We start from the raw sequence: 57,671 nt of genomic DNA, 5'->3' as shown, positions 1-57,671 counted from the left end.
TTCACCGACGGCGAGACAGTGCCGGTGTCCTACTCCGGTGGCATGTTCTCCGACACGGGTCTCTTGGACGGCTTCACGTCCGCCATGCACGCCCTGCCCGCCGCCTACGACCTGCGGCAGCCACTGCTCGACCCGGCAGTGGGGGCAGCTCTCTACGCCGCCAAGCACAGCGGACACCCGCTGAGCGCCGCGTCGGTCAAGCAACTGGCCGATGCCGCAACCACATCCGAGAAGGTGACAACACCATGACCGACACAACCACCTCTGGTAAAGGCACCCGCAGCTGGATCTTCTACGCCGCCCTGCTGATCCTGTTCTGGGGCGTGTGGGGCGCATTCTCCGCGCTGCCGGCGACCTGGTACGGCTACCCGGACGAGATGATCTACATCATCTGGGCGCTGACCATGATCATCCCTGCCGCGTTCGCGCTCAGAGGCGAGACGTTCGACCGCCGTAAAGAAGCCACGATCTACGGTCTGCTGATCGGGCTGACCGGTGCGGGTGGTCAGCTGTTGCTCTTCCAGGCCCTGACCATGGGCCCGGCCTATCTGATCTTCCCGATCGTGTCGATCTCACCGGCGATCACCGTGCTGATGGCGATGGCGTTGCTGCGCGAGCGCATCCGCGGGCTGGCGATCGTCGGGCTGATCTGCGCCCTGGCGGCGATCGTGCTGTTCAGCATCACCAGCGGCGACTCGGACGCCTCCTCGGGTCCCTGGCTGCTGCTGGCAATCCTGATCTGCGTGGCCTGGGGCGTGCAGGCGTACTTCATGCGCAAGACCGCCACGCTGGGCGTCAACGAGGCCACCACGTTCGGCTGGATGGCGATCTCCGGAATCGTGCTCATCCCGGTCGCGATCCTGTCCATGGGCGGGCTGCCCCTCGACTTCCCCTGGCAGGCACCGGCGTTGACCGCCGGCACCCAGGTGCTCAACGCCGTCGGCGCGCTGTTCCTGGTGATGGCGCTGGCCCGCGGCAAGGCCACCATCGTGGCACCCACCACCAACGCGCTGGCCCCGGCCCTGACCATCGTGGTGTCGCTGATCGCCTACCAGACCCTGCCCACCCCCTACGGGGCCATAGGCATCGTGCTGGCGCTGGTGGGTTCGACGCTCATGGTCTACGCCGACGAAAAGCGCGGCGAGGAGCCGGCCGCAGCCCTGCGCGATCCGTCCGTCGACAAGGCGCCGCGCCGATGAAACCGACGATCACCATCATTGGTGCCGGCAGCGTCGAGTTCACCCGTGAGCTCCTGGGCGACATCCTGTCGTTCCCCGAACTCGGCTCGGTGCGCGTGGTGCTGCACGACATCGACGACGAACGGTTGGAGACCGCCGAGGCCATCACCCGGGCCACCGCCCGGGCGGCCGGCGCGAGCCCCGAGGTGGTGTCCACCACCGACCGGCGCCGCGCCCTCGACGGCGCCGACTACGTGATCAACACGATCGCGGTCGGCGGACACGAGGCGACGGTGCGCGACTTCGAGATCCCCGCCCGCTACGGCCTGAACCAGACGATCGCGGACACCATCGGCGTCGGCGGCATCTTCCGCGGACTGCGGACGTTCCCGGTGCTGGCCGGCATCGCCGCCGACATGGCCGAGATGTGCCCGGACGCCTGGCTGCTCAACTACACCAACCCGATGGCGATGAACGTCACCTATCTGCACCGGGTCGCGCCGACGCTGAAGGTGCTCGGCCTGTGCCATTCGGTGTACTGGACGATGGTCGGCCTCTGCGAGGTCATCGACGTGCCCTACGACGAGGTGTCCTACTGGTCGGCCGGCGTCAACCACCAGGCGTGGGTGCTGCGCTGGGAGCGCGGTGGCCAGAATCTCTACCCGCTGCTCGATGAGCGCATCGCCGCCGATCCGGAACTGCAGCGCCGCGTGCGGGTCGACATGTACCGCCGGCTGGGGTACTACCCGACCGAAACCAGCGAGCACAGCAGTGAATACGTGCCGTGGTACCTGCACAACCCCGGCGAGGTCGAGCGGTTGCGGCTCAACATCGGCGAGTACGTCGGGATCAGCGAGGCCAACCTCGCCGAATACCGCCGCCTGCGCGCCGAATTGGCCGACACCGACGCGCTGCCGATCGACACCGGGTCCACCGAGTACGCCCCGCAGGTCATCCACTCGCTGGAAACCGGCACACCGCGCGTCATCTCGGCCAACGTCGTCAACGCCGGCCTGATCACCAATTTGCCCGACGGGTTGGCCGTCGAGGTTCCGACACTGCTCGATTCCCTCGGTGCGCATCCGATGGCTGTGGGCGACTTGCCGGCCCAGTGTGCCGCGCTGAACCGGAACTTCCTCGGTCCGGTCGAGCTGACGGTGCGTGCCGCCGTCGAGGGCGACCCCGGGCTCGTGCGTGCCGCGGCGATGGTCGACCCGAACACCGCCGCGTCGCTGAGCGTCGACAAGATCGCCGAGCTGTGCGACGAACTGACCGCCGCCCACGCAGATCTTCTGCCCGAACCGTTGCGAACCCACCACTAAGGAGTGTCCACCGTGATCAGACGCCGCCTCTGCATCGCACTGCTCGCCGTCATCGCGCTCGTCCTCGCCGGGTGCGGGGGCGGGGGTTCGTCGTCGTCGGGCCCCACCGAGATCGCGGTGTGGCACGGCTACCAGGACACAGAGGGCGAGGTGTTCAAAAACCTGATCGCGCAGTACAACAAGGATCATCCCGATGTGAAGGTCAACCAGTTGTACTCGAGCAACGATCTGGTGCTGCAGAAGGTGCTGACCGCGGTCCGCGGCGGTAGCGCACCCGATGTGGCGTACATGTTCGGCTCGTGGTCGCCCAACATCGCCCAGATCCCTCAGGTGGTCGACATGGCCGACGAGGTGAAGAAGCCGGACTGGCAGTGGGACGACTTCTATCCCGCCGAGCGCGAAGCCGCCACGGTCGGCGAGAAGGTGGTCGGCGTGCCGGCGTTGGTGGACAACCTCGCGATCGTCTACAACAAGAAGCTGTTCGCCGACGCGGGTGTCGCGCCGCCCAGCCCCGACTGGACGTGGGACGACTTCCGCGCCGCCGCAGCCAAACTCACCGATCCCAGCAAGGGCCAGTACGGCTGGCTGATCCCTGCCGACGGCAGCGAGGACACCGTCTGGCACTACATCCCGATGCTGTGGGAGGCCGGCGGCGACATCCTGTCGCCGGACAACGAGAAGGCCGTGTTCAACTCCGAGGCCGGCGTCAAGGCGCTCACCGTGCTGCAGCAGATGGCCGTCCAGGACAAGTCCCTGTATCTGGACACCACCAACGAGAACGGCCCCAAGTTGATGAACAGCGGCAAGGTCGCGATGCTCGTCACCGGCCCGTGGGATCTCAGCCAGCTCACCGACATCGACTACGACGTGCAGGTGATGCCGACCTTCGCGGGATCGAACGGTGGTCACCAGACCATCGCGGGCCCGGACAACTGGGTGGTGTTCGACAACGGCGACAAGAAGAAGCAGGCCGCTGTCGACTTCGTGAAGTGGCTGTCGGCGCCCGAACAGGTCAAGGCGTTCTCGCTGGGCACCGGTGACCTGCCGATCCGGCAGTCGGTCGGCAAGGACCAAGAGGTGCTCGACAAACTGAACCAGAACGTCCCGGGCACAGCCGCGTTCGTGGAGAATCTGAACAACGTGAAGAAGGTCCGGCCCACCGTCGAGCAGTACCCCGACGTCTCCGACGCGCTGGGGCAGGCGATCGTCGCCGTCATGCTCGGTAAGCAGCAGCCCGCCGATGCCCTGAATGCGGCCGCGCAGGCCGCGGACGCGAAGCTGGCCGAGAAGTAGCTCGATGGTGACCACGGACGCCGGTTCCGATGCCGGGGTGGCGGCACCGCCCGCGCCGCCACCCACCCGGCCACGGCGCCGGTGGCGGCCGCGGGGCACCGACGGGCTGACCGGGTGGGCGCTCGTCACGCCGGCGATGGTGCTGATCGGGGTCTTCGGTCTGCTACCGGTGCTGATGTCCCTGCAGCTGTCGTTCCAGCGCTCGGATCTGTTGACGCCGGAGACACCCTGGGTGGGCTTCGACAACTACCGCAAGATGGCCGACGACCCGGTGTTCCTCGACGCGATCAAACACACCATCATCTACACGGCGTTGTTCGTCCCCGGCACGATGATCGTCGGGCTGCTCGTCGCCGCGGCGATGAACCGCACGGTGCGGTTCATCTCGGTGTACCGGACGGCGGCCTACATCACGATGGCGGTGTCGACGATCAGCCAGGGCATCATCTTCCTCTGGCTCACCGACCGGGACTACGGGTTGGTCAACGCCGCGCTCAACGCGGTCGGGGTGCCGTCGCAGCCATTCCTGGCCTCGCCGTCGCAGGCGATCTACGTGATCGTCGCGATGACGATCTGGGGTTGGACGGGCTTCTCGGTGATCGTGTATCTGGCTGCGCTGCAGGGTGTCCCAGCTGAGCTGCACGAGGCGGCCGCCATCGACGGGGCGAGCGCGTTCACCCGGTTCCGCACCATCACGGTGCCGCTGCTGGGCCCGGCGAATCTCTTCCTGCTGGTGTGGCTGACCATCAACGCACTGCAGTTGTTCGACGAGGTGTACGCCACCACCCGCGGCGGCCCGCTGCGGGCGACCACGGTGATCGTCTACTACCTGTGGGACCAGGCGTTCGTGCACTTCGACGCCGGCTATGCCGCGGCGATGGCCTACGCGCTGTTCGTCGTCATCCTGATCGTCACGGCCGTGCAGTTTCGGCTGTCTCGCAGATTCGCGCACCACCCATGACGGCCGTGACCACGACTCCGACCCGCAGGCGGCTGCCGTTCAGCCCGTGGCACCTGGTGCTGATCCCGTTGAGCTTCCTGCTCATCGTGCCGCTGCTGTGGATGCTCATCACCTCACTGGAGACCGAGGGGGAGGCCAACCACTTTCCGCCGGTGCTGTTTCCGGCCAGTCCGCGGTTCGCGAACTACACCGAGGCGTGGGCGCAGGCCCCGTTCGGGCACTTCTTCCTCAACAGCCTCACGGTGACCGCGGTGGTTCTGATCAGCAACCTCGTGGTGTGCAGCCTCGCGGGGTACGCGTTCGCCCGCATCCGGTTCCTCGGCCGCGGAGCGCTGTTCGTGACGTTGATGGCGACCCTGATGGTGCCGTTCCAGGTGACGATGATCCCGGTGTTCCTGATCGTCAAGTGGTTCGGCGACAACGTGTGGGAAGGCCTGGGCATCGACCACATCGGCGCGCTGATGCTGCCGAACCTCGCGACCGCGTTCGGGATCTTCTTCCTGCGCCAGTTCTTCCAGACCGTGCCGGTCGAACTCGAGGAGGCGGCCCGCGTCGACGGCACGTCGCGGTTGGGTGTGTTGTTCAAGATCGTGCTGCCGCTGTCGATGCCGGCGATGTCGACGCTGGCCGCATTGACCGTGCTGACGTCGTGGAACGATTTCCTGTGGCCGCTGATCGTCATCACCAGCCAGGACCAGATGACGATCCCGTTGGGGCTCAGTTACTTCCAGGGGGCACATCACGTGCAATGGCCGCTGTTGATGGCGGCCAACGTGATGAGCCTGTTGCCGATGCTGCTGGTGTTCGTCGTCGCGCAGCGGTATTTCGTGCAGTCGGTCGCCAGTACCGGAATCAAGGGGTAGGACGTTGGCAGAGGTCGAGTTTCGCAATGTGTCCCGGCGCTACGCCGGCGGTGTCGCCGCGCTGAAGGACCTGAGTCTGACGGTGGCCGACGGCGAGTTCCTGATCCTGGTGGGCCCGTCGGGCTGCGGCAAGAGCACGGCGCTGCGGTTGCTGGCCGGTCTGGACAAGCCCAGTGACGGCGAGATCCGCATCGGCGGGCACGTGGTCAACGGGCTGGGCCCGGGGCAGCGGGACATCGCGATGGTGTTCCAGAACTATGCGCTGTATCCGCACATGACCGTGTACAAGAACCTGGCCTACGGGCTCAAACAGCGCAAGACCCCGCGCACCGAGATCGAGCGGCGGGTCCGCGAGACGGCGGAACTGCTGCAGATCGGGGAATTGTTGAATCGCAAGCCCGGTCAGCTCTCCGGCGGGCAGCGCCAACGGGTGGCGATGGGGCGGGCGCTGGTGCGGGAGCCGCAGGCGTTCCTGCTCGACGAGCCGCTGTCGAATCTGGATGCCAAGCTGCGCAACCAGGTTCGCGGCGACCTGAAGCGGCTGCACCGCGAGGTGCCGGTGACGTCGGTGTACGTCACCCACGATCAGGTGGAGGCGATGACGCTGGGGGACCGGCTGTGCGTGATGTCGGCCGGGGAGGTGCAGCAGATCGGCAGCACCGACGACGTGTACCACCGGCCGGCGAACACATTCGTCGCCGCGTTCATGGGCAGCCCGCCGATGAATCTGCTGCGCGGTGAGGTGCGCTCGGGCCGGCTGCAGCTCGGCGGTGCGGAGCTGTCGTCGGTGCCGTGCGCCGACGGCCCGGTGACGGTCGGGGTGCGGCCGGAACATCTGCAGCTGGGCGGTGCCCAGGCCGACGGTGCGGTGCCGGCGCGGGTCGATTTCGTCGAGCCGCTGGGCAGCCACACCTTGGTGACGGCGGTGGTGGACACCCCGGAGCCGACGCGGGTGATCGCGCAGGCGCCGGCGGGTGAGTCATACGACGCGGGCGCGTCGATCGGGTTGATCGTTCCCCGGGAGAAGACGTACCTGTTCGATGCCGAGACCGGAAAAGCGTTGCGCTAGAGCGGGTTACCAGCCGCCGATACCGGGTCCGACGCGCACGCCGTCGAAGCCGCCGGCCTTGGTGTTCGGGGTAGCGACCGGGGACTGGCGGATCGCACCACCGGCGGGAGCCAGGATGTAGCCGTCGCGTACCTCGCCCTGGGTGGCGTCGCGGCGGACCTCGTCCGCACCGCCGCTCTTCACCCACGGGCTGGGACGCATGTCGTCGGCCTTGGCCATCGCGGTGCCGAAGCTCATGGCGCCCGCCGTCATCGCCGCGGCCAGTGCGGCCAGCGCCAACGCCGAACGCTTCGTCATCGACATGGTCACAGGTGCCCCCCAAGGTAGGTGTTGTCTACTGCGTCGTTCCCCGAGCGCCCGACGTTACCGGAGTGGCAGATGTTCCGGCGCCTATGGGCCAGATCAGTCGGCGAACGGTTCCGGGCCGCACCAGTGGTTGCCGCCGAGGCGCTTGGCGCGATACATGGCGCGGTCGGCACGCTCGAGCGCACTGCCGACGGTGTCGGGGGTGATCATCGCGATGCCGATGCAGACGCCGCCCGGGGACAGCGCCTCGACCCGCTCGACCAGCGTCTGAGCCAACTGTTGGGCTTGGGCAGCGGTGGTGTGGGGCATCAGGACGGCGAATTCGTCGCCGCCGATGCGGGCGACGGTGTCCGATACACGTAGTCGGCGGCCGATGGTGTCGGCCACGGTCTTGAGGTACGTGTCGCCCGCGGCGTGGCCGTGCTGATCGTTGATCTGCTTGAGCCCGTCGAGGTCGATCATGAACACGGCGGCCTGATCGCCGGTCGGGTTGGGCGAGGCCTGCGCGGCGTACTTCTGAAGCTCTTCTTCGAACCTGCTGCGGTTGTAGACACCGGTCAGTGCGTCGAGCGTGGCTTGGCGTCGAAGGCGCTCCTCGTCGCGGCGGCGCGCGGAGATGTCTTCGATGTGGGAGATGAACGACAGCGGTTGGCCGGCATCGTCGTGCGCCATGAACACCGAGAGCCGAACCCAGATGACGTGCCCGTCCCGGGAGTAGTACCGCTTGTCCATCTGGTAGCTGGCGATGTCGCCCGCGAGCAGGCGCGAGGCCTCGGCGAGGTCGATGTCGAGATCGTCGGGATGGGTGATGTCCTGGAACGTCAGGCGCATCAGCTCCCGCTCGGGATATCCGGTGATGCGGCAGAACTCGCGGTTGATGTGCTGGAAGCTCCCGTCGAGCCCGACGACGGCCATGCCGATCGGCGAATTGGTGAAGGCCGCGGCGAAGGTCGCGTCCATGTCCGTGGGCAGCGATTCGGGAACCAGGTCCGGGCGCTCGGCGATCGTCTGCTCGAGCACGGCATGGACCTGCACGCTCTCGATCGCCACGGACGTGGCATCGGCCAACGCCTGCACCAGAGCCACCTCGTGCTTGGTGGGTTGCCGCTGCTGTGCCCAGTACGCGCCGATGGCACCGATGGGATCGCGCCGGCGAATGGGCACCATGACCAGGCTCTTGACGAAGGTCGGCCGGTACGCGTCGTGGGGGATGCGGCCGTCGAGGTAGATGTCGGGGACGACCGCGGGTTGCTTGTGCAGCATGGCCCACCCACTGATGCAGGAGTGCATCGGGAAACGGCGGCCCTTCCACAGCGGAGCGATCGCATCCTCGTCGGCGTAGAAGCACATGTTGTCGTCCCGCAGCACGAACGTGGCGCCGTCGCAGCCGGTCACGTCCCGGGCGGTGGCACTGACAATGCGCTCGACATCGTCCATTGTCCGCGCGAGGGAGAGCTGCTGGATGGCGTCGGCGAGCCGCGTCATACCCCGCACATAGTCGGCTTCGGTGAAGGGGCGGACGTCGCCTGCGGATGGCGTGCGGATCGGTGATGCACCGTCTGTCATCGGAGGGCCCCCTCGAGGTGCATCAGCGTCGACCGATCCAAGGATAGATCTTGATCAGCCGCGCAGGCGACGCTTGATGCGGGTCAGCATCGCCGACATGCCGCGTAGCCGTAGCGGGCTGATGAGCGCGCCGAGTCCGAGGTCGGTGTAGAAGTCGTCGGGCACGGCGAGGATGTCGTCGGCGGATTGCCCGTCCAGACCGGCGGCCAGGATGGCGGCGAAGCCACGCGTGGTGGGTGCCTCTGCCGGCGCGCTGAAGTACAGCCGCACGTGGTCGCGATCGTCGGCGTCGACATGCAGGAACAGCGGGGATTGGCACTCGGGTACCGGTTCCATCGCCGCCTCTTCCAAAGACGATGGCAGCTCGGGCAATTCGTTCGCGAACTCCAACAGCATCGCGAGCTTGTCCTGGCCTTCGACCTCTTGGAAGTCGGAAACCACCTCGGCGAGTGCCGGAGGCATACTCACGGTGCCTCGCCCGGCTCTTCCCCGACCGCCACCGGCACCCGCACGGCGTTGCCCCACTCGGTCCACGAACCGTCGTAGTTGCGCACGCCTTCGCGGCCGAGCAGATGGGTCAGCACGAACCAGGTGTGGCTGGAGCGTTCGCCGATGCGGCAGTAGGCGATCGTGGGCCCGCTGTCGGGGAGGAACCCGTAGAGCTCGTCGAGTTCGGCACGGCTGCGGAACTTTCCGTTGTCCTGAGCGGCCTTGCCCCACGGCACCGAGACCGCGGTCGGGATGTGGCCGCCGCGCAGGGCGCCCTCTTCGGGGTAGTCGGGCATGTGGGTGCGTTCGCCGGTGTACTCCTGCGGGGAGCGGACGTCGATCAGCGGTTCGGTCCCCAGCGCGGCGAGGACGTCCTCCTTGTACGCGCGGATGGGGGCGTCGTTGCGCTCGACGACGGGGTAGCCGGTGGTCTGCTTGCTCGGCACGTCGAGCGTGGTGTCGCGGTGGTCGTTGATCCACAGCGAGCGACCGCCGTCGAGCAGCCGCACGTCGGGGTGGCCGAACAGCGTGAACACCCACAGCGCATAGGCCGCCCACCAGTTGCTCTTGTCTCCGTAGATCACCACGGTGTCGTCGCGCGAGATGCCCTTGCGATCCATGAGCGCGGCGAACTGCTCACCGGTGATGTAGTCCCGCACGTTCGGATCGTTGAGGTCGGTGTGCCAGTCGATCTTCACCGCACCGGGGATGTGGCCGGTGTCGTACAGCAGCACGTCCTCGTCGGATTCGACGATGGCCAGGCCAGGCCGCCCGAGGTTGCTCGACAGCCAGTCGGCGGTGACGAGCCGTTCGGGATGGGCGTAGGACTGCAGCGCGGGGCTGGGATCAGGCGGTAACGACACGCCGTTCAGCCTACCGGTGAGCGCTCACGGCATCCTCAGGCAACGGGGGCGAGGACGACGGCCGCGTTGTGGCCTCCCATGCCCAGCGACGTCTTCAGCGTCAGCCCGGCCCGCATCGGCGTCAGGCCATCCAGTAGTCGGGGATGGCCGGGTGCGACGGTCGGTGGGGCGGGCACCTGCCCCTCGGCGTAGCCCAGCGCCGCCGCGGCGACCTCGACCGCAGCCGCGGCGCCCTGGCAGTGGCCCGTCAGTGGCTTGACCGAGTAGATCTGGGCGGCGCCGCCGAGCACCTCGTCGAGAACAGCTGCCTCGACCGTGTCGCACTGTTTGGTGCCGGGTCCGTGCGCGTTCAGGTAAGCGATGTCGGTTGCTGCGACCCCTGAGGACGACAACGCGTCGAGCACGCAGCGGTCCACCTCGGTCCGCGACGGGTCCACCGAGGTGAGGTGGAAGGCGTCGTGCGTCATCGCGCCGCCGAGCACGTGCACGTAGGGCGCGTCACTTCGTCGGGACAGCACGAAAGCCACGGCGGCCTCGCCGGCCGGGAACCCCCGACTGCCGTCCTGGAACGGACGGCAGGCGTCGAGCGGATCGGTGTCGACGACACCGACGCCGAGCCGGACGAAGTGCTCGACATTCTCCGGTGTCAGCGACAGGTCGGTCGAGACGAACACGACGTCGTCGACCATGCCCGTGTCCAGCCACATCTTCGCGGTGATGAGCGCGGCGTTCCCCGACGCGCACATCGCTGACACATTCATCGCAGGACCGTGAAATCCATACTCCTGCATCAACATTGACACCGGGGTCGACGGCATCAACGCCAGGTAGTCGCGAACCCGGCGGGTGGCGTGGTCCTCCAGGTAGAACGCGCGCCAGCCCTCCACTTCGGCGATCACGACCGCGTGCAGCAGGCCCACCCTCGGTCCGGGTGACCAGCCGCGCAGGCGGGCGTCGGTGACGGCTTCGCGTGCCGCGGCGCGCATCGCCTGCGCGAAGCGGCTCAGACCGTCGCGGGGATCGCCCTCGTCGCGGACCCGGGCCAACCAGGCGTCGTCGTTCTCGCCAGGCCCGAAACCCGGATACAGCGTGGCGGCCGGCTTCCCGCTGGCCAGCCCGTTCCACAACGTGGTCCTGCCCCAGCCGTAACCGGTGACAGCCCCGATTCCCGCGATGCCCATGTGCGCTGTGTTCATGTGATGTCCCTTCGTCGTCGCGTTGCCCCGGCGGGGCCCTGGTTCGATTAGCCCCCAATTAGCGTCGGAGCACTAGCCCAAACGCCAGGTCGCGGCCATACTCAGGAGCGACGCATTTCGTGACAGCAGCTGTCAGAGTTGCTGAATGTGATTGCGCAGCAAACGGATTGTCGGGGGGAGTGTGAGTACAACGTCGGAATCGAGCGCGGAGGGCAACTCCGGACGCCACGTCGACACGGCGGAGGAGCGCTACCGGCGGCTGGTCGACGTCAGTCCCGACCCGATGTGCGTGCATTCCGATGGTCGCGTGGTCTACGTGAATCCCGCCGGGGTACGAGGATTCGGCGCGCACAGCGCCGAGCAATTGGTAGGGCGTCCGATCACAGATTTCGTCCAGCCCGACTCGATCGGCTCGATGCTGACACGGATCGTTGCACTGCGCGAAGAAGGCGACAGCTCACCGGCCTCAGAAGCCGTCCTTCGGCGCCTCGACGGCAGCCCGCTGGTGGTCGAAGCGGTATCGGTGTTGACCAGCTGGGACGGCGAACCTGCGTATCAGGTCATTTTCCGCGACTTGACCGCGCAGAAGGCCGCCGAGGCGACGCTGCGCTACCAGGCGGCGTTGGTGAACCATGTCAGTGACGCCATCATCGCCACGACGGCAGACGGCGTCGTCGCCAGTTGGAATGCTGCCGCCGCGGCGGTCTACCGCCGTCCGGTCGAGCGGGCTCTCGGCCTGCCGCTGTCCGAAGCCGTCGACGGCGATGTCGACCTTGCCGGCATCGTCGCCGGCGGTGGCGTCGGGCACGCCACGCACCGCTCGGCAGACGGCTCTCCGGTCAATGTCCGGCTGTCGGTCACGCCGATGGATGAGGGTTACGTGGTGCTGTGTTCCGACTACACCGCGCAGCGACGAGCCGAAGTTCAGTTCGAGTCCGTCGTGCGGTCCCTGCATGACGGAGTCGTCGTCCTCGATCGACGTGGGAAACCCCAGACGATCAACCCGGCGGCCCGGCGGATCCTGCGGTTGGACACCGGCGAACTGGTAGCTGACTACATTAGCGGCGCCCTCACGTTCCCGGTCTTCAATCGCCGAGGCGTCAAGATCGGCGACAACGAATTGGGCTCCGTGAAGCTGATGTTCGCCAACGCGCCGCTGGAGAACATGGTCGTGGGAATCGGACGGGCGGACGGCTCACGCGCGTGGCTGTCGGTCAACTGCTGCCTGCTCGACCCTGATGATGGGGAGAACTCAGCGCTGCTCGTGTCGTTTGCCGACATCACCGCAGAGCACAACGCCAAAGCCGACCTTGCCTACCAGGCCCACCACGACCCGCTGACGGGGTTGCCCAACCGAGCTCAGATCGAGGTGAGGCTCGTGCAGGCGGCGAAGACGGATGCCCAGCCTTTGGCGGCGGTGCTCTTCGTCGATCTCGACAACCTCAAAGCCATCAACGACGATCTGGGCCATCACGCCGGCGACGGGGCTCTTCGGGAAACTGCGCGGCGGCTGCGGAACAGTGTGCGCGACGGCGATTTCGTCGGCCGCCTCAGCGGCGACGAATTCGTGGTGCTGCTGTACGGATTCCTGGACCGTCCGGCGCTGGAAGCTCTGACCGTGCGCATGCATGACGAGTTCGCAGAACCGATTCATCTCGATGGCCGGCTTCGCGCGGTCAGCGTGAGCATCGGAGTCACCGAGCTGTCGCCGGAGGACCAGCGCAGCGTCGAGGACATCATGCGCGACGCGGACGCGGCGATGTATCGGGCCAAGATCCTGCGCGCTGGAACGTGTTTCGGGTGACGGGCCCGTAGGAGGCGTGCCGCCGGGGTTGCGACGCGCTGAGCCGCTGAGCGAGCACATGAATTTCGGGCCTCAGCTCGGGCATTCGCCCTGGCAGGCATAGGTCGGGTTATTCGCTTCGCAAGGAACCGAAAACGATCTGACACGAAACTCTCGGCAAATCCACTGTCGTGAGCTAATTTTCCTGGCGGGGGAGTCTTGTGGGGGGACTCTAATTTCATATGGGGGGAATCATGGGTCACGCACGCCATATCGGCCGTGTCGGAGCACTTGCTGTCGCATTGGGAATCGGGTCGGCGATCGCGTGGCCGTCGGGCGTCGCCGGGGCAGAGCCCGACACCGGCACGTCTGTCAGCCCGGGGGGATCGGGCGACACGCCTTCGAACACCGTCAATCGGCCCTCGACGTCGGAGTCCACCGACGACTCGCACGCGACGTCCGACGCTGATGCCGGGGACGACGACACCGGCGCTGCGCCGACAGATGAGGGCGTGGAGACCCCGGGCGACGACGACGAGAGTCCGGCACCAGAGCTCGATGACCCCGAAGTGACTGTGAACGACGAGGTTCCGCGGCCGGAGGGCGGAGCCGACGCTCCCGATGTCGAGACACCGGAGGCCGGCGGCGGAAACGACGCACCGCGTCCCACGCATCGCCAACGCACAGTGCTCCGCACCGCCCCCGTCGAGAAGTCGACGCCGGTCGTCGCACCGAACACGGCTACCGACACGAAGCAACTGCACGCCGAGGTGGCACCCGTTGCGCCAGCACCCGCACCCGTCGTTGCGGCGCCGACCGTCACGCCGGCCGTCGAGCACGACGCCACGGACGAGGCTCCCCCCGAGGAGCCGGCGATGACGACGGCGCTGCTGTCGACCTTGCTGCTTCCGGGCGGCACCGACAGTCCGGCCGCGCCGGCGGATTCGCCGCTGGCGTGGGCGCTGCTCGCCTTCGCCCGGCGCCAGGGAAATCAGCAAAGCACCCGCATCGGTTCCGGGACGCCGACGGTGTCCACCGGGGAGCTGGTCGACGCCGCCGACGACGACAACAATCCACCCACCGCCCGGGTGGTGGTGGGTGCGCCGTCCTTCTTCGGGGGCCGGGTCAGCGGCCGCGTGATCGGGTCCGACGCGGACAGGGATCGGCTGACCTACTCCGGTCCGACCGAGACGGCCAAGGGCACGGTCGTCGTGTCTCCGACCGGGCGCTTCACGTACACGCCCACCGACGCCGCACGCCACGCGGCCGCGCAGGACGGCGCCACCGACGCCGACACCACTGACACGTTCGTGATGACGGTCGACGACGGCAACGGCGGCGTGACGCCGGTCAGCGTGACGGTTCGGATTCGCCCGGCCAACGCGCGACCGGACGCGTCGAGTGTGGTGGGTCGGCCCGACCTGACAACCGGCGCGGTTGCCGGGCAGGTCAGCGCCACCGACCCCGACGACGACCCGGTCACGTTCGAGGCCACCGACCCCGCCAAGGGATCGGTCGTGATCGATGAGGACGGCAGCTTCGTCTACACGCCGACCGCCGAGGCCCGCGACGCCGTGCGCGGGGGCCGCTACAGCGACCGCTTCGACCGCTTCTCAGTGACGGTGAACGACGGGCACGGCGGCACCGACACCATCACGGTCACCGTGGCGATCGCGGCCAGCGACAACGCCGCGCCGGTGCCCGGCGAGGTGAGTGCCGGGAGCCCCAACGTGTTCAACGGCGCGGTGCGCGGCCAGGTGCGGGCGACCGATCCCGACGGGGACCGGTTGACGTTCTCCGGCTCGACCACCACCGAGAAGGGCTTCGTCTTCGTGACCTCATCGGGGCGGTTCGTCTACACGCCGACCTCGGAGGCCCGGCACGCCGCCGCGGCGACCGGTGCGGGGGTCGACGACACCACCGACACGTTCGTCGTCACCGTCGTCGACGCCTACGGAGGGACCGCTGTCGTCCCGGTGACCGTCGACATCGCACCGTTGAACAGCGCGCCGTCCCGCGCCCGCGCGACCGCGGGCACACCCGACGCCGACACCGGTGCGGTGGAGGTCACCGTCACCGCCCGTGACGCCGATCGCGACCCGCTGACCTTCACCCCGGCGGTGAGCGAGAAGGGCACCGTCGTCGACAACGGCGAGGGCAGCTTCACGTTCACGCCGACAGCGGCGGCCCGCCAGGCCGCGGCGGCCACGGACGCGCCGGAGGAAGCGCGGTTCGAGACCTTGACTTTCACCGTCGACGACGGTCATGGCGGAACGACCACCACGACGGTGCGGGTCGCGATCAGCCCGGCCGCCGGTCCGGTCAACAGCAACCCGACCGGCGGGACATTCACAGCAGGACAACCGGATTCAGACGGCACCATCACCGGTCAGGTGAGCGCGACCGATCCCGACGGCGATCCGCTGTCCTACAGCGGACCGACGACGTCGGCCAAGGGCGGCACCGTCGTGGTCAACGGCGACGGCACATTCAGCTACGACCCGACCGACACGGCGCGGCATACCGCGTCGGCGCTGGGCGCCTCGACGGCCGACAAGCAGGACACGTTCACGGTGACGGTGTCCGACGGCAACGGCGGCACGTTGGCGGTTCCGGTGACGGTGACGATCCTGCCCCGCAACGCGGCGCCCGTCGGTTCCTACAGCGCAGGCTCGCCCGATGCGACCGGCAAGGTCACCGGCGCGGTCACCTCGACCGACGCCGACAACGACACCCGCACCTACAGCGGCCCGACCACGTCGGTGAAGGGCGGCACGCTCGTCGTCAATGCCGACGGCACGTTCACCTACACCCCGACCGCGGCCGCGCGGCAGACGGCCGCGAAAGCCGGTGCCACGGAGGTGGACAAGACCGATTCGTTCGTGGTGACCGTCAACGACGGTCACGTCGGCGGCGCCATCACGGTGACGGTGTCGGTGGCGATCCTGCCCGCCCCCAACAGCGCGCCGACCAACGGCACAGCCAACCCCGGGCAGCCGGATGCGAGCGGCAAGGTCAGCGGTACGGTGACCGCCACCGACGCCAACGGCGATCCGCTGACCTACAGCGGCTCCACGTCCACCGCCAAGGGCAGCGTCGTCGTCAACGCCGACGGCACGTTCCTCTACACGCCCACCGATGCCGCGCGGCACGCCGCGTCGGCGCTCACTGCGAGCGCGGCCGACAAGCAGGACACGTTCACGGTGACGGTGTCCGACGGCCGCGGCGGCACGCTGCAGGTGCCGGTGACGGTCACCATCAACCCGAACAACGCTGCGCCGCAGGGAAGTTTCTCCGCCGGCGCGCCGGCCTCCGACGGCGCGATCAGCGGAACGGTCACGTCGACAGATGCCGACGGCGACGTCCGCACCTACAGCGGGCCGACCACCTCGGTGAAGGGCGGCACGGTGACGCTCGACGCGGCGACCGGGGCGTTCACCTACAAGCCCACCGCCGCGATGCGCGAGCAGGCTACGCAGACACCGGGAATCGATACCGACACGTTTACCGTCACCGTCACCGACGGCCACGGCGGTTCCACGCCGGTGCAGGTGAGCGTGACGATCGCGCCGAACGTGGTGACCACGGAGTCGACGCCGGGCCTGCCACTCAGCGGGGTGATCGCTGCGCCTGGCGGTGCGCTGTACCAGGTCACAACGAGCTTCTCCGGCGGCGATCTGACAGCTGTGGTGACCCGCGTCAGTGTTCTCACCGAGGACGGACGGGTTCTCGCCACGACGGCTGACATCGCGGGCTTCTCGTCGCTGCCGCTGGCGCGGCCCGACGGGAGCCTGCTCGTCACGACCACCGACCCGCTCGGCGCCCACACGAGTTTTGCCTCGGTGGATTCGACTGGAACGCTGACACCGATCCTCAGCCTTGATGCCACCCTCGGCGGCGTTCCCGTCATGGCGCAAAACGGCACGGTGTACTTTGTGGCGGCTGCGCCCGACGAATCGGGCGGCGCGGCGTACACGTTGGTTGCGATCACGGGCAACGTGGGTCGTACCTACGGACTCCCGGGGCTGCCAGGTGGCCTTCCGGTCGTGGCGCCTGACGGTACGGCCTACCTGCCGGTGGGGCCCACATCCGGGGTCTGGCAGACGTCGGTGCTCATCGTGCGTCCGGACGGCACCTCGTCCACCACCAACGCGGTGACAGGTAGGGCGACCCTGCCAATGGCCGTCGGTACCGATGGCACTGCGTATCTCGTGACGTCGTCAGCTGACGAGTCGACCGGTCGGCCGATCTCGGTGATCACCACGTTCGCGGGGACGGCCGTGACGACACGCACCATCGATGGCAGCCCGGCATCTCAACTCGTGGCTGCGGCGGATGGCTCGGTGCTGATGGTGGTGCTCACTTACGGCGACACCAGCCAGGAGGTTGCGATCCTGCGCCTGACTCCGACGGGTGTGACGTCCTCAATGCGATCGGCGGGGTATCCCCAAAGCTGGCCGATGGCGGCGGCGGACGGCACCGCTTTCCTGGCGATCGCCGGAGCCGATGGTCCCCGGTTGATGGTGATGCGCGCCGATGGCACGAGCACCGTGGTCGTTCTTCCCGGCGACTTCGTCGAAGGCTCTGTCCCCGCTCTCGGACTGATCGGAATCGGTCCTGACAGTAGGGCTTACGTGCCGCTGCTGGATGGCGATGGTCAGCCGGTGATGGCCGTGATCACTCCGGCGGGTACGCAGACCATTCGCAGCCTCGACGGCTTACCGACGCAACCGGTGGTGTTCGGGCCGGGCGGAACGGCATATCAGGTTGTCGAAACCTACGATTCGGAGTCCTTCGCTCCGTCGACTCATGTCGTGAACGTGTCGACGGGGGCAGCCACGTTGTCTCTGCCAGGCAGCGTCACCCGCGTTCAGGGACTGCTGCCCTCGGTCGCAGTGGGTTCGGATGGCACTGCGTACCTGGTGGTGGCCGATGAGGACGGTTCGGTGCGGGGGATCGCTTTCGACAGCACGGGTGCGACGCTTGGATCGTTCACCGATCACGGTGTGATCGCTCCGGCGGTCTTCTTGGGCGGGCTGCAGGGGGTCACGGGGTCCCAGTTCGTCTTCGGCCCGGACGGAACGGCCTACGTGACGATCGTCGACGCCGTCACCAACGAGGAGACGGGAAACAGTACCGCGGTCAAGACGGCGGTCTACGCGATGAACGCCGCCGGAATCACGAAGGTTCTGGAGGTGCCTGACGCCCTCACCGGCGCCGGAGTGACGGTCGCGTCCGACGGCACTGTCTACCTCAGCACCGCCACGGTGGACAGCACCACTCTGGACGGGGTGACCACCGTCAGGGTGATCACGCCGCCGTCGGTTCTCTAGTAGCGTGCGGGTGGGCCGGGCCGCACAGGCCCGGCCCACCATCACACTCAGGCGGCGAGCCGGCTCAGCAGGCAGCGGGCGCCCAGCGTGACGAGGGCGCGATCGAACGTGATGACCATGTCGAAGCGCCGCTCGGCTTGCGGGGTGCCTGCGGGGGAGACCTCGCGGGCGATCAGCCCGGCGGCGATGTCGGGGCCGAGGATGAGGACCGTCCACTCGTGCATCAGCGGATCGTCTGCGGCGAGGTGGACGCCGCGAATGCTGTTGCCGAGGTCCGACGGCACGTTCGCGCCGAACATCGCGACAAGAGGTGCCCGGTGTGCGAGTTCGACGTAGGTACGCATCGTCGTGGTGCTGAGTTTGGACTGGTCCTGGACGGTGGCCAGGACCATCGGCGGACTCTCTGCGGAGATGGCCAATCTCTCGATGTGCCGGGACAATTCGTGCAGGGTGGCGAAGCGCACCGTGCGGGGCTGGAGACGATCACGCACCAACGCGAAGGTCGATGCATCGTCGGGTAGTGATCTGATCGATGCGCGGGCCGGCCCGCGAAACGGCACCGGTTTTTGGGTGAGCGGCCCCGGCCGACCGAAGCGATAGCCCTGGCCCAGGGTGGCGCCGTAGGCCAGAGCCTGCTCCAGGTGCTCCTCGGTCTCGATGCCCTCGGCCAGGATCACCGCTCCGGTGCGCTCCTGGTGGGCGATGACGCCCGCGATGGTGCGTGCCTGGACCCGGTCGGGTTGGCGTTGGACCAGGTTCAGATCGAGCTTGAGGATCTCCGGTTCGATGATGTCCAGCAGTGCCAGTGAATCCGTGTGCGCGCCAAGATCATCGAGGGCGACCTTGAAGCCCTGCCCGCGCAGGATGGCGACCTTGGCGAGCAGCGCCGCGGGATTGGTCAACAACCCGCGCTCGGTGACTTCGAAGACCACATCGAAGGCGGATGCCGCCACGGCCAGCGCGCCGGACACCGTCATGTCGATGGCGGTGGTGGGTTCGCAATTGATCAGCAGCAGCATGCCGGGACGCCACGCGCCGTCCAACGCTTCGCGCGCTGCGGAATGAATGCACTGTTCATCGAGCGCGTCCAGCAGGCCGGTGAGCTTGGCGTGGGCAAAGACCTCGAGCGGTCCGCACCCGTGGAGTGCGGGCCAGCGCGCCAGGGCCTCGTAGCCGACCACGGCGCCGTCGGGCAGAGACACCACCTGTTGGAAGCTGGGCTGCAGGCCCACACCGGCGGCTGCGGTGGCGAGCTGATCGGTCACTGCCGTCCCCCTCGGCTCGTCTCGCGCACGTGATCGAGCCTGTCTGTACCCGCACCGCTGGACTCGGAACCAAGCTACCTGGTCAAACGTATGGTCCGCGAGAAGGTGCCGGGTGCGTTTCGGCGGCAGACGGCGAGCGGTGTTGCGGAGAGGGCGGAAACTCGCAAGGAGTGAGCGCACGTCCGCGGGCGAGGGCTACCGATTATTGCTGTTCGCAAACGGTCTGTCGGATTGACAGAAGATTCTCAGCTTGACAGAATCTGTTGCATTATTCGTTTGCTGTTCTTGGGGGCTCGTATGAACGCTATCTCGTCGAAAATCAATGTGACCGCTGCTGCGGTCGTGGTCGGGGCTGCGGCAGCTCTGGCGCCTGTCGCTGCGAATGCGGCTCCCGCGGTGACCCTTCCCGCGGCGCCGGTGAACCAGGTGGTCGGTGGTCTGGCGGAAGCGCCGGGTGACTTCATTTATGCCAGCCAGGTCATCTCACTGCAGATCCTTGCGTCGAACATTCGGCTCCGGTCGGCGTCGCTGGATCGTCGGGCCTCCCGGCTCGAGGCGTATGCGGCCGCCCATCCGGATACGTTCTTCGGTCAGCGCGCCGCGGCCACGGCCGAACGCCTGCGCGACCGCCGCGCGGATTTCGGCACCATCTCGTTCACGGCGTGCCGGGGTGGCACCGGCATCGCCGTGGGCCCGTACGGAACGGTGACCGAAGGCCCCTGCTAGTTCGTCGACGAAATGCCCGCCCGCCTTTCCGGCAGGGCGGGCATTTTCGTGTGTGCGGTCGGGGCGTCTATTCGACGTGACCGCAGCACGGCAGGGCGTGCTGCACAGGTTCGAAGCGGTCGGGGCGGGCTGCGAAGCTGATGACTGACAGCGTGATGAGGACCAAGGCGGCCACGGCGGCGATCTTGGTGGAGCGCTCGACGTGGTAGAGGCCGTGCTTCATGTCCTGCCGTGCTTGGCGCACGGCGTCCCAATTGAATTGGCGTAGCGGCTCTTCGACGAAGTGGTGGCAGGCGATGGCCAGGCCGAAGGACAAGGACAGCGCAGCGGCGTAGTAGTAGACGTTCGTTTCCATCGCGGTGGCGAGCAGGACGATGACGGGCCAGTGGACGAGGTACAGGGCGTACGAGAGGTCGCCGACGTACGTAGCGGCACGATTGCGCAGAAGCGGCTGGAACAGCGGCTCGCTGCCGACGCCCGCAGCAATGACGAGGATGGTCCCGGCAACGGGTAGGAGGGCGCACGGGACCGGGAAGCCGTCTGCGGCGGGATCGATGAGGATCAGGCTGGCGACGATCAACGCGGCACCGGCCCAGGACAGCACTGGTCGCAGCCACCAGCGAAGGGTGGCCAGCGTGCCGACTGTGGTTGCGAGGAGGGCGCCGGCGCCGAGTTCCCAGACGCGGGCGGCGGTATCGAAGAACGCCCTGTGCGGCGCGGCCGCGGTCTCGTAGGTGGCCCAGGCCAACGACGCGGCCATGAGAAGCCCGCTGATAGTGGCGACGAGGCCGTACCAGCGGTCACGGCTCCAGGCGCGCCGGACGACGAACGCGGTGATTGCGAGGATCAGCAGAGGCCACACGAGATAGAACTGCTCCTCGATGGCGAGCGGCCAGTAGTGCAGCAGCGGCGAGGCGGCGTCTGCGGCGGCCGATGCGTCGGCGCCCTGAGAGGCGAAGTGCCAGTTGGCAAGGAACGCGAGCGAGAACAGAGCGTCGACGCCGGTCTCCTGGTTGCGACCGGGGAGTAGCTCCGACGAGGCGAGGAAGGTAGCGAGGACGACGAGGATTGCAGTGGGCAGGATGCGGCGTGCCCGGTCCAGCCAGAAGCGGCCCAACGCCACGGAACCGGTTGGCTCGGCGCCGCGCAAGAGCATGTCGGTGACGAAGAAGCCGGAGATGACGAAGAAGACGTCGATGCCGACGGCGCCGCCGCGGGGCCAGCCGACGAGATGGACCGCGAATACGGCAAGAATTGCCAGTGCTCGCAAACCTTGAACATCTAGACGATAGTTTGCTCGTTCTGCACGCCGACGGCGGCGAAGCGAGGATTCTCGATAACGATCCAGCGCAGTAACCATGATTGCCCCCCCCGGCGCACAATTGACGGTCACGGGTAATGATCGCTGTAAACGAGATACATCGCAAACGGCAATGCGCATTGACGTAGATCAATCTCGCGGTGAGCCGCGTCGGCGGCAAATTGCTGGGACTGTGCCGGCCTGCGAAAACGCTCGCGACACAGGCGATGTCCACCGCTGACGCGCTCGATGGGCTAATGTCCTAGAGGCTTCGGAACGAGACCAAAGGGGTGGACGATGCGTAAGTGCATCATTGCGGCGGGATCGACCGCGGCTGCTGTGGTTGTCACGATGACGGGGCTCGCTGGCCCCGCGACGGCTGCTGACCAATGGATCATGCCCGATGTGCGCGGGGAGATCCTCGAGAACGCGATCAACGATGTGCGGGCCGTTACTGGCGATGCTGAGTTGGACATGAGGTTTCAGCCCAAGGTAAATCAAGTGGTGTACAACTATTCAAACTGGGCGGTTTGCTGGACGGCTCCGAAGCGTGAGAGTCAGATCTCGCAAAAAACAAAGCGTGTCTACTTCGGCCTTCGCCGCCTCAACGAAAAGTGTTAATCGTGGAGCCAGAGATCTACTACGGAGATTCCAGAAGCCCAGACCAAGCGGCGTAGAAGCGGCAGGCTTACACCGACGACGTTCGACGGGTCTCCTTCGATTCGGTCGATGAACCATCCACCGGCGCCATCAAGCGTGAATGCGCCCGCAACGTTTACAGGTTCATTTGTCTTGAGATAGGCGTAGAACTCGTCTGCTGAGGGTTGTCCGAAGTGCACTGCTGTGTTGCCGGTTTCGCCTTGGGTATGTGTGATCACACCGTCAGAAAGCCGCAGCAGCGTGTGCCCGGTTAACAGGTGCCCGATGGAGCCGGCCATCTCGAACCACTGTTCGCGTGCCGCCTCGACCGAGCCGGGCTTTCCTCGTAGCGATCCGTTCAGGTAAAGCATCGAGTCACACCCGATGACCACGCAATCTGCAGCGACCTCTGCGGGAAGTTGTGCGGCTACGCTGAGTGCTTTGGCATTGGCGAGTTTGAGCACAACAGCTTCGGGCGGGGTCCCGGGATCGAGCGCGGCAATGAGCGCGGCCTCATCGACATCCGAGACGACCACGAGAGGCTCGATACCGGCCTGGCGCAGAACCCGTAGCCGACCGCTTGAGGCGGAACCGAGGACAACGCGCGTCATCAGTGCCGCATGTGCATCCGCTCCAGCAGCGTGACTCGCTGCCAGCTGGTCACGTCGTAACGCAGCTTATCGACCGGGTGACCCCAAGGGTTGAGTTCCTGGGGGCCCGGTTCCGCGTGCCCCGCGCCGACGGCTCCGGCAAGCACTGTCACCAGTGCGGCGAGTTCCTCCGGGCTCGGGGATCCCTTCACGATCTGGAAGTGAGTGTCGGGCTGAGGCGGGTTGTCAATGGTCATGTCCCGCGGATCGGACACCTCGACGATGTCGGCACTGTGGTCCACAGCTGAACTCCTTGTCGTGCAGGTGAATTGATCTACAGCGGGATGTTGCCGTGCTTCTTCGGCGGCGTCTGGGTGATTTTGCGCTCCAGCAGCCGTAGCGCGGTGCCGATGTATCCGCGGGTGTGCGACGGCGGGATGACGGCGTCCACGTAACCGCGCTCGGCGGCGATGTAGGGATTGACGAGGGTGTCCTCGTACTGCTGCTGCAGCTTCAGACGCAACGCGTCGACGTCCTCGCCGTTCTTGGCGGCTTCCTTGAGTTCCTTGCGGTAGACGAAGCCGACTGCGCCGGAAGCGCCCATGACGGCGATCTGAGCGGTCGGCCAGGCGACGTTCACGTCGCAACCCATGTCTTTGGAGCCCATAACGCAGTACGCGCCGCCGTAGGCCTTACGGGTGATAACGGTGACCTTGGCAACCGTGGCTTCGCCGTAGGCGTAAAGCAGTTTGGCGCCGCGGCGAATGATGCCGTTGTATTCCTGGTCCGTGCCAGGCAGAAAGCCGGGAACGTCGACGAGCATGACGATCGGAATGTTGAAGCAGTCGCAGGTGCGCACGAAACGGGCGGCCTTCTCCGAGGCATTGATATCGAGGCAGCCGGCGAACTGGGTGGGCTGGTTGGCCACGATGCCGACGGGCCGGCCGTCGATGCGGCCGAAGCCGACGATGATGTTCTGCGCGTAACCCGCCTGGATCTCGAGGAACTCGTCGTCGTCGAGGATGCGGGTGATGACCTCGTGCATGTCGTACGGCTGATTCGGCGAATCGGGGATCAACGTGTCGAGCTCGAGGTCCTCGTCGGTGAGGCTCTCCTCGATCGGACCCGGGTGGGGCGCGGGGTAGCGCGGTGGCTCGGCGTAGTTGTTGGGCGGCAGGTAGGACAGCAGATCCCGCACGTAGTCCAGGGCGTCCTGCTCGCCGGAGGCGACGTAGTGCACCGTGCCCGACTTCGACATGTGCGTGTGGGCGCCACCGAGCTCTTCCATGGTGACGTCCTCACCGGTGACGGTCTTGATGACGTCGGGACCGGTGATGAACATCTGGCTGGTCTGGTCGACCATGATGACGAAGTCGGTGAGGGCAGGGGAGTAGACGTGGCCGCCGGCGGCCGCGCCCATGATCAGCGAGATCTGGGGGATGACGCCGGAGGCCTTGATGTTGTTGTGGAAGATCCGGCTGTAGAGGCCGAGCGAGACAACACCTTCTTGGATTCGCGCGCCGGCACCGTCGTTGATGCCGATGAGCGGGCGGCCGGTCTTGATGGCGAGCTCCTGAACCTTGACGATCTTCTCGCCGTAGACCTCGCCGAGGCTGCCGCCGAACACGGTGGCGTCCTGGCTGAAGATGCACACGTCGCGGCCGTCGATGGTCCCGTAGCCGGTTACCACCCCGTCGCCGGTGGGGCGGTTCTTGTCGAGGCCGAAATTCTTGCTGCGGTGCTTGGCCAGCGCGTCGAGTTCGACGAACGACTCCTCGTCGAGGAGCGCGAGGATGCGCTCGCGAGCGGTGAGCTTCCCTTTGGCGTGGACCCGCTCGACGGCCTCTTCGCCGACCGGGTGCAATGCCTCTTCGGCGCGCTTGCGTAGATCGGCCAGCTTCCCGGCAGTGGTGTGGATATCGATCTCGTGCTCGGCGGAGGGCTCAGTCACGCTCGTCATGGTCGTCGATGCTAGCGGCGGGGCCTTTGTAGATCTCGCGGGGGTCTTATTGGCCCCTTAAGAACGTCGATAAGTGGAGCTGACGCGCCCATCGCTACGAACTCTTTGCACACGAAAAAGTCACAAACAGCCATCGGTGGCGAAAGCATCATCACAGGCTGGACCACATAAAACCCTCGGTCGTAACACTGACAGCAAACACTAACAGTAGGCGTTGAGCGGGCGCCCACTTCGCAGTAAGGACCCCGGAACCGCGGTGCAATTGCGACATAGCCGTCGTCGACCGACGCGCTGGTTATGGCGTGTTTCTGCGATTGCAGAGAAAGTTAACGAAACATTGCCGAATCGTTTGACAGCACCCCCCGTGTCTGCGATGCTTCCAGCAACTTGTTCTGAGATGGGGACTCGAGAAAGTGGGGGGACATGACCACCATTGCTACTAAATTCCAGGTGACAGTAGCTGCAGCCGCTGTCGCAGCAGGCGCGGCGTTCGTGCCGGTTGTCGCGAATGCAGCACCGCAGATCCAACTGCCGGCCGCGCCGAGCTTCGCCGACCTGCCTTTGCAGCCGAAGGGGCCCGTGTACCTGGTGACGGCGGCCTCGCTCCAGCTGTATTCGGTGTTCTTGAAGCAGAGTGCTGCCTCGCAGGATCGCCGGGCTAGTCGTCTTGAGGCTTACGCCGCTGCTCATCCCGATAGTTTCTTCGGGCAACTCGCAGCTACACGCGCCGCGCAATTGCGTCAGAATGAGGCAGTTACGAACGGCATCAGCTTCGATGTCTGCCTGGGAGGCAATTCCGTCGGAGTCGGGCCTTACGGTACGACGACCACCGGAAGCTGCTGATAAGTCGACTTGACGGTCAATCTCCGTGCTGAGGCCTGCACGTCTCCCGACGTGCAGGCCTCATCCATTCACAGGACAGACTGAGTGCGTTTCTTCACGCGGCAAAATGCCGATGATTTCGCGGAAGCTGAAGAAAGCTTCGAGGAAGATGAGAGCCGATCGCGTCGGCGCGTTGTCCTTTTGATCGCACTGTTAACGGCTTTAGCTTTCGTGGTGCTCGTCTGCTGGGTGGCCGTCGGCGCAGTTCAAGCTAAGTCGCATCTAGAGTTAGCTCGCTCGAGCGCGGCCGCTGCCAAAGATCACTTGCTGGGCGCAGATACAAAGGCCGCCGCTGCATCTGCAAATGATGCGCTGTCCAATGCGCAAGCCGCGCATAACGCTACGCATTCTCTTGCGTGGAACACCGTATCGGCGCTTCCTTGGTTGGGAAGTCCATTCAAGGCGGGACAACAGATCACCGACGTCGTGCTCGGGTTGGCAGCAAACGTCCTGAAGCCAGCAACCGACGTGGGGGTCACGATCTCGCCCGATCGGATCTACAAAGACGGCCGTGTTGATGTCGGCCTGCTGCGTAGTCAGGAGCCGCAGCTGTCTAAACTGGCTGCGGACGCCACCCGGTTGAATGCCGATGCGGGGGCCATAACCGATCCGCACTATGTGTCGCTTCTGAGCAATGCCCGCAAACAACTCCAAGGGCAAATCGCCGAGCTGACTGCGGTCTTGGAAAACACTGCGGTGGCAGCCAAGCTGGTGCCGTCGATGATGGGGGCGGACGGCCCGCGGACCTACTTCATGGGGTTCCAGACAAATGCCGAAGCCCGGGGAACAGGCGGACTACTCGGCGGGTTTGGCATCATCAAGTTTGACTCAGGCGTACCTACGGTAGACACGTTGGCATCAAACAACGATCTCGCTAATGCAATCGCGCCAGTGGATCTCGGCCTCGAATACGACAAGATGTACGGCTACGCGAATGCCTTTACTGACTTTCGCAATAGCAATCTCAGCCCTCATTTCCCTTACGCAGCACAGATCTGGCAGTCGATGTGGGCAGTTGAGACAGGAACCACAGTTGACGGCGTGATCGCCATCGACCCAGTCGCTCTCAGCTACATTCTCGGCGCTGTCGGTCCAGTCACCCTCGGCGACGGTGAAATTGTCTCGAAAGACAATGTCGTCGAATTGACAGAATCCACCGCCTACAAGCGCTTTCCTGAGGATCAGCAAGCACGTAAACAGTACCTGCAGGAAATTGCTAACGCCGTGGTCACGAAGATGACGGGTCCCGTCGGCTCGCCACGAGAATTGTTGGATGCGTTGGGCAAGGCGGTGGGTGAACGGCGTATTGCAGTATGGAGTTCTGTGCCCGACGAGCAAAAACTGCTCGAAGAAACACCGCTCGCACATAGCATCCCGGACGACGCCGCACCGTTTGCCGCTGTGGCAATCAATAATCTCGGTGGTAATAAGCTGGATTACTATCTGAGATCGGAAATAGAGTACGCAGCGGACGACTGCCGGGGTGAAACCAGAGCTTCGACGGTCACCGTCAAATTGACAAACACCGTGCCTGATGAGCCTTTGCCGGATTATGTGGCAGCCATGGCCGGACTCTCCCCAGACGTCCAGATTCAGGTGCCGCGGGGCACTAACCTCACTTCAGTACGCCTCTTTGCGACTGCGGGCGCCAAGCTGTCCGCCGCCATACTCAACGGGGAACGGGTGCCGGCCATAGTGGGGGCGGAGAGAGGCCATCCGGTATTCGAAGTGCAAGTCATCCTCCCGCCAGGACAAGTCGCCGATATTAGTTTTCAGTTGTCGGAGCCCACAGCTCCAGGCACGCCAACAGCGCCAGGTCCGCCGCTGGTCACTACAGTGAAACCGAAGGTCAGGGTGCCCGAGTGCAAACGCTAGTCGAGAATATGACAACTCGAATTTCTTGGGTCGCGGTCTCAAGCCGGGTGAGGTTCCGTTTGTGCACCACACTTAAACAGCCGTCTGCGAGCCAGGCCACGAAATCTGATGTTCGGATCTTGGCTCATCCTGCGGCAACGGAGCCTTCTGTCGGGACTGCCGCGAGTGCATTAGCGATTTTGCGGGATTGGCAACCACCGCCCAATTGTTTGTGTGGCCGATGCTCAAGTCTTGTCTATCCATTCGCGGCTAGACGTGCCGAGTCGCGCGAACACGACGGCCAGCTGCCGGTCTCAACTTGGCCGTCAGCTGCTCGTCACCGCGCTATTCAAGGCACATCCAAACTCGCTAATATCGCGGAGGGATAAGGGTTGAATCTGCAAGATTTTGTAAAACTCCTAAGATCTCGTTGGTTAACGATCTGCGTGACGCTGGTAGTCGCGGTTCTTTGTGCAGTGGCGGTGACGCTTATTACCACTCCGTTGTATAAAGCCTCGACGAGACTTTTTGTCTCGACGGCTGCAGGATCGTCTCTCTCGGACGTATATCAGGGCAACCGATTCTCACAAGAACGAGTCATTTCTTACGCTGAATTGCTGAAGGGGCAGACGCTCGCCCAGCGCACGATCGACAAGCTGGGTCTTGACATGACTGCTGACGAACTCCAAGAGCATATTAAGGCCGAGGCAAAGCCGGACACAGTACTTATCAGTGTTGACGTACTCGATCCGTCGCCTGTGAGGGCGAGAGATATCGCCAACACACTTTCAGACGAATTTGTCGGTATGGTCCGTGAATTAGAGACGCCCGAGGATGGAGCAAGGGCAGAGGCACGGGTGGTAGTGGAGCAGCGTGCATCGTTGCCAGGAGAGCCAGTATCGCCGGATCCAATCAGAAATATTTTGGCAGGGATCGGACTGGGGCTGCTCCTGGGTGTCGGATTGGCTGTTTTGCGCGACTCCCTCGATAATAGTGTCAAGGACCGCGAAACACTCGAAGCTGCAACAGGGGTTGGTGTCGTCGGCGGTGTACCACTTGACAAGGAGCGCAGGAAGCAGGCGGCTATCGCATTCGAAAGCGATAATTCTCCCATCGCCGAGGCCTTTCGCAAACTGCGAACGAACCTGCAATTTCTCGCCGTCGATAATCCTCCGCGTGTGATAGTTGTAACCAGTTCGTTGCCGCATGAAGGCAAATCCACCACTGCAATCAATATCGCCCTAGCCCTTGCCGAAGCCGAGCATAGGGTGGTCCTTGTCGATGGCGACATGCGGCGGCCGACTCTGCATAGGTATCTGGATCTTGTGCAGCCTGTTGGGTTTAGCACCGTTCTGAGCGGCGGCGCGAGCATGCATGAGGCAATGCAGGAGACGAGGTTCCCGGGACTGAGTGTGCTCACGTCAGGAGCAGTCCCTCCTAATCCAAGTGAACTCCTTGGCTCGCAGACGGCGCGAAAACTGCTGTCAGACCTTAGGTCTGAATTCGATTATGTGATTGTGGACTCGACGCCGCTGCTGGCGGTGACCGACGCCGCCATCTTGGCAGCAGGTTCGGACGGCGTATTGCTGATGGCTCGATTCGGTCAGACGAAACGCGATCAGTTAGCGCATGCCATCGGGGCGTTGGAAAGCGTGGGCGCCACATTGCTTGGAGCTGTGTTTACTATGATGCCGACGCGTGGGACATCTTATAGCTATGGATATAGCTATTATGGCGCCGATAGTCTTCAGCAGTCATCACGCAAAGGGCGTTACAAAACCAAACTGGCGATCGCCGGAAGCAGCGGAACTCCGATAGACGCTGATATCACGGAGAAAGAGGCTAGTCCGGGTCTGTCGGAATCTTCCGGCCGACGCCGCAAGGCTGATTGATGCGCTACTTGCGCGCAATTTGCCCTGCTGTACTCCGTCAATTTCGGATGAGGCGCGCTTGTCGAGCAGCGGTGCACCTACACCCCACGCGCTCAACGTTGCAAGGCGTGAAGGGCGGTCTGCGGCGATCAGCTTACGCGAGTTCAACACCGCACGCTTGATCGCGCCTTTCCGATCATCGGCCAGCTTTTCGGGCCGCATGCTGGTGACTGGCGTGAGATCAACTAGACGGCGGTGCTTGTCGGGCCGCTCCGAGAAGGGCTCGATTTCGATCGGCTGATAGCGGCGGTCGTATGCGGTGCTCGCCTGCTGCGGTCCTCATAGCTTGCTACCGCTAACGAGAGGCCTACTAGGGAACCGAGCGGCAACATTACATTGAAATAAACGAACGGGTTATCAGTCACAGCTACGAGCGCTATAGCGCCGAGTCCCATCACTGCGGACCAATGCAGCGGGTTATTGGATTTCCGTGCACTACGTAACACTTGCCATGTCAATAGGGCGTAGGCGCCGAAGAAAAGTGTAGCCCCAATAAGCCCGAAATCGTAGTATAGGCGCAAGTATTCGTTATGCGGATGCCCCAAGCCTGGGAAGTGTTCATTTATTAAGCGAGAGGCGGAGCCTGGGCCGTTCCCCAGAAGTGTTCCGTTGGCGCGATCGAAGACAAGTTGCCACATTGCGGTTCGACCTTGCGTGCTGATGGTGGTGTCGCCGAAGGCGAACCCTTTGTCCCCTCCGACGAATCGATTGCCGAAGGCGGTGTAATAGTTTGTCAGAACGTACGCGGCAACTCCAACAATCACTATTGGAGGAGCGATTCTCCATAGACGCCCACCGACCTTTCCGTCGTTTGATGCAGCATTTCTGAGAAAAAGGAACAGCAGCATCGCGAGCCCGATCACTGTGGCCGTTCTCGATAAACTCAGTGCAGCGGTAGCGACGAGAGCTATCGGCGCTAGTTTGATCCATATGTTCTGTGGTTTTCCTGGTATGACTAGTGCCAACGCGACGAGGCCGACGATCACGGTTGCTCTCGCGGGTCCTGGTTCCGATAAGCCGAAGGGTCCAATATCCAGCAGCGATGCAGCCAGTGAGAGATAACCAAAGACCACCGCCGCGGACCGCAAGAATTCCCAGCTGCGCGTAGCGAGATCTGCGGATTGTACCGTGGAAGCAAATGCAACCGCGCCGATAAAAGAGACATAGACACACACCTGCTGTACCACGTCTGGATGAATACCATCTCGCGTCATAGTGAAGATGGTGCTCGCGAGCAAGCAGAATAGAAAGGTCCACGCCAATGCGGGCAGGCGGTTGGTCCTCGTGCCTTCAGGGCCGTAACTACGCGCCTGTTGCGCCGCGGTTGAGGCGTAAACGGGTAGAAATAGCACCGTCAGAAACGCCACAATTATTGTGAGAGCCCCTTTTGGGCTAACCGGTCCCAAATTCACGTCGCGAACTCCGACGAGGAAGATTGAGAATGCGCTGACTAAAACAATCAACGGTATTTGTTTCATTCGCACATCCCCGGCGATCTCCTGATCCTCAACCAGCGCAATGGCGCGTCTAGCGGATCCGCCGTCGCTCGTTGCGCGAACCATGCATTTCTCCTGTGTCAAATCGTCTGGTGGTCGGCGAAGGTCTTCTCGGTCGGTTTCCTTCAATCGAGGCGGCATGTCGACACGGTTAAGGCGCGTTAACCCGAGTACGCGCCGTGGCTGGCGCCGATTGCTCAGCAATGTAGATAGCCAAAAGGAGATGCCCGACCGGTCGTGGAAGGGCCGCGCTGGGTGGCGTCCCGGAAGAAACGTTGCCGGATCACATCAGCCGCACCCCCTTCATGGGTGTTGCCCACCCTACGGCTACCCGCTAACCGCCGTACAGTTTGCAGTGAAACTCTCGGCCTTACCCGCCCGAAATCTTATGCCGAAGACAGATTCGGCGGGGGGCAGCGAAATACCCAACACAAGTATCGTGCAACGCAGACAGCAACAACACGGCCAGCACCACGCCCCAGTCTTCGGCGTCCCGCAGCTGCTGGCTCACGTTGTGCGGCGGTTTCGGTCGGATGTTCAGGATGAGCGTCCTTTAGCTGGCATCGCTCACTACGCTTAAACGTCCGCTTACGATGGAAGTGGACATCTTTGGCTAAGCGTGGCGCCTATGCACCCGCAGCGTTAGTGCCCGTCAGTACAGACGTCGCATGATTCTCTCGCAGTCCGAGCGCGCGCCTTCGTCCACAGTGGGGGCGCAAGCGCCGTGGCGCACGCTCGGCCGACTTATGCGACCCGGGCAGCGCCCTTCGGCAAATCCTGCAAACGGAAAGACCGCATGGCCGCGGATAAGCGCCGACCCGTTTATAGTGAACGAAGCTGCGGATTGGCGGCAGGGGAGAGCTAAGGGGAGCGCGTGATGAAGGCAGTTGACGTCGTCGTGACCGGAGCCGGGGGTTTCATCGGCGGTCACTTGGTCAGGGCTATCCTGGCCGAAGGAAAGACCGTGCGTGCGGTCGACCGCAAGCCTGTAAACGAGTGGTATCAGCTGCATTCAGACGCCGACAACGTCGTGAAGGACGTATCGCTGCTGGAGAACGCGCACGAAGTTGTTGCCGGCGGAGCTGGCGAGGTCTATAACCTCGCCGCCGACATGGGCGGTATGGGGTTCATTGAGAACAACAAAGCTGCGTGCATGTTGTCTGTATTGACGAGCACCCACATGCTCTTGGCGGCGAAGGAAGCCGGCGTCGACCGTTACTTTTACTCATCTTCGGCGTGCGTATACGCCGCTGATAAACAGACTGAAGCCGATGTCGTAGCTCTAAAGGAGGAGGACGCATATCCGGCGATGCCGGAGGACGGTTACGGCTGGGAGAAGCTGTTCAGCGAAAGAATGGCGCGACATTTCAGGGAAGACTACGGCGTGGGAACCCGTGTGGGCCGCTACCACAACGTATATGGGCCGTACGGAACGTGGGAGGGCGGGCGCGAGAAAGCGCCAGCCGCGATTTGTCGGAAGGTCGCCACGGCAGTGCTTTCCGGACGGCACGAGATCGACATCTGGGGTGACGGGGAGCAGACTCGCAGCTTTATGTATGTCGACGACTGTGTGCGCGGCAGTGTGATGCTCACCAGAAGCGAATTTGTTGAGCCGTTAAACATCGGAAGCTCCGAAATGGTGACAATCAACGAACTAGTAGATACAGCTGAGAGGATAGCTGGGGTAAAGGTGCGTAGAGCATACAATCTCGACGCGCCGAAAGGCGTCCGCGGGCGTAACAGCGATAATACTTTGATTCAAAAAGAATTTGATTGGGAACCGTCGACTCGGCTCTACGACGGTCTTGAGATCACATATCGCTGGATCTACGACCAAGTCGCTGCTCAGCTCAGCAACTCGTGACTACTCAGATTCCTCGCGTCGACGTTCTCGGTGTGGCTATCAGCGCCGTAAATATGAGCATGGCCCTAGACGAGATATGCAAATGGATTCGGAGCCGAGACACTAAGTACGTGTGCGTCACTGGCGTTCATGGCGTAATGGAGTCGCAACGTGATCATTCACTTCTCACTATCCACAACGAGTCGGGGCTGACTACGCCAGACGGCATGCCAATGGTCTGGGCGGGACGGCTGGCCGGAGCGGACTGGATGAGCAGAGTGTATGGGCCCGATTTGATGCTCGGTGTTCTTCGCAGGGCAGAAGAAGAGGGATGGAGCTCCTTTTTCTACGGAGGCAAAGAGGGTGTGCCGGAACTCCTCGCCGAACGGTTACAACGTCAATTTCCAAATTTAAAAGTCGCAGGGACTTACTCGCCTCCTTTCCGCGCGCTGACTCCCGTCGAAGATGAGGCAATTATCAATCGAATCAACGCGAGCCAAGCGGATTTAGTATGGGTAGGTCTTTCAACTCCTAAGCAAGAACGCTGGATGGCCTCCCACCGCGGAAGCTTGACAGCACCAGTGCTCTTGGGTGTCGGTGCGGCTTTCGATTTCCACGCCGATCTCATGCCCCAGGCGCCAGGTTGGATGCAGAGGAGCGGATTGGAATGGCTTTTTAGATTGATGAAGGAACCGCGGCGACTCTGGAAGCGCTATATGCGCAACAACCCAGCGTTTGTGGCGCGGGTGGCGCGAACGCGGCCTCGCCTCATCCATTGACGGGGCGGCCCCCGGGCCTCTCGTAGCTCAAGTAAGGGACTTTAATTGCTCCTCCTTACCCGCGTGCCTCTCTGATTCGTGATTAGCTGTTAACTTGCCGTGCACCAGCAAGGCCTACGCGAACGCATTTAGCAGTCTTGTGATGTTGCCAGGCTAGGACATGCAGGATCCTCTGCCTTTGATCGTTCGATTCGCCCAGCCAGTGCCGACATCGCGTAGTTCCCGTTCACTTGCTGGACGTGTGTGAGGATGATAACGTTTGCTCATCGGATGCGGCTGTGTGGGCGCATCCGCCTAGTTCGGATTCGGGGGGACTCGGCTGGGTCGCAACGTAGCGACTTGAGCCAGTTGCAGGCGTTCTTCAGGGGGGCATGTTGCGGCGACGGGCAGTATTGACTGGCGGGGCCGGATTTATCGGCTCCCATATTGCCGAGCAGTTGTTAGTCAGAGATATCGATGTTGTTTGTCTCGATAACTTTGTGACAGGCAATGCCGAAAACGTAGCGCATCTTCTTAACGATGATGGCTTTCGACTCGTGAAAGTGGACGTCAGCGATTATATCTCGGTGCCGGGACCTGTCGATTATGTTTTACATTTCGCGTCGCCAGCATCTCCTGTCGACTATGCAAAACTGCCAATTCAGACTCTGAAGGTAGGTTCACTCGGGACTCTACACGCCCTCGGCTTGGCGAGAGAAAAGGGAGCTCGATTTCTATTAGCCTCAACTTCTGAAACGTATGGCGATCCGCTGGTGCACCCACAGCCCGAGACCTACTGGGGAAATGTAAACCCCGTGGGTCCACGTGCGTGTTATGACGAGGCGAAGCGATTCGCCGAGGCCCTGACCGTGTCGTACTGCAGTAAGCACGCGGTCAACGGTGCAATTATGCGGATTTTTAACACTTATGGTCCTCGCATGCGTCCAGACGACGGACGTGCAATACCTAATTTCATCAACCAGGCGATTGCCGGCGATCCTTTGACAGTACAGGGAGATGGCAGTCAGACGCGGTCAGTATGCTATGTGGACGATCTTGTTGAAGGCGCATTGCGCTTACTGTTCTCAAATCAAGCAGGGCCAATCAACATCGGCAACCCTCACGAGATGTCTATACTGGAATTAGCTGAATATATCCGTGAATTGGCGGGTTCGCAATCTCCAATAAAATTTGTCGATCGTGCTGTTGATGATCCTTCGCAGCGCCGCCCCGATATTGCGCTAGCTCGCAGAGAACTTCATTGGGAACCGAAAGTTGAGGTACGCGACGGTCTTCTGCATACAATAGAATGGTTTAAAGGTCGCGCTGAAGAAGCGAAAGAGGTCAAGCATATTCGTGTCATGGCCGACGGCCCTGCGACGCCTAACCGGTCGAAGGTCGCTGTTATTGGGACCGGCTACGTCGGAGCCGTGACGGCCACATGTCTGGCATTTCTCGGACATGACGTTTGCGGGTTGGACAACGACCAGGCGCGTGCGGGACAACTAAGCGAGGGCCAGCTTCCCTTCTTCGAGCCCGGCCTGGCTGACCTTCTGAAAGACACACTTACCGGCGGCCGGCTCCGGTTTACAGATAAACCAGACGAGGCACTTGTCGACGCAGATTTTGTGTTCTTGTGCGTCGGCACCCCCCCAGGCGCCGACGGGTCACCCGACCTGACTCAGCTGGAAAGCGCTATACAGTCATTGGCGCCTTATGTGCGCGCCGGCGTCGTGATCGTGAATAAGTCGACGGTGCCCGTTGGGTCGGGAAACTGGACGCGGACTATCCTGGAAGATGCGCTGCAAGGGAACCGGCATTTGGTTTTCCATGTGGTTTCCAATCCCGAGTTTCTACGCGAGGGTAGCGCATTGGATGATTTTCTCTACCCGGACCGTATTGTTTTGGGCGGTTCTGAGGCAGACGTAGTTCGCGTCGCCGATCTATACAAAGGGGTGCTGGAACAAACTTTCGAACGTGGGCGACCGGATTTCCGGCCATCCCTAATTGCCACGGACCTTGCGTCTGCAGAAATGATCAAATATGCGGCGAACGCCTTTCTCGCTACAAAGATCAGTTTTGCTAACGAAATGGCGCAGATGTGTGAGCTATTCGGGGCTGACGCCAGACAGGTTCTCCCTGCAATTGGCGCAGACCATCGAGTCGGAAATTATTTTCTAAGCCCTGGCGTAGGGTGGGGCGGATCTTGTTTCGGCAAAGACATTGCTGCCTTGATCTCGTCCAGTCGGGAATACGGTTACGTGCCCTCAATGCTTGAGTCGACAGTCAGTATTAATAAAATGCAGCGGTCGAGTGTTCTTCGAAAACTGCAACGCGAACTGCGCATTCTTAAGGGTCGCCGAATTGCCCTGTTAGGTCTTACATTCAAGCCGGGCACAGATGACCTGCGGGACGCACCCGCTCTCGACATTGCGCAGAGGCTGCTCTCCGCAGGTGCGGTGGTGTCGGCGTTCGACCCAGTTGTGAAGGCCCTACCCGACGAATTTCGCACTGTTCGTCTCGCTCAGGACCCTTACGAGGCGGCTCATCGAGTGGACGCGGTGGTCGTCACAACGGAGTGGCTTGAATTCCGCCGAATGGACCCCAGCGAATTGCGCCGGGTGATGCGGGGTGACCTTGTAATCGATGGGCGCAATTGCCTGTCTGGACTTGGGTTCGCGGATGCGGGCCTGCGGGTTCTCGGGTTCGGCTGGTGAGCGCGATGTCGTCGTGCGGTTCACAGTTCGTTCAGGAGGACATCGGCTACCCCACGAAAGTGGGAAAGGACCGCATAGAACGTCCGTATCGGCTTAAAATTGACGGGTGCGGTACACCGCGGTATGAGCATGCGAGCATTACTGCGCGCGGGGTATAAGCGGTTCAGGGGGAGATCATGAGTATTTCTGAAATTGCGCAGCCCGAACAGAAGCCGGTCCCGACGACGCCCACCCTTTATAAGCCGCTTGACTGGCACGGGGGGTTCGCTTGGCGTGTTCGTGGAACTGATTGCCTGGCTGTATTCGCAGCGCTTGCTGCTGCACAGTTCTTGCGGTTCGGCAGCATTTCTGCCGAAGTCGGTGACTTTGGGCTTGCGAACTACACAACCGTATCAGTTGTTATCGCGCTTTTGTGGTTGGCGTCTCTTTGGCTCAACCGAACGGTGTCCACTCAGGTCGTCGGACTCGGATACGAGGAGTATCAGCGTGTCATCGTCTCCACATTAGGTATCTTCGGATTCGTCGCGATTGTCTCGATGCTGCTGAAGCTCGAGATTGCGCGGGGCTATCTCGCGATAGCTCTCCCCGTCGGTATGGCGTTGCTCCTGTGTACTCGATGGTGTTGGCGGCGTTGGTTGGCCGCAAAGCGGAAGGCCGGCGAGTATGTGCATAAGGTGCTCATTCTGGGATCGCGAGCGACGGCCGAAGGAATCGCGCGTGATCTGATACAAAACCCCACCGCCGGATACCATGTTGTGGCTGCAGTGGTTCCAGGCAGAGATGTCCCGCAGCGGTTGCCCGGTACCACCATTCCGCTTACGAATGATGTCGATAATCTGGTGCAACTCATGTCTGAGTTGGGGGCCGACACATTGCTAGTCACAAGCAGCGATGCCCTGCCCCCGAGTCGGATTAGAGAGATTGGGTGGGCGCTTGAGCCGGGTCGTCAGCACCTTGTAATTGCTCCGGGGCTGACAGACGTCTGCGGCCCGCGCATGCATATGCACCACGTTGCAGGTCTTCCTCTCGTGCATGTCGAAACGCCGGTTTATGAAGGCGTAAAGCTTCTGGCGAAGCGGACGATCGATTTTGTGGGCTCCGCCGTCCTCCTTCTGGTATTTTCGCCCGTGCTTTTCGCTACAGCAATCTCGATTAAGGTGACCGATCGGGGTCCTGTTTTCTTCAGTCAGGTTCGAGCCGGCTATGGGGGCGAGCCGTTCCGGATGTTGAAGTTCCGATCAATGGTCGTCAACGCGGAGGCGCTACAAGCCGAACTGGAGCGACGAAACGAGAGTGACGGCGCAGTATTCAAGATCAAAGACGACCCTCGTATTACGACTGTCGGTAGGTTCATCCGTCGGTACAGCATCGATGAGCTGCCTCAGCTATTCAACGTTCTATGTGGCTCGATGAGCTTGGTTGGTCCGCGACCGCATCCGCTGAGAGACGTGGAAAGGTATGACGGCCATATTCATCGCCGGTTCCTGGTCAAGCCGGGCGTTACGGGTCTATGGCAGGTAAGCGGTCGATCATCCTTATCTTGGGAGCAGGCTGTACGGCTTGACCTCTACTATGTAGAGAATTGGTCTGTGACTACTGATCTGGCGATTTTATGGCGCACATTCAAAGCCGTAGTTGGCAAGGACGGAGCGTATTAGTAGCCGCTCGTATCGATCTGTAGGCGCCAATCTGGACCCAGCGGTAAGCGCGCTCTTTACCACATCGCGGTGCTTCATCGAAGAACGTCGAAACTATGTGTTGGAATGAAGGACAGACTCGAGCTTGATATCGGATAGCGGAGACTCCGCTTAGCTCCTTCGAACGTATAGCGCCGAGGGAACGAGCTATTATTTGGCTGCTGCTCTAGAGAGTTCGTCAGTGACGCATTGCGCGCCACGCATCGCGCGCAAGTCATTCAGGCTCTGTTGTGTATCTGGCGCCCATGAGGAAGCGTTCTAGGTCAATACATCCTGACGCTATGCGGTAAGTTACATTCGTCAACTATGGGGAGGTAAGCATATGACGGCTCTGACGTGGGATCCTAGTCGCTGGATAACGCAAACGGATGTCGGCCGTAGCCGAACTTGTTCCGATCTAGAGGGTTTGCGGCGGGCTGTTGAAGCTGCGCGAACGGACAAGATGGAACGAGTGCTTGACATCGGATGCGGATTCGGTGGACTGGCAAAACTCGTCGGAGATTATGTGGGAGCGTCCGAGATCAACGGTGTTGACATTGACCCGCGGGTGGTCGATGAGGCGGCGGATAAGGGCGTATCAGTCATTTTGCAGGACATTAGCCGAGGTGCGTTGCCATTTGACGATTCGTATTTTGACTTCACTATGTCACTAGGTGTGTGGGATTATCTGGAGTACTTTGACGGGGTGATTCGTGAGATAAGCCGAATCACCCGCGTGGGCGGAACCGTGCTGGTCTCTCTCCCGAACCTTGCCAGCTGGAATAACCGTCTTTCGCTTCTAGCTGGTTACCAACCTCGTGATGTCGAAATATCCAACGAAATCCTGGCGGGTGTACCGTACAGGCCTTATCTGAAGGCTGGCCAACGTCCGGCAGGCCATATTCACGTGCCGACGCTGCGCGCCTTCGTTGACTTGATGGAATATCACGGCTACGAAACTGTATCAGTGTTGCCTGGCCGGCCAGTTGTGAATACCGTATCTAATAAGCTTGTCTGGGCCATTGATAACGCGCTTTCGCGCCGTCCTTCACTTGCGCGTCGATTCTATTATGTTGGTAAACATGTCAGGTACACAGACAAGCCGGAGCGGTCTCCGATGATGCCCTACGAACTGCTCGACTAGGTCGCCTGCCAGTCTTCATTTCGGCGTTTACGTAAAATGCAGCAGTACCCTGCCGGGTTTGCGCGGATGTTACACGTTCGGCGAAACTGTGTGATGTGTGATGCGCTTCTGCGGCTCGGTGCTGCACAGGCGGATCCCTAACCTTTTAGAAGTCGGTCTGATACGAGCGTAATGCCATATGCCCTACGGTCGTGCGCGTCTTGGTCGTAGGACCGTTTGCAGGAGAGCGCGCGCTCGCGACAATTTGCAAGATGGCGCCAACAAAATGAGGCATTGCGACGGAGCGGTTTGTGCGATTTGCCTCTGAATGTCAATTTGTCGTGCCGGTAGGCTATGCAGCCCTTTATGAAGGGACTAAGTCCTTAAGAATCGGACCGGTGCCTACGGGAACATGTGGCGGTTGATCAATCGGTGAAATTCGTGATCGCCATCTCACCCGTCTCAGACCCTCTGTTGTTGGACAGTGCGTCGCCGCATCACGTACAACTCCCCAGCCAGCTGACAGCCGTACCCGATTAGAATGGCCTCCAGGACGAGTTCGACGGATTGCTGAGCCGATAACAACAGCGGCAGCGCTGTAGCTAACGCCACCAACCCGATCACATTTGTGAGCACAACAGATTTGATTCCCGCGAGGGGCACCAAGCAGGCCAGATTGATGACTTGCACAATCATGCCCAGCGCTATCGATATCCCGAAAAGTGTCACTTCGGTCATGGTCGGCCTCAAGTCTCCCGCTGACAGCCAGACTGTCAATGGCGAACCCACTGCAATGAATGCAAGGGCAACTACAGCGCCACAGCCGATTGCGGCCGACATGGCTATAAAGGCGGGCTTAAGGGTCGCGTCTGCGGACATTCGGCGCGGCACCCAACCTTGAAAAGTCGCTGTCACCGGGGTCAGCGCTGCTGTGGCTTGCCGGCCGAGCCGGTCGAACACACCATAATGACCCACGATGCCTGGCGCTATTGCAGTGCACATGATCACTGGGAGCGCGTACCGCCCTCCATTTATCAGCGACGAGATTACAGCGGCAAACTGCATACGGAACTCTTCGCGGTAACTTGTGTCTCGTGTCGTTTCGCTCAGCTCCCGGTTGTCACATGCTCTCCGCATTGTGACCATCGAGATAGCAACCCCCAGGACAGCGCCCAGGCCAGGAAGCGCTAAGCCGAGTAGCAAGGGGGCCCCTGACACGAGCGCGAGCGCTGCAACGAACTGCGAAATGACGCGAGGCGTGATTTCGGCGAACAGATACCAGCGCGGTGCGGCCCGCCCGACGTAAAAGAAGCGGGCGCTGAACGCCGCGATGGCGATTTGCGCACTTCCTAGTATGCCCGCGATCGGATCGGGGTTTGGAATGACAAACATTGCGCTAGTCATCACCAAGAGGCACGGGACTCCAATGACCAAGCGTGCCCGTTGAGCGAAGAAAAAGTACCTTACGCCCTCTTGTAGGGATCTTGTGGCCACGGCGCCTGGGCCATTGACGTCGTACCCGAGGTCGACGATTATTGCCGCGAGGCTAGCCAGCGTTTGTCCAAGAACAACTGATCCCCAAGTTGTGAGGCCTGCCGCGCTGATCGTCGCGGGCATCAAAACTAGCGATGCAGCCGCGAGGAGGACTACGTTAACCGCAAAGCCGCCTAGACGTTGCACCCCGCGCGTAACAGTTCTCAACACCACAGCTCATCTTTCTTTCAGTTCAAATAGTGGCGGCCGATGGTCGCAGTGTTGGGGGTGAATATCAGAGCTATTAGCAACCACGGGCAGGTCAATAGCGCAACCAGAGGTGAGAACGACCACGCTCGCTGTTTGGCTGGCTTCGGGGTGGCGCATGCTGCAAACGACCCACCGCCCCATCCCGAAAGTGTAGACGCGCGGCACTGCGTGGGCACCTTCGATCACCGTTAGTCGCGTCAGATAATTAGCGATTGCCCCTACGACACGGTTCAGGGTGCGCTGTCGCTTTGTCCATAGGCCGAGCTTTGGCAAGACAGATATGGCCAAGCGTTGCGCTTCTCCGGAACTCAATAATGAAATTGCGTTTCTGTTTGTTTTCGACACTGCGTGAATCCTCACCTTGTGTCGAACTCTTTCGCCGAAACGATTTAGGATCTTGCGGGCGGCGAATGGAGCCCGTACGGAGCCGCAGGTGCTCGGCCAAGCGCGCTCTCATCGCGATGGAGATCTCGGGGCGGACCGCATTGCGGCGCCAATCTGACATTCTCCGCTGATCCGTCGCTCGATTCCGATCCTGAAGTTCGGGTAGGAACTGATACTGTGGAGCGGCAGTAACAAGTACAGGTGATCGCACGACATGGTCATGAAGGGGGCTTTGCCATCTCGCGGACGAAATGTGGACGCAGACGGATTGTGCTCTGGAAAATCCGCGGATTTCGAATAAATTATCTGTGCATCCATGCGGAACAAATCGCGCGCGTCTAAGATCGTGGGGTACAAGCGTATTACTGTCGTCGCGTGTGTACGTAACGTACTTGCAATCTTCTGCTTTACCACCTCGATATTCCATGATTGGTGCAATATGAGATTGCGCTCTGTAGCTAACGAAGTCCTGGTGGTCGGTCAGACGCCTCCGCCGTGGCATGGTCAAGCTGTTGCGGTCCAAGCGCTGGTTGACGCCGAATTCGAGAAAGTCCGACTTCACCTGATTCGTATGGATTTCTCTCGCGATAGTGAAGATGTCGGACGCTTCCAGTGGAGGAAGCTGCCCCGTTTGCCGCTTCTCGTGATAAAGATTTGGCGCTTTCAGTTCCGGGCTCGGTGCGAAACGCTCTACTATCCCCCTGGGGGGACGACGGCCACTGCTGTGCTACGAGATATTTTCATCCTCTTACTATGTCGGCCGCTATTCCGTAGGGTGGTTTTTCATTGTCACGCGGGCGGGTTCGCCGAAGTCGCAGAGCGGACCAAGATACCAATCCGGTGGCTTGCTCGTGCCGCATATTCGAGGCCGAACGTATTAATCCAGCTCACCGAGAAGAGTCCGCCCGACGGGATCGCAGTCAACGCAAAGAGTGTGGCGATCGTGCCGAACGGACTCCCAGATGACGGCATTCGGTACAGTCCGCGCTTTCGAAGTCCGTCCGATTCGGATGCGATCCGATTGCTGTTTGTAGGCGCAGTTAGTGAGAGTAAAGGAGTTATGGTTCTTCTTGAAGCGTGTGAGATACTGAGAGCTTCGGGAGTTAAGTTTGCACTGCGCATCGTGGGTCGCTTTAAGTCGGCCGACTTCGAACGCGATTGTCGAGATTTCATCGGTACCCGAAACTTAGAAAATGAGATTGACCTAGCGGGCGTACTGACCGGAGACTTGAAATGGGAGGCGTTCTGTAATTCTGACATTTTTTGTTTTCCCTCGCATTACGAAGCGGAGAATCAGCCGCTCGTGGTTCTTGAAGCAATGGAGTTCGGTCTCCCCGTAGTCGCGACCGACTGGCGCGGCATTTCAACAATGGTGTCGCACGGGCGGACAGGTTTCATAACCGGTATAAGAGACCCGATTGCGATTGCCCACTGCATTACAGTCCTGGCCTCCGATCCAGATCTTCGGGCGAGAATGGGAGACGCGGGGCGATTAACGTTTTGTGAACGCTACACGTCAGACAATTGGCGACCTGCGATGGAGTCAGTTCTTGGGGGAGCCTGATTCGCCCGACGGGTGGACCGTATTCAGAGAACATACCCGCCACATTTGCGACGTGGATACATGAACCGTCTCACATGTCGGGAGATGCGACCGTAGCCTGTGTGCTGGTGCGGGCCGCAGGCTTGCCGCGGAGGGTAGCCGTAATAGTAGGCCTCCATAAATTGCTGATCCCGACTCACGCTAATCCGGGGCATACTTGATGCTGGCTTTTGCTAGCCTAAGCCTAGTATTGGCGGCAACAACTCCGCGATCTGCCCGGCGACTATCTCGAAAATTTCTGCTCTTTGATCTATAGGATCTGTGATGTCGAGAAACTCAGTGAGCGTTATCTGCGACCGAACAGCCGAGAGGGTGGTGACGTCGCCAGCCTCAAATCGTACGGCGAGGGTTGATGCTTCGGCCAATGTGAAACATTTTCGAAGCGCCTGAGGTGCAAGCTCAAGGACTGCGTCGCGGTGTGCTTTTGTCATGCCGAGTATCAAGTCAGCAGACGCGACGCCACGAGTAGTTAGCCTTCGGGCCTCGAAGTCGGACGGGTCGGCGCCGCGGCGCTTGAGCGCGTGTGCCGCTTCGGGGTGGATCGGATGCCCAACGAGGGCGCGTGTGCCTGCGCTGGACGCGCGGAAGCTGGACATGTTTCGTTCCAGCGCATAGAAGGTCGAAAGCCGCTCAGCAATTGGTGAACGACAGATGTTGCCGGTGCAGACGAACAAAACGTGCAGAGGGTGCTCCTATCATCAGCCCCGTAACGGGTCTCAGCGGCGCAGGCTGCGTTCGCCGCCTGAAGGTTGACAACATGCTAGCGGCGGTAAGGCTTGTTGCAAGCCATTGAATAGCTAGTGGTGTGCCGGTATTCGGCCCGGACGCTGGATACGCGGAGAGCTCGCTTTTCTGAATTTTGACACTGTACGCAGTTCATGCAGGATGCCATTCGAAACGGTATATGAGGGCTTCACGGCTCTCCGCGCTAGCTAAATTGACAGACTTAGTTATCGCGAACCGGGGCACAAGTGCAGGAAAGAGCCTTTCTTAGTACAGTCCTTCCGTGGGCCATCCAGAGAACGTGCTGGGCAGAGGCGAACAGGTAGTCCTGCACCGCCATCCGCACTGGGGGCGTCTTTTCGTGCCTGCGCTCGTCCTTATTCTGGCGAGTGCCGCGGCCGCGTTCGTTGCCGGCTACGTCAACTCCCTCGTCTGGGAGTTACCTGCGAAGAGGATTGTCTTCCTCGTCATCGCCGCCCTCTGCCTCATCCTCGTTGGCTGGCTTTCCATCTGGCCGTTCCTCATCTGGTGGACTACTCACTTCGTCATCACCGACCGTCGGGTGATGTACCGCTACGGTCTGATCACTCGCTCGGGGATCGATATCCCGCTCGCCCGCATCAACAGCGTCGAATTCCAGCATGGCCTACTCGACCGCATCCTGCGCACCGGCACGCTCATCATCGAGTCCGCGTCACAAGATCCCTTGGAGTTCGACGACATTCCCCGGGTTGAGCGCGTGCACTCCCTTCTCTACCACGAGGTTTTCGACACCCTTGGCTCGGAGGAGTCTGCGAGCTGAGGCGCTGCGCGACCCGTATCTCTGCAATACCCTTCACCGCATGGGGGAGAGGCGACGGTCTGGTGTTAGAGCCGGACCGCTGCCGGCCGCCGTCTATACGTTGATAGCGGCGCTCTTCCTTAACGGCGCCTCCGGCACCCTGTGGTTCGCGCACGCCCGCCCCGACTCGCTCACGAAGGTCGACGCCATCGTCGTCCTAAGCGGCGAACACGACGGTCGCGAAGCTTACGGAATCGAGCTCGCCAACCAAGGTTACGCGCCCACGGTGCTGATATCTAACCCTCACGGACCCCGTGACCCGGTGATGAAACGTTCCTGTCAGCGAAGGGCAACAATTGAGGTCATTTGTCGCCCGCCGGTGCCGGCCACCACCCGGGGTGAGGCTCTGATGGCGCGCGCCCTCGCCGAGCAGCGCGGCTGGCGCTCGGTGATCGTGATCAGCTGGCAGTACCATCTGCCCCGCGCGCGGCGGATCTTCGACGTCTGCTTCGCCCCGCCTAACCGCACCGTGGTCATGCGCGATGTACCCCGCACCTACCCGTTCTCGGTTGCCCAGTGGCAGTACACATTCCTCTACCAGTACGCCGCCTGGGTGAAAGCCGAAGTGCAGGGCTCCTGCGATTAACCGATCTTGCGGTACAGCGTCGCGCCGCCGCGCACCGCGAGATAACCCAGGAGCGCGAACGTCACCCCGACCGCGCAATACACTCCCACCTTCTTGCCGGCCGACACCGTGCTGCGCACAGGCGCATCACCGCCCACCCACATCGGCGACGCCAGCGTGAACGCCACCATGCTTGCTGCCGAACCCAGCACGCCGTACCCCAGCACAGCCGTTACGCCCGGTGAAACACGTTGTGTCGACAGCATTCCGGCCAGCCCGCACACGACCGCCGTCGCCGTCACCAACCGCGTCGACGATGGCCGGCGCAGCAGCAGCGCGCCGATCGTCGATCCGATCGCGCCGCCGAGCGCGACCAGCACCCACGTCATCGGGTCGCCACCCGCGCGGCCAGCAGTCCGCACAGCAGGCCGGCGAGGGCTGCGGCCGGCACCCCGATGAGAAAAGCGAGCGAAAGCCTCGGCGGCTGGCTGATGGTCAGCAGGGACCAAGCGCTGAGACTTGCTGCGCTGGCGCACATTCCGAAAAGTGCTGCGCGCACCGTCGACATTGCACCGCTTGCGACGATGAAGCCGGCCACCGCGAACGCGACCGCTGCCGTGACCGCGGTGGAGACCCATAACTGCTTGGGTTGCGGCCATGCAATGGCCGTCGCATACCGCACTAGTGCACCCATCGTGCCGCCGACCACCAGCGCCACGGTATGGGTGCGGGCAGGACGGTGTCGACCGGGCATGCCTTCCAGGCTATGCCGACGACGCTCTGGCGGCCCCCCGGCGCCGCCAGACGAGCGCGGCGACGAGCGCCACCGCGACGGCAGCGCAGCCCAACGCAATCCAGAGCGCCGTCGGCACCGCGTCACCGTCGGCAGGAGGCGAATCAATGTCGCCCGGTCCGATGGTGAGTTCGGCTACGGTGCCCGCCGCGCCGGCGGCCAGCACGTCACCATTGAGCGACGACCATCCGTCGGGCAGTTGGTCGATGTAGCCGAACAGCGGATTGACCAGCGACCAGGCGCCACTCGTGGTGACCAGCACGACCGTGCGGTTCCGGGGCGCGTCGGCGAACACCTGGATCGAGCCCAGCCCGTTGGCGATGTCGGCACGTAAGGGATCGCGCAGATCGACCTGGGTGTCCGCGCTCTTGCCGGTGACTGGCGGCCGCAGCGAGGTCGGTTCGAGGGTGGCGTTGTTCGCCACGATCAGCGCGCCCGTCGTGGCGCCCGCCGCTGCCTTGACGTCGACCACGCGGGGCTGCAACGGCGTACCGGTCCGCTGCGCGATGTCCGCGACGATCCGGGTGGCGTAATCCAGTTGATTCGGGTTGCTGCCGTCCAGCGCGACAAGGAATTCCGGGGCGAATTCGGCCGGCACCGCCGCGAAGCCGCCCGCCGCGTCACCACCGCGCTGCACAGTGATCGTCGAACGCGGATCCAGTTGGAACGTCACCGGCGCGATCGTCGGACTGCACAGCTGCCGCGGGCTGAATGTCAGGTCGACGTCGAAAACGATGCGCTGACGCAGGAATTCGGCCGGCACCGTGAACGTGGCATCCACCCGGCCGGTATCGCGCAGCGGCGCCGTGTACACCGCCTGCCCGCCCACGCTGACCGTCACACTCGCCGAATCGGTGGCAGACACCGGGGTGTGGGTGGCCAGCAGGTGCACCGACATCCCCGAGATCCGGCCACCGAAGGCCGACCGGTCCACCCCCGTACTGAACTGCGCCGTCCGCAACACCGACGCCTCACCGCTGATGCCCAGCTGCTGGAATGTCATCTCATCGGATGCGGGAGCGCCGGAGGAGCCGGCCTGATCCACCCGCGCGGCAGGCACCTGCGCCAGCGACTGCAGCTGGTTGCTCACCAACGACACCTGATCGCTGAGCTGATTGCCGCGGCCGGTGACCTTCAGGAAGACGTTGGCCCGGTCGGGGTTGACGACGGCCATTGCCGCGTCGCCGTTCTCGACGACCACGGCGCGTTCGAACCGCGGTGCGGCCGGGGGAGTCGCCCCGCGCGGTTGGCTGACCACCGTGATCGCCGGCACCTGCGGTTGATAGATCCGGGCGACCGCCGAGGCGAGCGTCAACACCGCCTGCTTCTCGGCATCGTTGGCGTCGATGGGGGCGTAGATCGTGAGCCGTTGCAGCACGGGCGGAAAGAACGAGGCGACGGTCGTGGGCGCGGGCTCTGTCCCGGTGAACACCGCCACCAGATCGCTCAACATCACCTGCTGACCCAGCCCGCACCGCTCATCCATCGACAGCGGCGGCTCCCGCACCGTGAACGACAGTCCCATCGCGTTGCCGTTGACTGCCGCGGTGGAGATGTCGATGTCGAACGGCACCACGACCTGATCCGGCGCCACCGCCGGCAGCGGGATCGTGCCGAGGACAGTGCCTGCACTGTCGTCGATTTCGACGAAGCCCGCGGTCGCGTCGACCGGTGCATGGATTAGCCCGCGCAGCCGGGTGGCGCCGAAACCCGAGGGCACCGGGACTGTGACGCTTTGTGTCGTGTTGGCTCCCGTGATCGTCACCGACTTCGGCAATCCGATGCCGGGCCACGGGAGAGCAACCTCAGGTCCCGCGCCGGGCGGCGCATCAAGTGGGTCTGCTTGGGCCGCGGGCAGGGGTCCGGCGAGCGCGAGCAGCAACACCGAAATCGCGATCACGGCGACTGCTGTCATCGTCGAACGATGTGATGACGTCGAACCGGAACGACTGCACCCGACAGACACCGCGGCTCCCGTTCGCGTCGATGGGCTTTCGACAAGCTCCCCGACGTCGGACGATACCGCCCGGCCCGGGATCGCACGCCGTAACGCGCCGCCGAATCCGACCGCTCCACCGGCGGTGAGCATCTCCATTCTGTACCGATGTACCGATCCGACCCGGCAAAGCGGTGCAACGGCCTTACGATATGGTTCGCAGCGATTCAGGGGACGGAGCGTTACTGGTTTGTCAGCCAACGCATCGGTAGTGCCCGCATCGGCGCTCGCGCTCATCTCCGCGCAGGAATCACGACTCGTGAGGACCACGCTGCTCCTCTACGGGGTGATCGGTGTGTGCATCGGCGCCCTCATCGGGGGAGGTGCTTTCGCCGTGATGCCGACCGATACGACGGCAACGGCGTTCCTGCGCTTGCGTAATCCTGCCGATCTCGCGGCCCTCGCCACCGGCGCCAGTCAGGTGACTCCGGACAACCAGTCGAACACCGGCAACTTCGTCGCCGGCGAGATCGCCTACCTGTCCGGCGAAGGGTTCGCTCAAGCCGTGGGCAACAAGCTCGCGCTCGACGAGCCGCCCGAGCTCAACATCGCCCAGGCCAACGAATCCACCGTGGTGACCATCAGCGCGAGCAGCAGCGAGCGAGACGACGCCATCCGCGAGGTGCAGACCGCGATCGACCTCTACCGCGAACAGCTCGCCCAACGCGTCGACGCCCAGATACGCACGATCCTGCCGACGCTGACGCAGTGGCAACAGAACGACATCACCGACCCCTTGCGTATGCAGGAACTCCAGCGCATCCGGGAGAGCGTCGAACTGCAGGGCGCCCAATCCAGCGATCTGCTCGTCATGCAGCCGCCGACGCCCAACCATCCCGCCTCGCAGCAGTGGTTGATGGGAGCGCTGCTCGGAGCGCTGGTCGGTGGGGCGGGCGCCGTGGCGGTTCCGCTGCTGCGGCGCCGCCGCAGTGGACGGGCCGCGATGGTGCAGACCCTGACCGACGACGTCGACGCCATCGCGGTGCCCGCCGTCGAGTTGACGGCCTCCGATCGCGGGGTCGCTCGCACGCTGGCCGCCCAACTCGGCCCCGCAGCGGGGCCGCGCGTCGTCGTCGTCGCCGGCGCATCCGCGGGGTCAGGCACCGCGGTCGTGATCACGCTGCTGGCGTCGGCGGTTGACGGGGACGTCGTCGACGCCGGCGCCGTCGATGAATCGACGCTGACCGCCGACCTCGTCGCGTCGGCGACCGACATTGTGCTGGTGGCCCGGCTCGACCACGACACCGCGGCAGACGCGGTGGCGCTGCGCTCCGCCACGACCTCCGACGCGGCTCGGGTGATCGCGGTACTGACCTACCGGCGACGCCGCTTCCGGGGTGCGCGATGAATGTTGCGATCGTCCACGAGCGACTCACCGAGATCGCCGGTTCGGAGAACGTGACGGCCGAATTGGCCCGGCAGTGGCCCGACGCGCCGGTGCACATCCCGATCGTCGACCCCCGGGTCCAGGCCGACTTCGCCTCCCGCGTGCAGACAGGCCCCCTGTCGACGGGCTACCGTTTGGCCCGCTACCGCAGCTACGCCCCGCTGCTGCCGCTCGTGCCGGGGTGGTTCCGCCGCCGCGACTTCGGTTCTGCCGAGGCGGTTCTGATCAGCCACCACATCTTCGCGTCGTCCGCCGTGCACGCCGCCGGCGCGCGAGCGACCGTGGTCTACGTGCACTCCCCGGCGCGATGGGCCTGGGACGCCGACATGCGGCGGCAGGAATCGGACTCGCTGCCCGGCCGCCTCGCACTCGATGCGCTGGCCCGGATCGCCATCAAGACCGAGCTGGCCGCCGCGCCGCTCATCACGACGATCGTGGCCAACAGTTCCGCAGTGGCGCAACGCATCTCCCAGCACTGGGGACGGGAGGCCACCGTCGTGCACCCGCCGGTCAACGTCGATTACTTCACGCTCGACCGGGACATCCCGAAAGGCGACTTCTTCCTCCTGCCCGGCCGGCTCGTCGGCTACAAGCGCCCCGACGTCGCGATCCGTGCCGCGCGGCGAGCCGGTGTTCCGCTCGTGGTCGCCGGCGACGGCCGCGACGCCGCCCGGTGCCGCAAACTGGCCGACGGGGCCGACGTGACGTTCCTGGGCCGGGTCTCCGACGAGGACCTGCGCGACGTCTACCGGCGGGCCACCGCGATGGTGATGCCGGGGGAGGAGGACTTCGGCATAACCCCGGTGGAGGCGATGGCCTGCGGCACCCCAGTCATCGCTCTCGGCGTGGGCGGCGCGCTCGACAGCGTGGTCGACGGCGTCACCGGCACCTTCGTCACCGGCGGCGACGACGCGGCGGTGGTCGACCAGTTCGCCGAGAAGATGGCCTCTTTCGACGGTCGGGCCTACGACCCGGCCGAGATCCGGCTGCACGCCCAAGGGTTCTCGCCCGAGCGGTTCCGCCAGCAGATGGCCGATGTGGTGGCCCAGACACTGGCGACGCGGCGCGATGGTTGACACCCGGCACCTACACACCGGTGTCCAGGTCGTTGCGGGACTGGCGCTCAACGTCTTTCCCGCCATCTTCATCGCGATCTACGCCCGCATCGCACCCATCGACACCCAGGGCTTCCTCGCGCTCGCACTCGCCATCGGTGTCTACATCGCGCAGCTGCTCAACGCATTCGTGGTCGAAGGGCGACTCGCCACCCCCGACGCCCACGGTGAGCTCGGCTTGCCGCTGTGGGTGGTGCTGTTCACCGCCGGTGCCGCCGGCCTGCTGATCGCCTCGCCCGCCGTGGCCCCGTCGGCGGTGCTCCTGGCCAGCGCGACCGGCGTGATGACCGGTCTGCTGATGTCCCGTTCGATCGGGGTGGTGACCGGCGACTGGAAGCGGGAGGGCTTCGGCGCGTCCGCGCTGATCGTCGCCAGCTTGCTGGCGCTGTGGCTCGCGCACGTGCAGAACCCGCACTGCGTACGCGTCCTGGCGGTCGGCGCCCTGCTCGCCGTCGCTTCCCGCTACCGGCCCGGAAAAGGCATGCCGCGCCAGGGCTTTCCGCCCGACGTGCGACGGTCCGCGTGGGTCACCGCCGAAACCGCCGTCGTCGGCGCCGTCCAGCCCGCGATCACCTCCGTGGTCCTGGTGCTCGTCGGTCCCGCGGCGTCGGTGACGTTCCGGATCATCACCACCGTCGCCGGCGCGGTCGAGCCGATCTTGGCCTACGGCCGGTACCGGCTGCTGGCGCACGGCCACCGCGGGGAGATCCGCTCGTTCGTCGCGGTGTTCGCCGCCGGCATGGCGGCCGTGTTGATCGCCGCTTTCGGCGGGCTCGGCAGTCTGGTCTTCGGCCCCGCCTGGGCCAACGTCGGCGTCGTCGCACTCCTGCTCGGTGCGCTGTGGAAGGTGTTCACGCTGGTGTCCACGGTGCCGTTCGCCGCCCTGCGCAAGGCGGGAATGACGGTGCAGGTGTTCTGGATTCGCGGCGCCAGCACCATCGTCTACCTCGTGGTCAGCGTGGCGTTCCTGCTCGTGTGGAAATCCACGGTGGCGATCTTCCTGGCCTTCGCGCTGTCGGAACTGATCACCGCAATCGTGTATCACTGCGCGGCAGTGCGGGGCGCACCCGAGTACGCCGAGGACTTCCGGCGCCGGGAACGGCAGACCTGACGATGCTCGCCGAACCGAGCAGCCCCGCACGGTCCTGGTGGTTCAACCCTGCCGTGCTGATCTCGGCGCCGGTGCTGCTCTCGTTCCTGGCGTGGATCCTGCTGGTGGCCCAACAGCGCTTCGACCCGGCTCGCACGGCATCCGAAGCGCTGAACGGATTCTCCACGCCGGCGCCGGTCAGCGGGCGCGGGCTCGCGCTGCTGGTGCTGTGGTACAGCGCGATCCTGCTGGTGTCCATGGTGGGGTACTGGCTGGGCGCACAACGCTTCCGGCCGCACTCAGCCGCCGACGGTGGCCGCACGAGTACCGCGTGGTTCGAGCGGCGGTACTTCGCGATCCTGTTGACGGCCGGTGTCATCGGCGTCGGCTACGCGTTCCTCAAAGTCGGCGGGGTCAACGCGATCGTCAACTCGCTGTCCGAGCAGACCGCCAACGACTTCAGCAATGCGCTGTCCGGGTTCGCCGGCCCGCAGACGTTGCGCTACGCCACGATTCTCGCCGCGCCACTCGGGGTTCATCTGTGGCAGAAGAAGGTCATCGGGTGGGTGCCCATGATCGCGGCCGTGCTTCTGCTGCTGGCGAATTCGATGATCGCGTCGCGTCTGGCACTGTTGATGGCCGCCACCGTCTACCTCGCCGCACGGGTGCGCAGCGCCCCCGCCCGTCCCGCGCTGCGCCGGTCCAGTGCCCAGACATTGGTCGCGCTCATCCTGGTGGCGGCCGCCGGGTTCGGCGCGCTGACCGCGCTGAACTACGTGCGCAACGCGAACTACTACCGGGAAGCCGGTGTGTCGAACCCGATCGCCATGAACGCCTACCAGATGGGCGCCTACCTGGCGGTGCCCGCGCAGGTGTCGCTCGGAGTGTCCGATGCGGTGGGCCGCGGCGCGTGGGAGCAACGTGGTGGGCCGGTCTCGTCGTTCGAGGCCGTGCAGCCGACGTTCCTGCAATTCAACAAGGTCACCAAAGACGAGAGCTGGAAGCAGGCCTCGACCTACGGATTCTCGATGACGTTCGCGGGTAACTTCTTCACCAACTCGGTTTTCGCCGACATCTACTCGGTGTACGGCGCGTGGGGCTGGTTCTACACCATCATCGCCTACGGATTCGCCGGCTACCTGTTCGCGCGCATCTTCCGGCTGGGCCCTGTGCTCGCGGCGTCCGCCGGGGTGGTGGGTTACTGCTTTCTCGAGGTGTGGCGCGTCCAGATCCTCAGCTACGGGATCGTGGTGTTCCTGCTCCTGCTGACCGCGGGCAGCGCCCTGCTGGCGACCCGCATCCGGCCGCCCGCCGACTAGCGCATCAGGTCCGCGCAGATGGTCTCCGCCGCCGCTGTCGCATCGATGCTCCGTTGGCGCGCGACCACGTGGGCCCGCCCACGCGCGGCGAGCTCGTGGCGCGCCGTGGCGTCGAGGCAATACCTCCGCAGCAGCTGCGCGAGACCGTCGACATCGTGGGGATCGAAGAACTCCGCACCGTCACCGCATGTCTCCCGCAGCGCCGGGATGCTCGAGGACAACACCGGCGTGCCCGCGGCCATCGCCTCCACCGGCGGCAACCCGGCTCCCTCGTAGAGCGACGGCATGACCAGCATGTCCGCCGACGCCACCAGCGCGCGCAGCACCGCGAAATCCACCTGACCGGTCACCACCACCCGGTCCCCGAAAGACTCCGCGAGGTGGCGGACCCGGTCGTCCATCGTGCGCAGCGAGGCGCCGCCGCCGGCCACCACGACGGTGTGCGGAACCTCTCCGCTGACCCGCGCGAAAGCCTCGAGGAGGAGCGGAAGGTTCTTGTGCCGCTTGGTATTACCGACATAGAGCATGAAGGGTCCGGTGACCGGCAGTGGGCTCTGTTCCGGCGGGGTGAACCACACCTCGTCCACGGGTATCGGGGTCACGACCACCGATGCCGATCGGGGGAGCAGGGCGCGGGTGGCCTCGGAGACCGTGACGATGCGGGTGCTCCAGCGGGCATCGGCGCTCAACATGGCGCGTGCATACATCCGGCGCGCGAGGCCCTGCCCGCTGATCGCTTCCGGCAGTACGTGAATCGTGTCGTGCACCGTCAGGTAGGTGAGGACACCGCGGTGCCGCGGTGCCAGCCGGGCAAGGGGAAACGGGTAGTGGGGCAACCACATTGCGCGTGGCCGGCACTCGTTCAACGCGTGCAGCCACACCTTCTGTTCGGCCGGGGTGTACATTGCGGCGTTCTGCGGCTGTGCGCGCAGCAGCGTCGTGCTCGCCGCCAGCTCCGGTGCGGTGTCGTCGTCGGCGAGCACGGTCAAGTTCAGCCCGTGCCGCGCGGTCACCTCTTCGAGGAACGGCAACTGCGTGCGGATATAGGTTCCGATGCCGCTCTGGCGGATGTGGCGAGCGTCGAAGAGGAGATCCGTCATGGCCCATGCCTCCCCGTCGCCGACGGCCCTCATATTACGGTCCCATTGTCTGATGGCGGGTTCACTTGCTTCGGCATCGGCTGACGCCGATGTCAGATACCGTTGTATGGTGACCGGCTCCCTGAAGCGTTTCGATGAGTGGCTCAATCGTGAGCTCGAGCAGTGTGCGCGCGACGCCGGGGAAGACGTCAACACCTACGTCGCCCGCGCGGTCGCCTCGAAGATGGTGGCCGACCGACGGCTGGCCGAGAGCGCTGCCGTCGAGCGGCTCATGAAGCACCTCTCCGAGTCCGGCGTGTTCGCCGGCTCCGACATGCCGAGTGTGTCCACCGTGATCGCAGACCCCGACCGGCTGCGCGCGCTCTACGCCACCGGTCTGCTCGACTCGCCCACCGAAGACGTCTACGACCGGATCACCCGCGCGGCGGCCGACGCGCTGGACGCGCCGCACGCGTTGGTGTCGTTGGTCGACGTCGACCGGCAATTCTTCAAGAGCGCCGCCGGCATGGAACTGCGGACGCCGGAGGAAAGGCAGACGCCACTCGAGCGCTCGCTGTGTCAGTACGCGGTGGCAAATGGCCAAGCGCTGCTGCTCGAAGACGCCCGGTTGGACCCGGTGTTCAAGAACCACCCCGCGGTGCTGGACGGCACCGTCGTTGCGTACCTCGGTATCCCGCTGACGGACAGCGACGGTCATTCCATCGGCACGCTGTGTGTGTTCGACAACAAGCCGCGCCTGTGGGGCACCGGGCACGTGCAGGTGCTGAGCGACCTGGCCGGCATCGCCGCCGAACGGATCTTCCGATCGGGTGGCGGTCAAGCGCCCGGCTGATCCCGCCCCAGTTATCCCGGGCGCCATGGTGCGCCGGGTCATCGAGCAAATTGACATTGACTGATGGCAATTTGACTGCGCCGACCTCCCAGCACACTTACAGTGGGACCCACAGGAGGCGTTTCGGGGGTCGGTGATGCAGGCAGGTTCGGAGCGGGCGACGGATACGCCGAGCACGCATCCCACCCGACCGCACCTGCGTGCCGTCGCCCCGCCTCTTGTCGTCGACAAACCCACTCTGAGGCAGCGCGCTCTCGACCATCTCCGCAACGAAGGTGGCTACGTCGCCGTCACCGTGGGGTTGGATGTCTTGGCTGCCTTCTGGGCAGTACAGATTGCCCAGTGGACGTTCCACGGCCAGGTCGACAGCAGAGGCTTCTTCCCGTGGTCGTGGATTTTCATTCCGATCCTGATCGTCATGCTGGTGACCCGCAGAATGTACAAGCGCAAGCTCAACGACCGGTTTCTCGACGAGTTCGAGCCTCTGGAGACATCTCTTGCGGTATCCGCGCTGTTCACCCTCGCCGTGATGTCGTGGGCCATCCCCCCATGGCCCAAGGGCACCGTGGTCCCTGAGTACATCCGGGCCACCGAGATCATCCTTCGCGTCTGGGTGCTGGCAGCGGTTCTCGTCCCTCTGGCGCGCTTCACGCGGTTGCTCGTGCAGCGGTACCTACGGCGCAAGTACTCCTTCGGCAAGCCCGCCATCATCGTCGGCACCGGGCCCATCGCCCACCAACTGATCACCCGGATGCGGCAGGTACCCGACTACGGGCTGCGCCCGGTCGGCATCATCGACGACATGCGACCGGTCACCATCGAGGCCGAGGGCATCCCTTACCTGGGCACCACGGACAACCTCGAACGCGCTGTCGTGCAGACCGGCGCGGAGAAGCTGATCATCGCGCACTCCACGGTGCCCGACGAGAGGCTTGCTGCGCTCGCGCAGCGCGCCCACCACATGGGCATGAAAGTCCGGGTGGTGCCCCGCATGATGGATGTCGTCGGCGTCGGCGCGACCATCGAGCACATGGGTGGCATCCCACTGATGACGCTCAGCCACGCCAACCCGACCGGCTGGCAGTTCGCGCTCAAACACACCATCGACCGCTCGAGTGCCGCAATCGGTCTGCTGCTGATCTCGCCGCTGTTTCTGACCCTGATGCTGCTGGTCCGGCTCAGCTCACCGGGACCGATCTTCTTCGGCCAGGATCGAATCGGCCGCGACGGCAAGGTGTTCCAGTGCCTGAAGTTCCGCAGTATGCGGCCCGCGGACCCCGCTGCGGCGGCCTTCGCCGTCAAAGACGGGTCGGCGCCCGGCGGCGTCGAGGGTGAGGACCGGCGCACCTGGATCGGCAAGATCATGCGTAAGACGTCGATGGACGAGCTGCCGCAGCTGCTCAACGTGGTCAAGGGCGAGATGAGCCTGGTGGGTCCGCGACCCGAACGTCCAGAATTCGTCGAACTGTTCGAGATGCAGATCCGCCGTTACGGAGACAGGCACCGCGTCAAAGCCGGCATGACCGGATGGGCGCAGGTGCATGGTTTACGCGGGCAGACCTCGATCGCCGACCGCGCCGAGTTCGACAACTTCTACATCGAGAACTGGTCGATTCTGCTCGACATGAAGATCTTGGCACTGACTGTGCTGGCCGTGCTCAAGAGCGCCGAATAGCATTTCCGCCATTCGAATTCGCAACGTCACGTTCCGTATTAGGCTTTGCTAGGGGACTACGCAAGGGTTGGGGGAGGTGTGGAGCACGGGCCGAACCACGTCGGACTGATTCCCGATGGGTTGCGACGCTGGGCCAAGGCTCACGACACCACGCTGGCCGATGCGTATCTGCGCGGCGCGCATCAAGTGGTCGCCATTCTGCAGGCCCTGCGGGGCCACGGCGTCCGTACCGTCACCGTCTACAACCTGAGCCGAGCCAACCTCGGACGCACCGACGACGAACTCGACGCCGTGTACCAGGCCTCGCTGCGATTCCTGACCACGCTGATCCCCGCCGCCTTCGACGCGCAGACAACCAGCCTGCGTCTGCATGGTGACCGAAAAGCGCTGCCCGACAATTACGTTGCCGCCGCGCACGATCTCGAAGTGGCCATGACCGGCACGGACTTCCGCATCAACCTGCTCGCCGCCTACGACGCCTACGACGAGCTGCGCGACGCCTTACAGCGGGCGCAGCAGACGGGCAGCGACATCGCCTCGGCCTTCGAGATCGACGACGTCGACCTCGTCATCCGGACGACCGCCGAACCCCTGCTCAGCGGATTCCTCCCGCTGCAAAGCCAATACGCGCAGCTCTACTTCCTCACCACCCCGCTCAACGATCTGACGATGGACCAGATCGACGATCTGATCGCCCGCTACCGCGGCGTCCCGCAACTGCGGGGGCGCTGACCCATGACGCGCCGCCCACTGATCATCGGCGCAGGACCCGCCGGCCTGTCCGCCGGCCTGGAACTGGTCCGACGGGGCATCACGCCGACGATCCTCGAATCCTCGGGCCATGTGGGCGGACTCGCCCGCACCCATGCTGACGGGGACTGGCGCATCGACCCGGGCGGGCACCGCTTCTTCACCCGCAGCGAGGAAGTGTCGCAGATCTGGCGGTCCCTCCTGCCGGAGGATCAGTGGTTGGTGGTACCCCGCAGCTCGGCGATGCTGGTGCACGACCGCTTCGTGCGCTACCCGCTGATGGGCCGCGACCTACTGCGCCAACTCAGCCTGCGCGACGGACTCTACGGAGCCGGCAGTTACGCCTGGGCCAGGCTGCGCCGCCAGGCCCAGATCGAGCCACGGCAGGCCAACTTCAAGGAGTGGGGCCGGATGGAGTTCGGCCGCCGCTGGTACGAACTGTTCTTCGACGGCTACGTCCGCAAAACCTGGCTCGCCGACCCCGAGAACATCGCCAGCGACTGGGCCAACCAGCGCATCAAGCCGATCGGCTGGCGCCTGTCTGCCGAGGAGAAGACCGCCGATCAGGACGTCTTCCGCTACCCCCGCCTCGGCCCTGGGCAGGTGTGGGAAGCCGCGGCGGACCAGCTCCGCGCTGCCGGAGCCGACGTCCGGATGAACGCGATGGTGACGCGCGCCGACTACCGCGGCGGTACCTGGAGGTTGACGACCGAGCACGGCGACGTCGTCACCGGGGATGCCTTGTTCTCCAGCATGCCGCTGCGCACGCTGGT

Annotated in this window: 47 protein-coding genes and 1 pseudogene (2 of these 48 cut by a window edge); 30 read left to right on the top strand and 18 right to left on the bottom strand. The window is 63.7% G+C overall.

Features of this window, described 5'->3' with window-relative positions; all coding sequences use genetic code 11:
- The 7 genes in view from MHN84_RS02195 to MHN84_RS02165 are tightly spaced (at most 12 nt apart) and all read left to right on the top strand, a layout consistent with a single transcriptional unit that may run on beyond the window.
- Positions 1-249, top strand: the final stretch of a protein-coding gene (locus MHN84_RS02195) for an N-acetylglucosamine kinase (RefSeq protein ID WP_241202986.1). It extends 747 nt beyond the left edge of the window; the window shows 249 of its 996 coding nt (coding positions 748-996); the start codon falls outside the window, past its left edge; the stop codon is at positions 247-249.
- Positions 246-1,199, top strand: a complete 954-nt coding sequence (locus tag MHN84_RS02190; RefSeq protein WP_241202985.1) for a DMT family transporter — start codon at positions 246-248, stop codon at positions 1,197-1,199. The genes MHN84_RS02195 and MHN84_RS02190 overlap by 4 nt, the downstream gene beginning before the upstream one ends.
- On the top strand, positions 1,196-2,500 hold the full coding sequence (locus MHN84_RS02185; protein WP_241202984.1) for an alpha-glucosidase/alpha-galactosidase: 1,305 nt from the start codon (positions 1,196-1,198) through the stop codon (positions 2,498-2,500). Before MHN84_RS02190 ends, MHN84_RS02185 begins: the two co-directional genes overlap by 4 nt.
- 12 nt (positions 2,501-2,512) lie before the next feature.
- Complete coding sequence (locus tag MHN84_RS02180) at positions 2,513-3,793, top strand: extracellular solute-binding protein (protein WP_241202983.1); 1,281 nt, start codon at positions 2,513-2,515, stop codon at positions 3,791-3,793.
- Between the two features lie 4 nt (positions 3,794-3,797).
- A complete protein-coding gene (locus MHN84_RS02175) occupies positions 3,798-4,754 on the top strand; it encodes a carbohydrate ABC transporter permease (RefSeq protein WP_241202982.1) in 957 nt (318 codons plus the stop codon).
- Positions 4,751-5,617, top strand: coding sequence for a carbohydrate ABC transporter permease (locus MHN84_RS02170; protein WP_374238294.1), 867 nt, complete (start codon positions 4,751-4,753; stop codon positions 5,615-5,617). The genes MHN84_RS02175 and MHN84_RS02170 overlap by 4 nt, the downstream gene beginning before the upstream one ends.
- 4 nt (positions 5,618-5,621) lie before the next feature.
- Positions 5,622-6,686 (top strand): ABC transporter ATP-binding protein, encoded by a 1,065-nt coding sequence (locus tag MHN84_RS02165; protein ID WP_241202980.1) that lies wholly within the window; start codon positions 5,622-5,624, stop codon positions 6,684-6,686.
- A gap of 6 nt (positions 6,687-6,692) precedes the next feature.
- On the opposite strand, the gene MHN84_RS02160 is transcribed toward MHN84_RS02165, so the two are convergent.
- The 6 genes and pseudogenes from MHN84_RS02160 to MHN84_RS02140 all read right to left on the bottom strand — a co-directional run bounded on the left by MHN84_RS02160 (position 6,693) and on the right by MHN84_RS02140 (position 11,106).
- Positions 6,693-6,983 (bottom strand): hypothetical protein, encoded by a 291-nt coding sequence (locus MHN84_RS02160; protein WP_241202979.1) that lies wholly within the window; start codon positions 6,981-6,983, stop codon positions 6,693-6,695.
- Positions 6,984-7,088: 105 nt separating this feature from the next.
- Positions 7,089-8,012 (bottom strand): GGDEF domain-containing protein, encoded by a 924-nt coding sequence (locus MHN84_RS29855; protein ID WP_374238303.1) that lies wholly within the window; start codon positions 8,010-8,012, stop codon positions 7,089-7,091.
- Positions 7,986-8,558, bottom strand: a pseudogene (locus tag MHN84_RS29850) (GAF domain-containing protein); the annotation flags it as partial. The gene MHN84_RS29855 and the pseudogene MHN84_RS29850, both read right to left, overlap by 27 nt.
- 54 nt (positions 8,559-8,612) lie before the next feature.
- Positions 8,613-9,020, bottom strand: a complete 408-nt coding sequence (locus MHN84_RS02150; RefSeq protein ID WP_241203198.1) for a SufE family protein — start codon at positions 9,018-9,020, stop codon at positions 8,613-8,615.
- Positions 9,021-9,022: 2 nt separating this feature from the next.
- Positions 9,023-9,910: a sulfurtransferase gene (locus MHN84_RS02145; RefSeq protein ID WP_241202977.1), complete on the bottom strand. Its 888-nt coding sequence runs from the start codon at positions 9,908-9,910 to the stop codon at positions 9,023-9,025.
- A gap of 35 nt (positions 9,911-9,945) precedes the next feature.
- Positions 9,946-11,106, bottom strand: coding sequence for a beta-ketoacyl synthase N-terminal-like domain-containing protein (locus MHN84_RS02140; protein WP_241202976.1), 1,161 nt, complete (start codon positions 11,104-11,106; stop codon positions 9,946-9,948).
- A gap of 181 nt (positions 11,107-11,287) precedes the next feature.
- Here MHN84_RS02140 and MHN84_RS02135 point away from each other — a divergent pair, with 181 nt between their 5' ends.
- Together MHN84_RS02135 and MHN84_RS02130 are read left to right on the top strand one after the other, a co-directional pair.
- Positions 11,288-12,910: a diguanylate cyclase domain-containing protein gene (locus MHN84_RS02135; RefSeq protein ID WP_241202975.1), complete on the top strand. Its 1,623-nt coding sequence runs from the start codon at positions 11,288-11,290 to the stop codon at positions 12,908-12,910.
- A 233-nt stretch (positions 12,911-13,143) separates the two neighbouring features.
- Positions 13,144-18,222, top strand: coding sequence for an Ig-like domain-containing protein (locus MHN84_RS02130; RefSeq protein ID WP_241202974.1), 5,079 nt, complete (start codon positions 13,144-13,146; stop codon positions 18,220-18,222).
- A 47-nt stretch (positions 18,223-18,269) separates the two neighbouring features.
- On the opposite strand, the gene MHN84_RS02125 is transcribed toward MHN84_RS02130, so the two are convergent.
- A complete protein-coding gene (locus tag MHN84_RS02125) occupies positions 18,270-19,487 on the bottom strand; it encodes an EAL domain-containing protein (protein WP_241202973.1) in 1,218 nt (405 codons plus the stop codon).
- 324 nt (positions 19,488-19,811) lie between these two features.
- On the opposite strand from MHN84_RS02125, the gene MHN84_RS02120 reads away from it, so the two are divergent.
- Complete coding sequence (locus MHN84_RS02120) at positions 19,812-20,213, top strand: hypothetical protein (protein WP_241202972.1); 402 nt, start codon at positions 19,812-19,814, stop codon at positions 20,211-20,213.
- A gap of 67 nt (positions 20,214-20,280) precedes the next feature.
- Here MHN84_RS02120 and MHN84_RS02115 read toward each other — a convergent pair whose 3' ends face one another.
- Positions 20,281-21,483, bottom strand: a complete 1,203-nt coding sequence (locus MHN84_RS02115; protein WP_241202971.1) for an acyltransferase family protein — start codon at positions 21,481-21,483, stop codon at positions 20,281-20,283.
- 327 nt (positions 21,484-21,810) lie between these two features.
- Here MHN84_RS02115 and MHN84_RS02110 point away from each other — a divergent pair, with 327 nt between their 5' ends.
- Positions 21,811-22,134, top strand: a complete 324-nt coding sequence (locus MHN84_RS02110) for a hypothetical protein (RefSeq protein ID WP_241202970.1) — start codon at positions 21,811-21,813, stop codon at positions 22,132-22,134.
- Here MHN84_RS02110 and MHN84_RS02105 read toward each other — a convergent pair.
- From MHN84_RS02105 to MHN84_RS02095, 3 genes are read right to left on the bottom strand one after another with little or no spacing between them, the layout of a single operon-like run.
- Positions 22,131-22,763, bottom strand: coding sequence for a nucleoside triphosphate pyrophosphatase (locus MHN84_RS02105; protein ID WP_241202969.1), 633 nt, complete (start codon positions 22,761-22,763; stop codon positions 22,131-22,133). The genes MHN84_RS02110 and MHN84_RS02105 overlap by 4 nt on opposite strands.
- Entirely contained in the window at positions 22,763-23,044 is a 282-nt protein-coding gene (locus MHN84_RS02100) for an acyl-CoA carboxylase subunit epsilon (RefSeq protein ID WP_241202968.1), read from the bottom strand. Before MHN84_RS02100 ends, MHN84_RS02105 begins: the two co-directional genes overlap by 1 nt.
- Before the next feature lie 32 nt (positions 23,045-23,076).
- The gene (locus MHN84_RS02095) at positions 23,077-24,702 is read right to left on the bottom strand and encodes an acyl-CoA carboxylase subunit beta (protein WP_241202967.1); all 1,626 of its coding nucleotides are present in this window, start codon (positions 24,700-24,702) and stop codon (positions 23,077-23,079) included.
- A gap of 423 nt (positions 24,703-25,125) precedes the next feature.
- Here MHN84_RS02095 and MHN84_RS02090 point away from each other — a divergent pair, with 423 nt between their 5' ends.
- From MHN84_RS02090 to MHN84_RS02080, 3 genes are all read left to right on the top strand, one after another.
- Positions 25,126-25,545, top strand: coding sequence for a hypothetical protein (locus MHN84_RS02090; RefSeq protein ID WP_241202966.1), 420 nt, complete (start codon positions 25,126-25,128; stop codon positions 25,543-25,545).
- An 84-nt stretch (positions 25,546-25,629) separates the two neighbouring features.
- The gene (locus tag MHN84_RS02085) at positions 25,630-27,459 is read left to right on the top strand and encodes a DUF4012 domain-containing protein (protein WP_374238293.1); all 1,830 of its coding nucleotides are present in this window, start codon (positions 25,630-25,632) and stop codon (positions 27,457-27,459) included.
- Between the two features lie 371 nt (positions 27,460-27,830).
- The gene (locus tag MHN84_RS02080) at positions 27,831-29,330 is read left to right on the top strand and encodes a polysaccharide biosynthesis tyrosine autokinase (protein ID WP_241202965.1); all 1,500 of its coding nucleotides are present in this window, start codon (positions 27,831-27,833) and stop codon (positions 29,328-29,330) included.
- Between the two features lie 224 nt (positions 29,331-29,554).
- On the opposite strand, the gene MHN84_RS02075 is transcribed toward MHN84_RS02080, so the two are convergent.
- Positions 29,555-30,931, bottom strand: a complete 1,377-nt coding sequence (locus tag MHN84_RS02075) for an O-antigen ligase (protein ID WP_241202964.1) — start codon at positions 30,929-30,931, stop codon at positions 29,555-29,557.
- Between the two features lie 811 nt (positions 30,932-31,742).
- On the opposite strand from MHN84_RS02075, the gene MHN84_RS02070 reads away from it, so the two are divergent.
- The 5 genes from MHN84_RS02070 (at position 31,743) to MHN84_RS02050 (ending at position 39,003) form a co-directional block, all read left to right on the top strand.
- Positions 31,743-32,729, top strand: coding sequence for an NAD-dependent epimerase/dehydratase family protein (locus tag MHN84_RS02070; RefSeq protein ID WP_241202963.1), 987 nt, complete (start codon positions 31,743-31,745; stop codon positions 32,727-32,729).
- Positions 32,730-32,782: 53 nt separating this feature from the next.
- A complete protein-coding gene (locus tag MHN84_RS02065) occupies positions 32,783-33,487 on the top strand; it encodes a WecB/TagA/CpsF family glycosyltransferase (protein ID WP_308192906.1) in 705 nt (234 codons plus the stop codon).
- Between the two features lie 371 nt (positions 33,488-33,858).
- Complete coding sequence (locus MHN84_RS02060; RefSeq protein ID WP_241202962.1) at positions 33,859-36,183, top strand: UDP-glucuronate decarboxylase; 2,325 nt, start codon at positions 33,859-33,861, stop codon at positions 36,181-36,183.
- Between the two features lie 176 nt (positions 36,184-36,359).
- Positions 36,360-37,841, top strand: a complete 1,482-nt coding sequence (locus MHN84_RS02055; RefSeq protein ID WP_241202961.1) for a sugar transferase — start codon at positions 36,360-36,362, stop codon at positions 37,839-37,841.
- A 361-nt stretch (positions 37,842-38,202) separates the two neighbouring features.
- Positions 38,203-39,003, top strand: a complete 801-nt coding sequence (locus tag MHN84_RS02050) for a class I SAM-dependent methyltransferase (protein ID WP_255729735.1) — start codon at positions 38,203-38,205, stop codon at positions 39,001-39,003.
- 441 nt (positions 39,004-39,444) lie between these two features.
- Here MHN84_RS02050 and MHN84_RS02045 read toward each other — a convergent pair whose 3' ends face one another.
- Entirely contained in the window at positions 39,445-40,599 is a 1,155-nt protein-coding gene (locus tag MHN84_RS02045) for a hypothetical protein (RefSeq protein ID WP_241202959.1), read from the bottom strand.
- 826 nt (positions 40,600-41,425) lie between these two features.
- Here MHN84_RS02045 and MHN84_RS29955 point away from each other — a divergent pair.
- Entirely contained in the window at positions 41,426-42,673 is a 1,248-nt protein-coding gene (locus tag MHN84_RS29955) for a glycosyltransferase family 4 protein (protein WP_374238292.1), read from the top strand.
- 212 nt (positions 42,674-42,885) lie between these two features.
- Here MHN84_RS29955 and MHN84_RS02040 read toward each other — a convergent pair whose 3' ends face one another.
- Entirely contained in the window at positions 42,886-43,386 is a 501-nt protein-coding gene (locus MHN84_RS02040) for a low molecular weight phosphatase family protein (RefSeq protein ID WP_308192900.1), read from the bottom strand.
- Positions 43,387-43,718: 332 nt separating this feature from the next.
- Here MHN84_RS02040 and MHN84_RS02035 point away from each other — a divergent pair, with 332 nt between their 5' ends.
- Both MHN84_RS02035 and MHN84_RS02030 read left to right on the top strand, forming a co-directional pair.
- Positions 43,719-44,237, top strand: coding sequence for a PH domain-containing protein (locus tag MHN84_RS02035; protein ID WP_241202958.1), 519 nt, complete (start codon positions 43,719-43,721; stop codon positions 44,235-44,237).
- A gap of 40 nt (positions 44,238-44,277) precedes the next feature.
- Positions 44,278-44,862: a YdcF family protein gene (locus MHN84_RS02030; RefSeq protein ID WP_241202957.1), complete on the top strand. Its 585-nt coding sequence runs from the start codon at positions 44,278-44,280 to the stop codon at positions 44,860-44,862.
- On the opposite strand, the gene MHN84_RS02025 is transcribed toward MHN84_RS02030, so the two are convergent.
- Genes MHN84_RS02025 through MHN84_RS02015 form a run of 3 tightly spaced genes read right to left on the bottom strand, consistent with a single transcriptional unit; the run spans position 44,859 to position 47,549 of the window.
- Positions 44,859-45,230, bottom strand: coding sequence for a hypothetical protein (locus tag MHN84_RS02025; protein WP_241202956.1), 372 nt, complete (start codon positions 45,228-45,230; stop codon positions 44,859-44,861). The genes MHN84_RS02030 and MHN84_RS02025 overlap by 4 nt on opposite strands.
- On the bottom strand, positions 45,227-45,595 hold the full coding sequence (locus tag MHN84_RS02020) for a chromosome condensation protein CrcB (protein ID WP_241202955.1): 369 nt from the start codon (positions 45,593-45,595) through the stop codon (positions 45,227-45,229). Before MHN84_RS02020 ends, MHN84_RS02025 begins: the two co-directional genes overlap by 4 nt.
- Before the next feature lie 10 nt (positions 45,596-45,605).
- Positions 45,606-47,549, bottom strand: a complete 1,944-nt coding sequence (locus MHN84_RS02015; RefSeq protein ID WP_241202954.1) for a hypothetical protein — start codon at positions 47,547-47,549, stop codon at positions 45,606-45,608.
- Positions 47,550-47,889: 340 nt separating this feature from the next.
- On the opposite strand from MHN84_RS02015, the gene MHN84_RS02010 reads away from it, so the two are divergent.
- Genes MHN84_RS02010 through MHN84_RS01995 form a run of 4 tightly spaced genes read left to right on the top strand, consistent with a single transcriptional unit; the run spans position 47,890 to position 52,541 of the window.
- On the top strand, positions 47,890-48,978 hold the full coding sequence (locus MHN84_RS02010; protein WP_241202953.1) for a hypothetical protein: 1,089 nt from the start codon (positions 47,890-47,892) through the stop codon (positions 48,976-48,978).
- Positions 48,975-50,093, top strand: a complete 1,119-nt coding sequence (locus tag MHN84_RS02005; RefSeq protein ID WP_241202952.1) for a glycosyltransferase — start codon at positions 48,975-48,977, stop codon at positions 50,091-50,093. The genes MHN84_RS02010 and MHN84_RS02005 overlap by 4 nt, the downstream gene beginning before the upstream one ends.
- Positions 50,086-51,243: a hypothetical protein gene (locus MHN84_RS02000; RefSeq protein WP_241202951.1), complete on the top strand. Its 1,158-nt coding sequence runs from the start codon at positions 50,086-50,088 to the stop codon at positions 51,241-51,243. Before MHN84_RS02005 ends, MHN84_RS02000 begins: the two co-directional genes overlap by 8 nt.
- A gap of 2 nt (positions 51,244-51,245) precedes the next feature.
- A complete protein-coding gene (locus MHN84_RS01995) occupies positions 51,246-52,541 on the top strand; it encodes an oligosaccharide repeat unit polymerase (RefSeq protein WP_241202950.1) in 1,296 nt (431 codons plus the stop codon).
- On the opposite strand, the gene MHN84_RS01990 is transcribed toward MHN84_RS01995, so the two are convergent.
- Positions 52,538-53,641, bottom strand: coding sequence for a glycosyltransferase family 1 protein (locus MHN84_RS01990; protein WP_241202949.1), 1,104 nt, complete (start codon positions 53,639-53,641; stop codon positions 52,538-52,540). The two genes, MHN84_RS01995 and MHN84_RS01990, sit on opposite strands and share 4 nt — an antisense overlap.
- Before the next feature lie 109 nt (positions 53,642-53,750).
- Here MHN84_RS01990 and MHN84_RS01985 point away from each other — a divergent pair, with 109 nt between their 5' ends.
- The 4 genes from MHN84_RS01985 to MHN84_RS01970 all read left to right on the top strand — a co-directional run.
- Positions 53,751-54,473, top strand: a complete 723-nt coding sequence (locus tag MHN84_RS01985) for a GAF domain-containing protein (RefSeq protein WP_374238291.1) — start codon at positions 53,751-53,753, stop codon at positions 54,471-54,473.
- A 136-nt stretch (positions 54,474-54,609) separates the two neighbouring features.
- Positions 54,610-56,148, top strand: a complete 1,539-nt coding sequence (locus MHN84_RS01980) for a sugar transferase (protein WP_241202947.1) — start codon at positions 54,610-54,612, stop codon at positions 56,146-56,148.
- Positions 56,149-56,226: 78 nt separating this feature from the next.
- Entirely contained in the window at positions 56,227-56,880 is a 654-nt protein-coding gene (locus tag MHN84_RS01975) for an undecaprenyl diphosphate synthase family protein (RefSeq protein WP_241202946.1), read from the top strand.
- Between the two features lie 3 nt (positions 56,881-56,883).
- On the top strand, positions 56,884-57,671 hold the 5' portion of the coding sequence (locus tag MHN84_RS01970) for an FAD-dependent oxidoreductase (protein ID WP_241202945.1). It continues 601 nt past the right edge of the window; the window shows 788 of its 1,389 coding nt (coding positions 1-788); its start codon is at positions 56,884-56,886; its stop codon lies off the right edge, out of view.

Origin of the sequence: Mycobacterium sp. PSTR-4-N, from assembly GCF_022348085.1 — a bacterium.
GTDB lineage: Bacteria > Actinomycetota > Actinomycetes > Mycobacteriales > Mycobacteriaceae > Mycobacterium.
The sequence above is the reverse complement of the archived record's forward strand: the minus strand, read 5'-3'. Positions and strand labels throughout refer to the sequence as shown.

Coding starts and splice junctions, on each gene's coding strand:
- MHN84_RS02190 (WP_241202985.1), top strand. CDS start 246: ATGACCGACACAACCACCTCTGGTAAAGGCACCCGCAGCTGGATCTTC.
- MHN84_RS02185 (WP_241202984.1), top strand. CDS start 1,196: ATGAAACCGACGATCACCATCATTGGTGCCGGCAGCGTCGAGTTCACC.
- MHN84_RS02175 (WP_241202982.1), top strand. CDS start 3,798: ATGGTGACCACGGACGCCGGTTCCGATGCCGGGGTGGCGGCACCGCCC.
- MHN84_RS02170 (WP_374238294.1), top strand. CDS start 4,751: ATGACGGCCGTGACCACGACTCCGACCCGCAGGCGGCTGCCGTTCAGC.
- MHN84_RS02160 (WP_241202979.1), bottom strand. CDS start 6,983: ATGACGAAGCGTTCGGCGTTGGCGCTGGCCGCACTGGCCGCGGCGATG.
- MHN84_RS02150 (WP_241203198.1), bottom strand. CDS start 9,020: ATGCCTCCGGCACTCGCCGAGGTGGTTTCCGACTTCCAAGAGGTCGAA.
- MHN84_RS02140 (WP_241202976.1), bottom strand. CDS start 11,106: ATGAACACAGCGCACATGGGCATCGCGGGAATCGGGGCTGTCACCGGT.
- MHN84_RS02130 (WP_241202974.1), top strand. CDS start 13,144: ATGGGTCACGCACGCCATATCGGCCGTGTCGGAGCACTTGCTGTCGCA.
- MHN84_RS02110 (WP_241202970.1), top strand. CDS start 21,811: ATGCGTAAGTGCATCATTGCGGCGGGATCGACCGCGGCTGCTGTGGTT.
- MHN84_RS02105 (WP_241202969.1), bottom strand. CDS start 22,763: ATGACGCGCGTTGTCCTCGGTTCCGCCTCAAGCGGTCGGCTACGGGTT.
- MHN84_RS02095 (WP_241202967.1), bottom strand. CDS start 24,702: ATGACGAGCGTGACTGAGCCCTCCGCCGAGCACGAGATCGATATCCAC.
- MHN84_RS02090 (WP_241202966.1), top strand. CDS start 25,126: ATGACCACCATTGCTACTAAATTCCAGGTGACAGTAGCTGCAGCCGCT.
- MHN84_RS02075 (WP_241202964.1), bottom strand. CDS start 30,931: ATGGTTCGCGCAACGAGCGACGGCGGATCCGCTAGACGCGCCATTGCG.
- MHN84_RS02070 (WP_241202963.1), top strand. CDS start 31,743: ATGAAGGCAGTTGACGTCGTCGTGACCGGAGCCGGGGGTTTCATCGGC.
- MHN84_RS02065 (WP_308192906.1), top strand. CDS start 32,783: ATGAGCATGGCCCTAGACGAGATATGCAAATGGATTCGGAGCCGAGAC.
- MHN84_RS02060 (WP_241202962.1), top strand. CDS start 33,859: ATGTTGCGGCGACGGGCAGTATTGACTGGCGGGGCCGGATTTATCGGC.
- MHN84_RS02055 (WP_241202961.1), top strand. CDS start 36,360: ATGAGTATTTCTGAAATTGCGCAGCCCGAACAGAAGCCGGTCCCGACG.
- MHN84_RS02050 (WP_255729735.1), top strand. CDS start 38,203: ATGACGGCTCTGACGTGGGATCCTAGTCGCTGGATAACGCAAACGGAT.
- MHN84_RS02045 (WP_241202959.1), bottom strand. CDS start 40,599: ATGCCCGCGACGATCAGCGCGGCAGGCCTCACAACTTGGGGATCAGTT.
- MHN84_RS29955 (WP_374238292.1), top strand. CDS start 41,426: ATGCGGAACAAATCGCGCGCGTCTAAGATCGTGGGGTACAAGCGTATT.
- MHN84_RS02030 (WP_241202957.1), top strand. CDS start 44,278: ATGGGGGAGAGGCGACGGTCTGGTGTTAGAGCCGGACCGCTGCCGGCC.
- MHN84_RS02025 (WP_241202956.1), bottom strand. CDS start 45,230: ATGACGTGGGTGCTGGTCGCGCTCGGCGGCGCGATCGGATCGACGATC.
- MHN84_RS02020 (WP_241202955.1), bottom strand. CDS start 45,595: ATGCCCGGTCGACACCGTCCTGCCCGCACCCATACCGTGGCGCTGGTG.
- MHN84_RS02015 (WP_241202954.1), bottom strand. CDS start 47,549: ATGACAGCAGTCGCCGTGATCGCGATTTCGGTGTTGCTGCTCGCGCTC.
- MHN84_RS02005 (WP_241202952.1), top strand. CDS start 48,975: ATGAATGTTGCGATCGTCCACGAGCGACTCACCGAGATCGCCGGTTCG.
- MHN84_RS02000 (WP_241202951.1), top strand. CDS start 50,086: ATGGTTGACACCCGGCACCTACACACCGGTGTCCAGGTCGTTGCGGGA.
- MHN84_RS01995 (WP_241202950.1), top strand. CDS start 51,246: ATGCTCGCCGAACCGAGCAGCCCCGCACGGTCCTGGTGGTTCAACCCT.
- MHN84_RS01990 (WP_241202949.1), bottom strand. CDS start 53,641: ATGACGGATCTCCTCTTCGACGCTCGCCACATCCGCCAGAGCGGCATC.
- MHN84_RS01980 (WP_241202947.1), top strand. CDS start 54,610: ATGCAGGCAGGTTCGGAGCGGGCGACGGATACGCCGAGCACGCATCCC.